General features: G+C 69.3%; 51 protein-coding genes, 3 tRNA genes, 1 other RNA gene and 1 riboswitch (1 of these 56 running past the window's edge). Of the genes, 21 read left to right on the forward strand and 34 right to left on the reverse strand.

The genetic code is table 11. The annotated features are described in order from the left end of the window. Together B043_RS13405 and B043_RS13410 are read left to right on the forward strand one after the other, a co-directional pair. Positions 1-119 carry the end of a HAMP domain-containing sensor histidine kinase gene (locus tag B043_RS13405; protein WP_018462069.1) on the forward strand. It extends 1,570 nt beyond the left edge of the window, so the window shows 119 of its 1,689 coding nt (coding positions 1,571-1,689); its start codon lies off the left edge, out of view; the stop codon is at positions 117-119. Next, positions 116-739, forward strand: a complete 624-nt coding sequence (locus B043_RS13410; protein ID WP_018462070.1) for a response regulator — start codon at positions 116-118, stop codon at positions 737-739. Before B043_RS13405 ends, B043_RS13410 begins: the two co-directional genes overlap by 4 nt. Positions 740-749: 10 nt before the next feature. Here B043_RS13410 and B043_RS0111240 read toward each other — a convergent pair whose 3' ends face one another. From B043_RS0111240 to B043_RS0111335, 21 genes are all read right to left on the reverse strand, one after another. After that, on the reverse strand, positions 750-2,003 hold the full coding sequence (locus B043_RS0111240; protein ID WP_018462071.1) for an alpha/beta fold hydrolase: 1,254 nt from the start codon (positions 2,001-2,003) through the stop codon (positions 750-752). 33 nt (positions 2,004-2,036) lie between these two features. Further along, the gene (locus tag B043_RS0111245) at positions 2,037-2,540 is read right to left on the reverse strand and encodes a crossover junction endodeoxyribonuclease RuvC (protein ID WP_018462072.1); all 504 of its coding nucleotides are present in this window, start codon (positions 2,538-2,540) and stop codon (positions 2,037-2,039) included. A 4-nt stretch (positions 2,541-2,544) separates the two neighbouring features. Next, entirely contained in the window at positions 2,545-3,603 is a 1,059-nt protein-coding gene (gene ftsZ, locus B043_RS0111250; protein ID WP_018462073.1) for a cell division protein FtsZ, read from the reverse strand. 9 nt (positions 3,604-3,612) lie between these two features. Further along, complete coding sequence (gene ftsA / locus B043_RS0111255) at positions 3,613-4,845, reverse strand: cell division protein FtsA (RefSeq protein WP_018462074.1); 1,233 nt, start codon at positions 4,843-4,845, stop codon at positions 3,613-3,615. Then, on the reverse strand, positions 4,842-5,432 hold the full coding sequence (locus B043_RS0111260) for an FtsQ-type POTRA domain-containing protein (RefSeq protein ID WP_026234252.1): 591 nt from the start codon (positions 5,430-5,432) through the stop codon (positions 4,842-4,844). The genes ftsA and B043_RS0111260 overlap by 4 nt, the downstream gene beginning before the upstream one ends. Continuing rightward, entirely contained in the window at positions 5,414-6,211 is a 798-nt protein-coding gene (locus B043_RS0111265) for a UDP-N-acetylmuramate dehydrogenase (protein ID WP_026234253.1), read from the reverse strand. Before B043_RS0111265 ends, B043_RS0111260 begins: the two co-directional genes overlap by 19 nt. Then, on the reverse strand, positions 6,201-7,535 hold the full coding sequence (gene murC, locus B043_RS0111270) for a UDP-N-acetylmuramate--L-alanine ligase (protein ID WP_018462077.1): 1,335 nt from the start codon (positions 7,533-7,535) through the stop codon (positions 6,201-6,203). The genes B043_RS0111265 and murC overlap by 11 nt, the downstream gene beginning before the upstream one ends. After that, positions 7,532-8,554: a UDP-N-acetylglucosamine--N-acetylmuramyl-(pentapeptide) pyrophosphoryl-undecaprenol N-acetylglucosamine transferase gene (locus B043_RS0111275; protein ID WP_018462078.1), complete on the reverse strand. Its 1,023-nt coding sequence runs from the start codon at positions 8,552-8,554 to the stop codon at positions 7,532-7,534. Before B043_RS0111275 ends, murC begins: the two co-directional genes overlap by 4 nt. Then, positions 8,536-9,597, reverse strand: coding sequence for an FtsW/RodA/SpoVE family cell cycle protein (locus B043_RS0111280; RefSeq protein WP_018462079.1), 1,062 nt, complete (start codon positions 9,595-9,597; stop codon positions 8,536-8,538). Before B043_RS0111280 ends, B043_RS0111275 begins: the two co-directional genes overlap by 19 nt. After that, on the reverse strand, positions 9,576-10,823 hold the full coding sequence (locus tag B043_RS0111285) for a Mur ligase family protein (RefSeq protein ID WP_018462080.1): 1,248 nt from the start codon (positions 10,821-10,823) through the stop codon (positions 9,576-9,578). Before B043_RS0111285 ends, B043_RS0111280 begins: the two co-directional genes overlap by 22 nt. Next, positions 10,820-11,674 (reverse strand): phospho-N-acetylmuramoyl-pentapeptide-transferase, encoded by an 855-nt coding sequence (locus B043_RS0111290; protein ID WP_018462081.1) that lies wholly within the window; start codon positions 11,672-11,674, stop codon positions 10,820-10,822. The genes B043_RS0111285 and B043_RS0111290 overlap by 4 nt, the downstream gene beginning before the upstream one ends. Then, entirely contained in the window at positions 11,665-12,357 is a 693-nt protein-coding gene (locus B043_RS0111295) for a hypothetical protein (RefSeq protein ID WP_018462082.1), read from the reverse strand. The genes B043_RS0111290 and B043_RS0111295 overlap by 10 nt, the downstream gene beginning before the upstream one ends. Then, complete coding sequence (locus tag B043_RS0111300) at positions 12,345-13,613, reverse strand: UDP-N-acetylmuramoyl-tripeptide--D-alanyl-D-alanine ligase (protein WP_018462083.1); 1,269 nt, start codon at positions 13,611-13,613, stop codon at positions 12,345-12,347. The genes B043_RS0111295 and B043_RS0111300 overlap by 13 nt, the downstream gene beginning before the upstream one ends. Positions 13,614-13,616: 3 nt before the next feature. Beyond that, positions 13,617-14,939: a peptidoglycan D,D-transpeptidase FtsI family protein gene (locus B043_RS0111305; protein WP_026234254.1), complete on the reverse strand. Its 1,323-nt coding sequence runs from the start codon at positions 14,937-14,939 to the stop codon at positions 13,617-13,619. Beyond that, positions 14,936-15,178 carry a hypothetical protein gene (locus B043_RS0111310; RefSeq protein ID WP_018462085.1) on the reverse strand — a complete coding sequence of 81 codons (243 nt, stop codon included), beginning with the start codon at positions 15,176-15,178 and terminating at the stop codon, positions 14,936-14,938. Before B043_RS0111310 ends, B043_RS0111305 begins: the two co-directional genes overlap by 4 nt. Next, entirely contained in the window at positions 15,175-16,026 is an 852-nt protein-coding gene (gene rsmH, locus B043_RS0111315; RefSeq protein WP_016329354.1) for a 16S rRNA (cytosine(1402)-N(4))-methyltransferase RsmH, read from the reverse strand. The genes B043_RS0111310 and rsmH overlap by 4 nt, the downstream gene beginning before the upstream one ends. A gap of 3 nt (positions 16,027-16,029) precedes the next feature. After that, on the reverse strand, positions 16,030-16,464 hold the full coding sequence (gene mraZ / locus B043_RS0111320; RefSeq protein ID WP_016329353.1) for a division/cell wall cluster transcriptional repressor MraZ: 435 nt from the start codon (positions 16,462-16,464) through the stop codon (positions 16,030-16,032). 194 nt (positions 16,465-16,658) lie between these two features. After that, positions 16,659-17,027, reverse strand: an RNA gene (gene rnpB / locus B043_RS12530) — RNase P RNA component class A. A gap of 226 nt (positions 17,028-17,253) precedes the next feature. After that, positions 17,254-17,329, reverse strand: a tRNA-Arg gene (locus B043_RS0111325). A 34-nt stretch (positions 17,330-17,363) separates the two neighbouring features. Continuing rightward, positions 17,364-17,439: transfer RNA gene (locus tag B043_RS0111330), tRNA-Gly, on the reverse strand. A 1-nt stretch (position 17,440) separates the two neighbouring features. Then, positions 17,441-17,517 (reverse strand) — tRNA-Pro (locus B043_RS0111335). A 68-nt stretch (positions 17,518-17,585) separates the two neighbouring features. On the opposite strand from B043_RS0111335, the gene tatA reads away from it, so the two are divergent. After that, positions 17,586-17,747, forward strand: coding sequence for a twin-arginine translocase TatA/TatE family subunit (gene tatA, locus B043_RS0111340; RefSeq protein WP_016329352.1), 162 nt, complete (start codon positions 17,586-17,588; stop codon positions 17,745-17,747). Here the strand turns inward: tatA and B043_RS0111345 are convergent. From B043_RS0111345 to hslV, 4 genes are all read right to left on the reverse strand, one after another. Then, positions 17,744-18,481 (reverse strand): formate dehydrogenase accessory sulfurtransferase FdhD, encoded by a 738-nt coding sequence (locus B043_RS0111345; RefSeq protein ID WP_018462086.1) that lies wholly within the window; start codon positions 18,479-18,481, stop codon positions 17,744-17,746. The two genes, tatA and B043_RS0111345, sit on opposite strands and share 4 nt — an antisense overlap. Before the next feature lie 97 nt (positions 18,482-18,578). Next, a complete protein-coding gene (locus B043_RS0111350) occupies positions 18,579-19,646 on the reverse strand; it encodes a tetratricopeptide repeat protein (RefSeq protein ID WP_018462087.1) in 1,068 nt (355 codons plus the stop codon). A 9-nt stretch (positions 19,647-19,655) separates the two neighbouring features. Next, positions 19,656-20,906, reverse strand: coding sequence for an AAA family ATPase (locus tag B043_RS0111355; protein ID WP_018462088.1), 1,251 nt, complete (start codon positions 20,904-20,906; stop codon positions 19,656-19,658). After that, entirely contained in the window at positions 20,903-21,445 is a 543-nt protein-coding gene (gene hslV / locus B043_RS0111360) for an ATP-dependent protease subunit HslV (protein ID WP_026234255.1), read from the reverse strand. The genes B043_RS0111355 and hslV overlap by 4 nt, the downstream gene beginning before the upstream one ends. 97 nt (positions 21,446-21,542) lie before the next feature. Between hslV and B043_RS0111365 the strand changes: the two genes are divergently transcribed. Genes B043_RS0111365 through B043_RS0111385 form a run of 5 tightly spaced genes read left to right on the forward strand, consistent with a single transcriptional unit; the run spans position 21,543 to position 24,833 of the window. Continuing rightward, a complete protein-coding gene (locus B043_RS0111365; RefSeq protein ID WP_018462090.1) occupies positions 21,543-22,937 on the forward strand; it encodes an AAA family ATPase in 1,395 nt (464 codons plus the stop codon). After that, positions 22,927-23,229 (forward strand): nucleotidyltransferase domain-containing protein, encoded by a 303-nt coding sequence (locus B043_RS0111370; protein ID WP_018462091.1) that lies wholly within the window; start codon positions 22,927-22,929, stop codon positions 23,227-23,229. Before B043_RS0111365 ends, B043_RS0111370 begins: the two co-directional genes overlap by 11 nt. Next, positions 23,214-23,417, forward strand: coding sequence for a hypothetical protein (locus B043_RS12465; RefSeq protein WP_081623151.1), 204 nt, complete (start codon positions 23,214-23,216; stop codon positions 23,415-23,417). The genes B043_RS0111370 and B043_RS12465 overlap by 16 nt, the downstream gene beginning before the upstream one ends. Further along, positions 23,398-24,621, forward strand: coding sequence for a vWA domain-containing protein (locus tag B043_RS0111380; protein WP_016329344.1), 1,224 nt, complete (start codon positions 23,398-23,400; stop codon positions 24,619-24,621). The genes B043_RS12465 and B043_RS0111380 overlap by 20 nt, the downstream gene beginning before the upstream one ends. Continuing rightward, positions 24,621-24,833, forward strand: a complete 213-nt coding sequence (locus B043_RS0111385; RefSeq protein WP_016329343.1) for a hypothetical protein — start codon at positions 24,621-24,623, stop codon at positions 24,831-24,833. Before B043_RS0111380 ends, B043_RS0111385 begins: the two co-directional genes overlap by 1 nt. Here the strand turns inward: B043_RS0111385 and B043_RS0111390 are convergent. After that, complete coding sequence (locus tag B043_RS0111390) at positions 24,830-25,204, reverse strand: iron chaperone (protein ID WP_016329342.1); 375 nt, start codon at positions 25,202-25,204, stop codon at positions 24,830-24,832. The genes B043_RS0111385 and B043_RS0111390 overlap by 4 nt on opposite strands. After that, a complete protein-coding gene (locus B043_RS0111395; RefSeq protein ID WP_016329341.1) occupies positions 25,197-25,796 on the reverse strand; it encodes a hypothetical protein in 600 nt (199 codons plus the stop codon). The genes B043_RS0111390 and B043_RS0111395 overlap by 8 nt, the downstream gene beginning before the upstream one ends. A gap of 75 nt (positions 25,797-25,871) precedes the next feature. Here B043_RS0111395 and B043_RS0111400 point away from each other — a divergent pair, with 75 nt between their 5' ends. From B043_RS0111400 to B043_RS0111420, 5 genes are read left to right on the forward strand one after another with little or no spacing between them, the layout of a single operon-like run. Beyond that, the gene (locus B043_RS0111400) at positions 25,872-26,924 is read left to right on the forward strand and encodes an Mrp/NBP35 family ATP-binding protein (protein WP_016329340.1); all 1,053 of its coding nucleotides are present in this window, start codon (positions 25,872-25,874) and stop codon (positions 26,922-26,924) included. Position 26,925: 1 nt separating this feature from the next. Next, on the forward strand, positions 26,926-27,525 hold the full coding sequence (locus B043_RS0111405; RefSeq protein WP_016329339.1) for a helix-turn-helix transcriptional regulator: 600 nt from the start codon (positions 26,926-26,928) through the stop codon (positions 27,523-27,525). Between the two features lie 5 nt (positions 27,526-27,530). Next, positions 27,531-28,301, forward strand: a complete 771-nt coding sequence (locus B043_RS0111410; protein ID WP_016329338.1) for a 50S ribosomal protein L11 methyltransferase — start codon at positions 27,531-27,533, stop codon at positions 28,299-28,301. Then, positions 28,279-28,959, forward strand: coding sequence for a 16S rRNA (uracil(1498)-N(3))-methyltransferase (locus B043_RS0111415; protein ID WP_016329337.1), 681 nt, complete (start codon positions 28,279-28,281; stop codon positions 28,957-28,959). Before B043_RS0111410 ends, B043_RS0111415 begins: the two co-directional genes overlap by 23 nt. Next, the gene (locus B043_RS0111420) at positions 28,956-29,351 is read left to right on the forward strand and encodes a hypothetical protein (RefSeq protein WP_016329336.1); all 396 of its coding nucleotides are present in this window, start codon (positions 28,956-28,958) and stop codon (positions 29,349-29,351) included. Before B043_RS0111415 ends, B043_RS0111420 begins: the two co-directional genes overlap by 4 nt. On the opposite strand, the gene B043_RS0111425 is transcribed toward B043_RS0111420, so the two are convergent. Further along, the gene (locus B043_RS0111425; protein WP_018462094.1) at positions 29,301-30,203 is read right to left on the reverse strand and encodes an AEC family transporter; all 903 of its coding nucleotides are present in this window, start codon (positions 30,201-30,203) and stop codon (positions 29,301-29,303) included. The two genes, B043_RS0111420 and B043_RS0111425, sit on opposite strands and share 51 nt — an antisense overlap. A 19-nt stretch (positions 30,204-30,222) precedes the next feature. On the opposite strand from B043_RS0111425, the gene B043_RS0111430 reads away from it, so the two are divergent. Then, positions 30,223-31,044 carry a Rossmann-fold NAD(P)-binding domain-containing protein gene (locus tag B043_RS0111430; protein ID WP_018462095.1) on the forward strand — a complete coding sequence of 274 codons (822 nt, stop codon included), beginning with the start codon at positions 30,223-30,225 and terminating at the stop codon, positions 31,042-31,044. Here the strand turns inward: B043_RS0111430 and B043_RS0111435 are convergent. Together B043_RS0111435 and B043_RS0111440 are read right to left on the reverse strand one after the other, a co-directional pair. Continuing rightward, positions 31,037-31,939 (reverse strand): zinc-binding dehydrogenase, encoded by a 903-nt coding sequence (locus B043_RS0111435; protein ID WP_018462096.1) that lies wholly within the window; start codon positions 31,937-31,939, stop codon positions 31,037-31,039. The genes B043_RS0111430 and B043_RS0111435 overlap by 8 nt on opposite strands. 4 nt (positions 31,940-31,943) lie before the next feature. Further along, the gene (locus B043_RS0111440) at positions 31,944-32,282 is read right to left on the reverse strand and encodes an ArsR/SmtB family transcription factor (protein ID WP_026234257.1); all 339 of its coding nucleotides are present in this window, start codon (positions 32,280-32,282) and stop codon (positions 31,944-31,946) included. 155 nt (positions 32,283-32,437) lie between these two features. Between B043_RS0111440 and B043_RS0111445 the strand changes: the two genes are divergently transcribed. Both B043_RS0111445 and B043_RS0111450 read left to right on the forward strand, forming a co-directional pair. Continuing rightward, complete coding sequence (locus B043_RS0111445; RefSeq protein WP_018462098.1) at positions 32,438-32,908, forward strand: arsenate reductase (azurin) small subunit; 471 nt, start codon at positions 32,438-32,440, stop codon at positions 32,906-32,908. A 12-nt stretch (positions 32,909-32,920) separates the two neighbouring features. Then, entirely contained in the window at positions 32,921-35,506 is a 2,586-nt protein-coding gene (locus B043_RS0111450; RefSeq protein ID WP_018462099.1) for an arsenate reductase (azurin) large subunit, read from the forward strand. A gap of 50 nt (positions 35,507-35,556) precedes the next feature. On the opposite strand, the gene B043_RS0111455 is transcribed toward B043_RS0111450, so the two are convergent. The 4 genes from B043_RS0111455 to B043_RS0111470 are packed head-to-tail and all read right to left on the reverse strand — an operon-like array spanning position 35,557 to position 39,905. Next, positions 35,557-36,363: a carbohydrate ABC transporter permease gene (locus B043_RS0111455; protein ID WP_016329331.1), complete on the reverse strand. Its 807-nt coding sequence runs from the start codon at positions 36,361-36,363 to the stop codon at positions 35,557-35,559. Further along, the gene (locus B043_RS0111460; protein ID WP_018462100.1) at positions 36,363-37,472 is read right to left on the reverse strand and encodes a carbohydrate ABC transporter permease; all 1,110 of its coding nucleotides are present in this window, start codon (positions 37,470-37,472) and stop codon (positions 36,363-36,365) included. The genes B043_RS0111455 and B043_RS0111460 overlap by 1 nt, the downstream gene beginning before the upstream one ends. Positions 37,473-37,525: 53 nt before the next feature. After that, positions 37,526-38,761, reverse strand: coding sequence for an ABC transporter substrate-binding protein (locus B043_RS0111465; RefSeq protein WP_026234259.1), 1,236 nt, complete (start codon positions 38,759-38,761; stop codon positions 37,526-37,528). Beyond that, positions 38,718-39,905, reverse strand: coding sequence for an ROK family transcriptional regulator (locus tag B043_RS0111470; RefSeq protein ID WP_018462102.1), 1,188 nt, complete (start codon positions 39,903-39,905; stop codon positions 38,718-38,720). Before B043_RS0111470 ends, B043_RS0111465 begins: the two co-directional genes overlap by 44 nt. Before the next feature lie 113 nt (positions 39,906-40,018). Next, positions 40,019-40,177, forward strand: a riboswitch (cobalamin riboswitch). A gap of 129 nt (positions 40,178-40,306) precedes the next feature. Here B043_RS0111470 and B043_RS0111475 point away from each other — a divergent pair. The 5 genes from B043_RS0111475 to B043_RS0111495 all read left to right on the forward strand — a co-directional run. Further along, positions 40,307-41,161, forward strand: coding sequence for an ABC transporter substrate-binding protein (locus B043_RS0111475; RefSeq protein ID WP_016329327.1), 855 nt, complete (start codon positions 40,307-40,309; stop codon positions 41,159-41,161). 3 nt (positions 41,162-41,164) lie between these two features. Further along, positions 41,165-42,193 carry a FecCD family ABC transporter permease gene (locus tag B043_RS0111480; protein ID WP_016329326.1) on the forward strand — a complete coding sequence of 343 codons (1,029 nt, stop codon included), beginning with the start codon at positions 41,165-41,167 and terminating at the stop codon, positions 42,191-42,193. Next, positions 42,180-42,932, forward strand: coding sequence for an ABC transporter ATP-binding protein (locus B043_RS0111485; RefSeq protein ID WP_018462103.1), 753 nt, complete (start codon positions 42,180-42,182; stop codon positions 42,930-42,932). The genes B043_RS0111480 and B043_RS0111485 overlap by 14 nt, the downstream gene beginning before the upstream one ends. Continuing rightward, positions 42,913-43,224, forward strand: a complete 312-nt coding sequence (locus B043_RS0111490) for a hypothetical protein (RefSeq protein WP_018462104.1) — start codon at positions 42,913-42,915, stop codon at positions 43,222-43,224. The genes B043_RS0111485 and B043_RS0111490 overlap by 20 nt, the downstream gene beginning before the upstream one ends. Before the next feature lie 68 nt (positions 43,225-43,292). Beyond that, positions 43,293-43,699: SDR family NAD(P)-dependent oxidoreductase (locus B043_RS0111495; protein ID WP_018462105.1), on the forward strand; the 407-nt coding region annotated here is incomplete at its 3' end.

The following is a 43,699-nucleotide window of genomic DNA, read 5'->3' on the forward strand; positions in this document are numbered from 1 at the left end:
AGGGGCTTTTGGGCATGCGGGAGCGGGTGGAGCTGGTGGGGGGCCGGTTCCTGCTGGAAAGCGCCCCCGGCCGGGGCACCTGGATCCAGATCCGCCTGCCCCTGGAGGTGAAGGCGTGATCCGGGTGGTGCTGGTGGAGGACCACGCCCTGGTGCGCACGGGGCTTAAGCACCTCCTGGAGGCCCGGGGGGTGAGGGTGGTGGGGGAGGCGGGGAGCGGCCTCGAGGCCCTGGGCCTTCTGGAGGGCCTGGAGGCCGACGTGGCCATCCTGGACGTTGCCCTGCCGGACATGAACGGGATAGAGCTGGCCCAGCGCCTAAGGGCCCGTTTCCCCCACCTCAGGCTTCTCGCCCTTTCCATGCACGAGGACCTGGAGTACGTGCGGGGCTTCCTCCAGGCGGGGGGGCAGGGGTACGTGAGCAAGGGGGCGGTGGACCACGAGCTTCTGGATGCCCTCCTCACCGTGGCCCGGGGGGGGCGCTACCTCAACCCCGCCCTGGCCATGCGCCTGGCGGTGGAGCTGGTCCAGAAGGAGGGGGAGGAGGCCCCCCTCTCCCCCCGGGAGGAGGAGGTCCTCCGCCTTTTGGCCCAGGGCCTTTCCCACAAGGAGGTGGCCGAACGCCTGGGGATTTCCGAAAAGACCGTGGCCACCTACCGGGAGCGGGGCATGGAGAAGCTGGGCCTGAAAAGCCGGGGCGAGCTCCTCCGCTACGCCGCCCGCAAGGGCTGGCTCGGCTAAGCCCCCCGCTTTAGGGCAGGCCCAGCTCCTTCAGGTAGGCCAGGATGGCCCTGGCGGTCCGGCCCTCCCGCTCCGTGAGGAGGTCCAGGTGGGTGAGGCCGGGGAGGATCTCGGCCCGGACGGGGGTCCTGGGGAAGAGCTCGTCCAGGCGGAACCCCTCTTCCCGGGGCAAAAGCCCCCGGCCCGCCCCCAGGCCCAGGATGGGGTAGGGGAGGGGCCGGGGCCCAAGCCCCGGCAGCACGTGGGGGTAGCCCCCCAGCTCCAGGAGGAGGCGCAAGGGGAAGTACCACTCGGAAAAGCCGGTCTCTTCCCGGGCAAAGGCCCGCAGGAAGGCCCGGGGGTCGGTGGCCTCCCCGGTGTCCTGCCAGCGGACCGCCCCGCCCCTGGGCCCCCGCACGGTGCGCACCAGCCGCCCCTGGAGGAGCCCGAGGAGGCTAAACCCTTCCCGGGCCCAGGCCCGGCCCGCGCTCACCGCGAAAAGGGGGAAGAGGCTATAGTCGTCGTCCACCCGAAGGAGGGCCCGGGCCTCCCGGGTGGCCCGGTGGGGGCCGAGGGGCACCGCTTCCTCCGGCCTTTGGGCGGCCAAAAAGGCCTCCGCCTCCGCCAGGGCCAGGGCCTTTGGCCCCAGGAAGGGCAGCCGGAAAACGGGGTCGGCCCTGCCCGCGAGGAGGTCGGAAAGCCCGGGCAGGGCACCGAAGGGGGTCCTCGTCCCCCGTTCCAGGGCCTCCCTGGTGAGGGTTGGGGGGTTTAGGGTGCCGTCCAGAAGGACGAGGCCCTTTAGCTTTTCCCCGTGCTGGAGGGCGTACAGGGCGGCCAGGGCCGCCCCCAGGGAGTGGCCCAAAAGGACCACCGGCCCCCGCCTCCCTGCCTCCTCCACCGCCCGGTCCAGGTCCTCTAGGTGCACCCGGAGGCCAAAGGCCCGCAAGGGGCTGAGGTCGGGCTCCGCCAGGGTTTCGTAGTAGGCCAGGGGGTCTTCCCGGCGGAAGCCCCGGCGGTCCTCGAGGCCGTTGGCCCGCCGTTCCCAGGCCCAGACCTCCGCCCAGGGGGCAAGGGCCCGGAGCCTTTCCGCCAGGAGGGCGAAGTTGGTGCTCCCCCCGAGGAGGCCCGGCACGAAGAGGAGCACCGCCTTGGGGGCCTCCGCCTCGTACACCAGGGCGTAGCTTCGGTCTAGAGGGCCCCAGCCGGTCTCCGCCCCGGGGAGGGCCCGGTAGACCTGGGCCAGGCCCAACCCCAGGCCCAGAAGGAGGGCGAGAAACCTCCGCATAGGCCCAGTATGGGTGGGCGTTAGGGGTTTTGGCTACAGGGGCTTGGCCGCGGAGAGCCGGGCGTAAAAGGCGTGGGTCAGGGCGATGGCCAGGGCGTCCGCCAGGTGGCTCGGCTTGGGGGCCTCCTTAAGGCCCAGCGCCCCCCGCACCGCCAAGGCCACGGCCTCCTTGGGGGCGTGGCCGTGCCCCACCAGGGCCTGCTTCACCTGCATGGGGCCGTAGGCGAAGACCGGCACCCCCCTCTGGTGGGCCGCCACCAGCACCGCCCCCAGGGCCCAGCCCACCTTGTAGGCCAGCTCGTTCTGCCGGTAGAAGTACTGCTCCTCCACCGCCAGGGCCTCGGGGGCGTGGGCCTCGAGGGCCGCCCGCACCCTTTCGTAGATCCGGCCCACCCGGTTTGCGGCCCCTTCCTTGCTGGAGGTCTCCACCACCTCCCCGTGGAGGAGGAAGGCCTTGAGGGCCCCCCGCCCCCCCTCCACCCGGATCACCCCTAGGCCCAGGTGGGTGATGCCGGGGTCCACCCCTAGGACCACCATCCTGCTAGTTCCCGCGCTTTGGAGGGTAGTCCCCGTCCCCGTAGCGCAGGAAGGCGGGGATCTCGTAGTTGTAGGGGTCCACGTGGCCCATGCCGAGGTCAATGGGGCGGGCGGGCCGGGGCACCACGGTGCTCTCCCCGAACCCCGCGGCGATGAGGATCACCCGGAGCTCGTCCTGGGCCCGTTCGTCGTAGGTGACCCCGTAGAGGATGTCCACCTCCTCGTGGCCGGTGGCCTCGCGGATCCTCTCCACCACCTCCGCGGCCTCCATGAGGGAGAGGTCCTCCGAGCCCACCACGTTGAGGAGAAGCCGCCTTGCCCCCTCTATGGAGCGCTCCAGGAGGGGGCTTTGGGTGGCGGAGCGGGCGGCCTCCTCCACCCGCGCCTCCCCCCGGCCCGCCCCAATGCCCATGAGGACCTGGCCCGCCCCCTCCAGGAGGGCCTTCACGTCGGCGAAGTCCACGTTGATGAGGCCGGGGAGGTTGATGACGTCCGTGATCCCCTTCACCCCGTGGTAGAGGACCCGGTCGGCGATGAGGAAGGCGTCTTTCAGGGTCATCTTCTTGTCCACCGCGGAGAGGAGGCGGTCGTTCTGGACCACCACCATGGCGTCCACCCGCTCCCTCAGGCGCTTGATGCCCTCCTCCGCGGCCCGCATGCGCTTCGGACCTTCAAAGCTAAAGGGGCGGGTGACCACGGCCACCGCCAGGGCCCCCTGCCGCTTGGCGATCTCCGCCACCACGGGGGCGCTTCCCGTGCCCGTGCCGCCCCCCATCCCCGCGGTGATGAAGACCAGGTCCGCCCCCTCCAGGGCCTCGGCGATGAGGTCTTCCGTTTCCAACGCCGCCTTCTCCCCCACCTCCGGGTTGGCCCCCGCCCCCAGGCCCCGGGTGAGCCGCTCCCCCAGCTGGATGCGCACGTCCGCCAGGCTCTTCGCCAGGACCTGGGCGTCGGTGTTGGCGGCGATGAACTCCACCCCCGAAAGCCCCGCCTCGATCATGCGGTTCACCGCGTTGTTCCCCGCACCCCCCAGGCCGATGACCTTGATCCGTGCTCCTTCCATACCCTCCCCCTAGAATAGATTGCTTAAAAAATCTTTAATCTTAGCCAGAAATCCCTGCCCCTTCGGCCCCTCTTCGCTCCTCTTGGTCACCCTCCTTTCCGGGGTGCGCACGGGCAGGGTGGCCCCGTAGCGCACCAGCCCCACCGCGGCCGCGTGGGCCGGGGAGGCCACCACGTCCGTGAGGCCGGAAACCCCTTGGGGCTTGCCGATCCGCACCGGCAGGTTGTACTGCTGGCGGGCCAGGAGGTCCACCCCCCGCATGAGGGTGCTCCCCCCGGTGAGGACCACCCGGTTCACCCGGATCTCCAGGGGTCCCAGGGCCTCGTCCACGCTCTGGCGGGCCAGGTGGAGGATCTCCCGCAGGCGGGGGCGGATGATGCGGGCCAGCTCGGGAGCGGGCACCTCTCCCAGGGTGCCCCCTTCCTGGTTGATCTCCAGGACCAGCTCCGGGTCGGCGAGCTCGGGGAGGGCGGCCCCGTACTTCCGCTTCACCCTTTCGGCCTCCTCAAAGGGGATTTTGAGGAGCTGGGCGATGTCGTTCGTCACGTGCTCCCCCCCAAGGGGCAGGACGGCGGTATGGGCCAGGCGGCCGTTTTTGAACACCGCCACGTCCGTGGTGCCGCCCCCGATGTCCAGGAGGAGGACGGTCATGTTCTCCTCCTCGGGGAGGAGGACCCCCAGGCCGCTGGCCAGGGCCTGGACCACGAAGGCCTCCACCTCCAGCCCTGCCCCCTCCACCGCCCGGCGCAGGTTGGCCAGGGGGCCGCGCCCTGCGGCCACCAGGTGCACGTCCACCTCGAGGCGCACCCCCGCCATGCCCACGGGGTCGCGGATCCCCTCCTGCCCGTCCACCCGGTACTCCAGGGGCAGGGCGTGGAGGAGCTCCATCTCCCCGTCCAGGGGGTAGGCCTTGGCCTGCTCAATGGCCCGCTCCACGTCCGCTTCGGCGATGGTGTGCCCCCGGCGGATGGCCGCCAGGCCGTGGCTGGTGACCCCTTTCAGGTGGGGGCCGCCCACCCCCACCACCACCCGCTCCACCTTGATGCCCGCCACCCTTTCCGCCTGGAAAAGGCTTTGCCGGATGGCCTCGGTGGTCCGTTCCAGGTTGACCACCACCCCCCGCTTGAGCCCCTGGGAGGGGACGGTGCTCTCGCCGATGATGTCCAAAACCCCATCGGGGGCGAGTTCCCCGATGACGGTGGTCACTTTGCTGGTCCCTACGTCCAATCCGGCGATGATCATGGGCGCTGGCTCACCCCCCAAGAATACAGGAAAACCTGGCCCTTAGGCCTGGGCGCTTGGGCATACTTTAGCAGAAGTTCTGCGCTTGGGGCAAAAAGGACAGCCTCGGGAAGCTCCACCCAGAACCCCGCGGGGGTGTAGCGGAGGCGGCGGGCCTCGGGGTAGGCCCGGGCCAGGGCCAGGAGGGCCTCCTTGGGAAGGGGCCCCCGGCCCACCACCCGGGGCCCGTGGGCGTGGGGGGCCCCTCCGGGGAGGAGGACCCCGTCCTCGGAGAGGGCCTGGCCGTCCTCCAGGGGAAGGAAGGGCTTCCGCTCCCGCACCACCACCCGCACCGCCCCCACCCGGGGCTTTTCCAGACGGGCCTCGGCCACCCAGGGGTTTTGTCCAAGGGCCTCCACCCGCCCGGGCAGGACCCAAAGCCAAGGGTCCCCGGGGGCGAGCTCGAGGGCTTTAAGCACCTCTTCCTCCCTAAGGTGCCTTAGCCCCTCCACCCGCACCTCCTCCACGGGGAAAAGGGCCAGGCTCCCCACGTACAAGGTGGCGAGGAGAAGGCCCAGAAGGACCCACCTCACGGCCACACCTCCCATTCCAGCTCCAGGGGGAGCTCCTCCTGGATGGCCCGGACCAGGGCTAGGATGTCCTGGGCCTTGGCCCCCCCTAGGTTCACGATGAAGTTCCCGTGCTCCAGGGAGACCATGGCGTCCCCCACCCTAAGGCCCTTCAGCCCCCGCTGGTCGATGAGGCGGCCCGCGGACTGCCCGGGGGGGTTTTTGAAGGCGCAGCCCGCGCTTTTCTTCTTGGGCTGGCCCTTCCTGGCCGCGTCCACCTCGGCCATGCGCCGCCTTATCTCCTCCTGGGGCCGTTCCTTCAGCCTAAGCCGCACCCGGGTGACGATCCCCCCCGGGGGCAGGTGGCTTTTGCGGTAGCCGAAGCCGAGCTCCTGGGGCTCGTAGATCTGGAAGCGCCCCCCGTGGAAGATCTCCACCGCCTCCAGGGCGTCCGCCATCTCCCCGAAGCGGGTGCCCGCGTTCATCTTCACCGCCCCCCCCACCTGGGCGGGGATGCCGAGAAGGCCCTCCAGCCCCGAAAGCCCCTGGCGGGCGGCCTCCTGCACCAGAAGGGGGAGGAGGGCCCCCGCCCCCACCCACCCCTTCAGGTCCCATTCCGCGAAGACCCCCGAAAGGCGGATCACCCGTTCCTCCACCCCCTCGTCCATCACCAGGAGGTTGGAGCCGTTGCCCAGGACCCGGTAGGGGGCTTCCGTGGCTTTTTTGAGGTCCTCCGGGGTCTCCACGGTCCAAAGCTCCGCCGGGCCCCCCACCCCTAGGGTGGTGTAGTCCTTTAGGAGCACGCGCTCAACCCTCATGGACCAGCCTCTCCCCCAGGCGGTTCACGTCCCCTGCCCCCATGGTAAGCCAGAGGTCTTCCGGGCCCAGGTGCGCGCGGGCGTAGGCCAGGGCCTCCTCCTTCCCCAGGAAGCGGGCCTCCCTCCCCAGGGCGGATAGCCTCTCCGCAATCCGCCGGGCCAGCCCTTCCGCGTCCCCCCTCTCCCCGGCGGTGTAGACGGGGAGGACCACCACTTCGTCCGCCAGGGTTAGGGCCTCGGCGAAGGCCTCCCAGAGCTCCTCCGTGCGCAGGATGCGGTGGGGCTGGAAGAGGACCCGGACCCTCCTTCCCAGGCCCCGGGCGGCCTCGAGGGTGGCCCGCACCTCCGTGGGGTGGTGGGCGTAGTCGTCCACCACCAAGGCCCCCCGCACCTCCCCCAGGCGCTGGAAGCGCCGCCCCACCCCGGGGAAGCGGGAAAGGCCTTCCCGGATGGCCTCCGGCCCCACCCCGAAGCTCAGGGCGGCGAGGCCCGCGGCCAGGGCGTTTTGGACGTTGTGGGCCCCGGGGACCTTGAGCTCCACCGGCCCCAGGTCCTCTCCCTCGTAGACCAGGTGGAAGCGGCTTCCCAAGGGTAAGCGCTCCACCCCTTCCGCCCAAAGGGCCCCGCCCCGGCCGAAAAGCCTCCGGGGAAGCCCCTGGGAAAGCCCCAGGAGGAGGGGGTCCTCCGCGGGGAGGACGACCACCCCCGCCCGTTCCAGAAAGCCCCGCATGGCCTCTTTCAGCGCGGCGAAGCTCGGGTGGTAGTTGGGGGCCATCACCCCTTGGGGGGCCACGTGGTCGGCCTCGAGGTTGGTTACCACCGCCACCCCCACCGCCACTTCCCGGAAGAGGGGGTCGGACTCGTCCACCTCCGCCAGGCGGGGGCCCCTTCCGTAGCGGGCGTTTCCGGGAAGGAGGCTTAACTCCCCTCCCAGGAGGACCCAGGGGTCCAGCCCCGCGGCGAGGAGGATGCTGGCCAGCATCCCCGTGGTGGTGGTCTTGCCGTGGGTGCCCGTGACCCCCAAGGAGGGCTTTTCCCCAAGGAGGTCCTTTAGGAGCTCCATGCGCCTCAAGACCTTAAGCCCCCGGGCCCTGGCCCCCTCCACCTCGGGGTGGTCCAGGGGGATGGGGGTGGGGACCACCAGGGTGTCCTCGTCCCCCAGGTGCTCGGGGCTGTGCCCCCGGTGCACGGGGACCCCCAGGGCCCTGGCCTTGGCCCCGGGGGCCAGGTCGCACCCCGTGACCCCGTGGCCCTCGGCCAGGAGGAGCCTTGCCAGGGCGCTCATGCCCACGCCCTCAATCCCCATGATGTGGAACTTCCTCATAGCGCCTCCAGCCAGTCCGCAAGCCGCCCGGCTGCGCCCTCGGGCGAGAGGGCCGAAAGGGCCTTTTGGTACTGCTCTTTGCCTTCCAGCATCTCCATCACCTGCGCCCCAAGCCGCCCGAACTCCCCTAGGGCCATCCCCCCGGATCGGGCGTAGGCCAGGGCGTTGGCCCGCTGGGCCCCCCCGTCCAGCTTAGGGTCTAAGGGGAAGAGGAGGGCGGGGAGGCGGTGGAAGGCGGCCTCCGCCAGGGTTCCCGCCCCGGCCCGGGCTAGGAGGAGGTCCGCGGCGCTCATGGCGAGGGGAACGTCCACGAAGCCCTGGACCCGGTAGTGCTCCTCCTCCAGTGCCTGGTAGCGCTCCGCCCAGCGGGGCCCCACCTGGTGGAGGACGGGGAGGCCCAAGGGTTTCAGGAGGGGCGGGAGCTTCTCGTTGAGCTCGAGGCTCCCCTGGCTCCCCCCGAGGACCAGGAGGAGGGGCTTATCCTCGGGGAAGCCGAGCCTGCGCTTGGCCTCCCCTTGGGGGTAGCGCACCTCCCGCACCGGGTAGCCCACCACCCGCGCCTTCTTTTCCAGGAAGGGGGGGAGGGGGGTGGGGAGGCTCAGGGCCAGGCCCCGGGCCCTTAAGGCCAGGGCCCGCGCCGCCAGGCCCAGCTTGGCGTTTTGCTCGTGGAGGAGGAGGGGGATCCCCATCCCCGCCCCCACCCAGCCCCCGGGAAAGCCCGCGTACCCCCCGGTGGAGAGGATGGCCTTGGGGCCCACCTCCTCTAGCACCCTCCGGGCCCTCCTGAGCCCCTCCCTGAGCTTCCAGAACTCCCCCGGCCGGAAGGCGCTCCGGTCCAGCTTCCCCGCTGGGATGAGGGCGTGGGGGAGGCCGCTTTGGGGGAGGAGGGTGGCCTCGAGGCCCCCCTCGGCCCCCAGGTAGAAGACCTCGTGCCCCCTCTTCCTTAGGGCCTCGGCCACCGCCAGGGCGGGGAAGAAATGCCCCCCCGTTCCCCCCCCGGTCAGGAGGAAGCGGGCCATGCCTTCCCCCCTTTCCGGCCCTCCCGCTCCAGGGAGAGGAGAAGCCCCAGGGCGAGCCCCGAAACGAGCAGGGAGCTTCCCCCGTAGGAGATGAGGGGCAGGGGCATCCCGGTCACGGGCAGAAAGCCCAGGGTGACCCCGATGTTGAGGGCCGCCTGCAGGGTGAGGTACAGGGTGAGCCCCATGGCCAAGACCCCCTCCCCCCCGGGGAGCTTTAGGGCCACGGAAAGCCCCCGCAGGAAAAGGAGGAGGTACAGGAAGAGGACCATGGCCCCCCCCAGCCACCCCATGGCGAAGACCACGCTGGCGAAGACCATGTCGTTGTGGGCTTCGGGGAGGTGGGGGAGGTTCCCCCCGGGCCCCTGGCCCAAGGGCCCCGCCAGGAGGATGGCCTTCTGGGCCTGGAGCACCTGGTAGGCCGTTTCCTTGGGGCTGGCCTCCCCCTTGAGGTAGGCCAAGAACCCCCCGAAGCGCTCGGAAACGTACTGGAAGCGGCTGAGGTAGGCCCCGGCGAAGGGGGCCACCACCAAAGAGCCCGCCAGGCCGATGGCGATGAGCCGCCGCCAGGGCACCCCGGCCAGGATCAGGAGGAGGGTGGCCAGGGTGGCCAGGAAAAGGGCGGTGGAGAAGTCCGGCTCCACCAGGATGAGCCCCACCGTGGAGCCCACCAGGAGGACCGGCCCCACGATGGGGTAGTCGTTCCCCTTGCGCTTCACGAAGGAGGCCAGGTAGGCCACCACCGCCACCTTGGCCAGCTCCGAGGGCTGGAAGCCGAAAGACCCCAGGTAAAACCACCGCCGCACCCCTCCCGGGCCATCCCCGAGGAGGAGGACCAGGGCGAGGAGGGCCAGGGTGGAAAGGAGGAGGCCAAACGCCCCTTTAAGGAGGAGCCTGGGGGGAATCAGGCTTCCCGCCAGCAGGACCAGGAGGGCCAGGCCCACCCTTAGGAGGTGCCCCGAAAGGAGGCCGGGTTCGGCCACCCCCACCCCCAAAAGGCCAAAGGCCAGGAGGAGGAGGCCGGTCAGGAGGAGGATGGGGTCCACGGCTCACCTCCCATCTCCAAGACCGCCTCCCGGAAGGCCTGGGCCCGGTCCCGGTAGTCCCGGAACTGGTCAAAGCTGGCCGCCAGGGGGGCGAGGAGAACGCTTCCCTCCTCCAGCCGCTTCAGGGCCTCCGCCACCGCCCGCCGCATGGCCGCCCTGCCGTCCTTTTCGGGGATCTCCACCACCTCCACCCCCCCTAGGGCCCGGGCCAGGCGGGGCCCGTCCCGGCCGATGGCCAGGACCACCCGCACCCGGGGGAGGAGGGGCCTTAGGGGCTCCAGGTCCGCCCCCTTGTCCTCCCCCCCAAGGATCCAGGCGATGGGCGGGGGGGCCGCCCCAAGGGCCGCGGCCACGGAGGGGGTGCGGGTGGCGATGGAGTCGTCGATGAAGACCACCTTCCCTTTGCGGGCGAAGGTCTGGAAGCGATGGGCGGGCTCGGGGAGGGTTTCCAGGCTCCGCCTTAGGGCCCCTTCGTCCAGACTCCGGCCCAGGAGCTCCAGGTAGGCCCGGGTGGCCTCGAGGGCCGCTCTGAGGTTGGTCTCCCTCGCGGTTTCCCCGGGAGCAAAGGGGTAGAGGCGGGCGGGGCTCGTTAGGGCCGCTTCCCGCACCTTGGGGTCCATCTCGTTGTAGACCAGGGCGTCTTCGGGGGTGAGGTTTTTCAGGAGGTTGAGCTTGGCCCCGTGGTAGGCCTGAAGGCTCCCGTGCCGGTCCAGGTGGTCCACCCCCAGGTTCAAGAGGACGGCCACCCGGGGCCGGAAGCGCACCACCCGCTCCAGCTGGAAGCTGGAAAGCTCGGCCACCGCCACCTCCGCTTCGTCCACCACGCTCACCAGGGGCGGATCCACGTTCCCCCCCTCTAGGGCCCCCAGGCCCTGCCCCCTCAGGAGGTGGGCGGTGAAAAGGGTGGTGCTGGTCTTCCCCGCGGTGCCCGTGATGCCGATGATGGGGGTTTGGCTCATGCGGTAGGCGAGCTCCGCCTCCCCGATCACCTCGGCCCCCCCTTCCCTTAGGGCCGAAAGCCTGGGGTGGGCGAGGGGCACCCCGGGGGCGGCCACCACCAGGGGGTAGCCCTGGGGGTCCGGGTCCTCCTGGAAGCCCAGGGCCAGGGCCTCCGCCACCTCCTCTTCCTTGGGCCGGTCGTCGTGGAAGCGGGCGGGAAGGCCCCGCGCCTTCAGGAAGCGCAAGACCCCAAGCCCGCTCCGGCCAAGCCCGTAGACCAGGATCACCCCACCACCCCCCCGAAGGCCAAGGCGGTGGCCAGGGCGGTGAGGAGGGCGAAGCGGAAGACCACCTTGGCCTCGCCCCAGCCCACAAGCTCAAAGTGGTGGTGAAGGGGGCTCATCCTAAGGAGCCTCTTCCCCGTGCGCCGGAAGTAGAGGACCTGCACCACCACGGAAAGCACCTCCAACACGGGTACGATGGCCGCTAAGGGCAAGAGCCAGAGCTTTCCCGTGAGGACGAAAAGCCCCGCCACCATGGCCCCCAGGGCCTGGCTCCCCACGTCCCCCATGAAGACCTTGGCCGGGGGGGCGTTGTGCCAGAGGAAGCCCAAAACCCCGCCCAGGAGGGCCTGGGCCAAGGGGTAGGGGTAGAAGGGGAGGAGGAGGATGGCGGCCACGGAGGCCAGGAGGCCGTCCACCCCGTCGGTGAAGTTGAAGGCGTTGGCCGCCCCCACCACCGCCAGCAGGATGAGGAGGACATCCAGGATGGGCCAGGGGGTGTAGGCCACCTGGCGCACGGCCCATAGGGCGAAGACCAGGCCCATCAGGACCTGGGCCGCAAGCTTCTCCCTAGCCTTAAGGGGCCTGCCGAAGCTCCCCGAGAGGTCGTCCAGAAGCCCGAGGAGCCCAAACCCAAGGCCGAGGAGCCAAAGCCCCCCATAGGCATCCCCCCCGAGGAGGAGGTAGGCCAGGAAGCCCGCCAGCAGGAAGGCCACCCCGCCCATGCTGGGGGTGCCCTCCTTCTTGAGGTGGGTTTGGGGCCCGTCCCGGCGCACCCGCTTGCCTAGGCCCAGGGCCTTCATCCCCGCGATCCAGAACCCGGTGAGGAGCCAGGAAAGGAGGAGGGCTAGGGCCATATCACCTCCCGGCAGTCCAGCACCCTGGGCCCCGGGGTGAGGTAGACCCGCTCCCCAAGGGCGGCCATCCTTGCGCCTTCCGCCCAGAGTTTAGCCCCGGTTTCTCGCATGAGATAAAGCCGTCCCCCCGCCAGGAAGGCCACCCCGCAGGCCGTGGCCGCCGCCTCCTCCGCGGGGGCCGGGAGGGGCACCCTTCGGCCTTCGGGGTGGAAGAGGGCCTCCTTTCCCAGGGCCACCACCCGGCCTTCCCAGGCCACCACCCGGCGGAAGTCCCCTTCCTGGAGGCGCACCCCCTCCCGGTAAAGCCTCCCTTCCCCCACCCAGAAAAGGCCTTCCTCCAACAGGGCCGCGTCCTTTGCGGGGTAGGGGAGGAGGGCCTTTTCCGTGTAGACCGCCTTCCCAAGCCCCACGACGAGCCCGGGGCGGGCCCTTAGGAAGGTGGGCACCCCGGGGAGGGGCTGGCTTTCCAGGGCCAGGCCGTCGTAGCGGAGGAGCTCGTAGGGGTAGGCGGCGTAAAGGGCCTTCTCGTCCGCGTCCAGGAAGAGGGGGGCCCCCGGCAGGACCACCTGGAACCGCCCTCCCACCAGCCCCCCTTCCGCGAACCCCCCGGGGTAGGGGAGGAGGGCCTGGGCCGTGAGGGGGGCGCAGGCGGCGAGGAAGAGGAGCAAGGCTAAGCGTCCCATAGCTCCAAGATCCTTTCCAGGCCCACGGCCCTCGAGGCCTTGAGGTAGACCAGATCCCCCGGGGCCACCCGGGCCTTGAGCCAGGCCAGGGCCTCCTCCAGGCTCTCCGCCGCCTCGCCCCCAAAGGCGGCCTGGGCCTTGGCGAAGGTCCCCAGGTAGAGGGGCTTTAGGCCAAGCCTCGCCGCCTCCTCCGCCACCTCCAGGTGCAGGCGCTCGCTCTCCCCCCCAAGCTCCCGCATCTCCCCCAGGACGGCCCATTTCCGCCCGGGCTGGGCGGCAAGCCACCGTAGCCCCGCCCTCACGGAAAGGGGGTTGGCGTTGTAGGCGTCGTTGAGGAAGACCACGCCCCCCACCTCCTTCCGCTCCATCCGCCCCGGGGGAAGGCGGAGGGCGGAAAGCCGCTCGGCCACCCCCTCCAGCTCCTCCCCCAGGACCTCGGCCACCGCCATGGCGGCCAGGGCCCCGTAGGCGGGCCCTAGGCCCGGGTAGGGGACGCGCACCCGAAGCCCCCGGTAGCGGAAGGCGCTTTCCTCCGGGCCAAGCTCCAGGCCTTCCCCCCGGAAGGCCCCTTCCCGGAAGCCGTAGGTGGGGTAGGGCCTTGGGAGGTAGGGGAGGGCGAGCTCGCTCACCAGGGCTTCTTCCGCCTCCAGGAGGCCAAGCTCCTCCCGGATGGCCCCTTCCAGGGAGCCGAAGGCCTCGAGGTGCTCCTCGCCCAGGGCGGTGAGGACCGAGAGGTGGGGCCGGGCCAGGCCCATGAGCTCCGCCATCTCCCCCACCCGGTCCACCCCGAGCTCCACCACCGCCCCCCGGGCCTTGGGGTCTAGGCGGAGGAAGAAGCGGGCCAGGGGCGGGGCGGTGTTCTGGTTGCCGGGGGGGGCAGGGAGGGCGAGCCCCTGGGCCAGGGCCTCCTTGGTGGTGGTCTTCCCCGAGCTTCCCCCCACCGCCAGGACCCTTCCAGGGAAGAGCCCCCTTAGGGCGCTTCCCAGGCGGAGGAGGGCCTGGTAAGGGTCTTCCACCTCCACCGTGGCTTCTCCGGGGTAGTCCGAGAGCACCAGGCTGGCCCCCCGGACCCGGGCCTCGGGGGTAAAGGCCCGGCCGTGGGTCCTCTTCCCCGGAAGGGCCACGAAGAGGCTTCCTGGCGTCACTTCCCGACTGTCCCAGTGGAGATCCCTGATGGGCCCCCCGCCGGGGTGGAGCCGACCTCCCGTTTTCTCGGCCACCCACTCCGGGGAAAGTTCTCTCACGTAGCCTTCCACCCTCTACTCACCGCCCTCCAGCATAGGGGGAACCCCCCGGTAGGCCAAGAGCCCCGCGGCCAGCTCCCGGAAGATGGGGGCCGCCACTTGGCTCCCGTGGACCTCCCCCTTGGGGTGGTGTACGGCCACCACCACGGTGAAAAGGGGCCGGTCCCCGGACACGAAGCCCGCAAACCAAGCGGTGAAGACCTCCCGGGAGTAGCGCCCCTCCACCACCACCTGGGCCGTGCCCGTCTTGCCCGCGAGGGGGTAGCCTGGGAGGTGGGCCCGGGGGGCGAGGCCCCGCACCAAGGCGCTTCGGATGGCCCTTGCGGTCTCCTGGGAGAAGACCCGCTCCGGGGGCCTCTCCTGCCCCTGGAAGAGCACGGGGGGGCGGTAGCGCCCGTCCACCAGGGCGTTGAAGGCCGCGGCCAGGTGCAAAGGGGTCACCAAAAACCCTTGGCCAAAGGTGTGGTTGGCGTAGGCCGCCCGGCTCCAGGTCTCCGGTTCCTGGTAGAGGGGGGCGGCCACCCGGAGGCCGGGGAGGGGCTTGGGGTCGGTGAGATGGAGCTTTTCCATATAGGTGAAGAAGGTGGTTTTGGGTAGACCTTCCGCCAGGCGGCTGATGCCCACGTTGGAGGAGTACTTGAGCACCTCCTCCAGGGTGAGGACGGGGGGGTGGGGCACCACGTCCCGGATGGTCCAGCCCTCCACCTCCTGGGCCATGGGGGCCTCCACCCGCGTCCCTAGGTCCGCCGCCCCCTCCTCCAGGAGCATGGCCGCGGTGAGGGCCTTCATGGTGGAGCCGGGCTCCAGGGGGACCAGGAAGGCGTGGTTCCGCCAGGAAAGGTCCTCCTCAGGGTTCTTCCTCGGGGCCTCGGGGTGGAAGCGGGGGGCGTTGGCCACCGCCAGGATCCGCCCCTCCGGGTCCAGGACCACCGCGGTGGCGAAGGCGGCCCGGCTTCTGGCGAACCCCTTCCAGAGGGCCCGCTCCGCCAGGGCCTGGACCCAGGGGTCCAGGGTGAGGGTGAAGGAGCGCCCCGCGGCCAGGGCCCCGTTCAGGTCCCGCTCCAGGCCCTCGAGGCCCCGCCCGCTCTGCCTTTCCCCGAACCCCACAAGCTGGCCGGCGCTTTCCCCCAAGGGGTAAACCCGCTCCCCGTTAAGGGTGAGGACCAGAGGGGTCCCGTCCGCGGCGTAAAGCCCCCCCCGGGGCACGGGCAGGGCCTTGGGGGCGGGGGTGGGCCTTGGGGCTTGGGCCACCAGGGCGTGCACCCCTAGGGCCAGGAGGACCAGGTACAAGAAGGCCCCAAGTAGGACGAGCTGCACCCGCTGGATCCCTGCGGTCACCGCCCCCACCTCCCCTCGCTCATGGGCACCAGGCCGTTCCTTTCCGCCCAGTCCAGGATCCGGTGAGGGGTTAGGGACCAGCGGGCCTTGAGGAGCCTGGCCTCCTCCGCCTTCAGGGCTTCTATCCGCCTTTCCAGCCGCTCCAGGCGGGCCCGTTCCATCTGGTTGCGGTGGCCGAAGGCGAAGAGGAGGAGGAGGGCCAGGAGGTAGAGGAGGCCGAAGCGGAGGGCGGTCCTCACAGGGCCTCCTTCTCCGCGGCCCGGAGCTTGGCGCTCCGGGCCCTGGGGTTTTGGGCCACCTCTTCCGCCTTGGGGGTGATGGGCTTTTTGGTGAGGACCCTGAGGCCGCTTTCCCGGAGGAAGCGCTTCACCACCCGGTCTTCCAAGGAGTGAAAGCTGATGACCACTAGCCGCCCCCCGGGGGCCAGGACCTCCGCCGCCTGCTTCAGGAAGTCCTCCAGGGCCCCAAGCTCGTCGTTCACGTAGATTCTGAGGGCCTGGAAGGTCTTGCGGGCGGGGTGGCCCGCCTGCCGGAAGCCCACCGCCTTGCGCACGATCTCCGCCAGCTCCGTGGTGGTCTCAATGGGGGCCTTGGCCCGGGCTTCCACGATGGCCTGGGCGATGCGGTAGGCCCTCGGCTCCTCCCCATACTCCCGGAGGATGCGGTAAAGCTCCTCCAGGGAAAGCCGGTTCACCACCTCCTTGGCCGTGGGGCCTTCCCCCCCCATGCGCATGTCCAGGGGGCCTTCTTTGGCGTAGCTGAAGCCCCGTTTGGGGTCTTCCAGGTGGAAGCTGGACACCCCCAGGTCCGCCAGGACGCCGTCCACCCGTTCCACCCCCAGGCCTTGCAAGACCTTCTTCAGGTGGCGGAAGTTGCTTTCCACTACGGTGAGGCCGGGGATCTTGGGGGCCCGGGCGATGGCCTCCGGGTCCTGGTCCAGGCCGATGACCCGCCCGCCCCGCTCCAGGATGCCCCGGGTGTGCCCCGCGCCCCCCAGGGTGGCGTCCACGTAAAGGCCCCCCGGCCGCACCGCCAGGAGGTCCAGGGCCTCTTCGTACAGAACGGGAATATGTTTCACAATCTCCATACCCTATCCCACGAGCCCCCGCAGGGCCTCTGGGGCCGGGGGGCGTTTCAAAATCTCCTCTATGGCCTGCCACCACCGCTCCAAGCTCCAGATCTCCAACCTGCCCGGGGCGCCGGCGATGACCACGTCCCCGCCCTCCTTCAGCCCGGCGAACTGGCGCAAGGGGGGTGGGATGAGGATGCGGGAGGCGTTGTCCATCCGGGTCTTGTGGGCCCCGGAGTAGAAGAAGCGGACGAAGGCCCGGGCCTCCGCGTCGGTGAGGGGCAGGCCCACCAGCTGCTCCTCAATCTTGCGCCAGCGGTCGGAGGGGAAGACGTAGAGGCAGCCCTCCATGCCCCGGGTGAGCACCAGGCCGTCCTCGAGGAAATCGCGAAAAGGGCCGGGGATGACCACCCGTCCCTTATCGTCCAGGCTGTACTGGTACTCCCCGAAGGGCATCTCCCACCCTCTCCCACCTTCCCTGGTTTAGGGCCTCCCCCTGGCTCCGATTTGGGCCATGCCCCTGGAAGGTTTTCTGGGAGAAAGTATAACACCGTTCCCCACCGTTTTCCACTATCTCCCACCTACACCCCACCTTATTCCCACACCCCCGGCAAAAAGAGCGGCCACGCCCCTAAAGGGCGTGGCCTTCGGGCCCAGGGTGGGCCGTAAGCCGGGTTCTGTTTCCGCGGTCATCTCTCTGGGACCACGGTCGCCCGTGGCCTCAAGCGGCTCATCCCGGAGGTTCTAGCGGGCCGGGCAAGCCCTTCCTCCCTACCGAGCCTTGCACCGGGTGGGGTTTGCCGTGCCCCAGCCTGTTGCCAGGCCAGGCGGTGGGCTCTTACCCCACCGTTTCACCCTTGCCCGCACCCCCCTTGGGGGGGGCCGCTGGCGGTCTCTTCTCTGTGGCACTTTCCGTCGGGTTACCCCGCCCAGCCGTTAGCTGGCACCCCGCCCTATGGTGCCCGGACTTTCCTCACCCGGGGGGCAGGTCCCCCGGGCGCAACCGCGCGCCCACCCTGGGGCCATCTCCTATTGTAGCCCAAACTCCCCAAGCCAGCCCTCGGGACCGAGGGCGCGCTCCAGGTCCTCCCGGCCTCGGAGGCCCACTCCTGGGGGTTATAAAGGGCATCCCGGAGGATGGCCCACCGGGTTTCCGCCCGGTTTAGGAGCTGGGTTTTGGGTTCGTCCCCACCCATTTCGCCTAAGCCACCCCGGTTCTCGGGACCCGGGGGTTGCCTTCAGGATTGGCGGGCCCGGAGGGATTCGAACCCCCGACCTACCGCTTAGAAGGCGGCTGCTCTGTCCACTGAGCTACGGGCCCTAAAGCTTGGCCGGGGTGTCGCCACCCCGGCGTTTGGAGCGGGAGACGGGACTCGAACCCGCGACCCTCGGCTTGGAAGGCCGATGCTCTACCAACTGAGCTACTCCCGCCTGGTCGGGGCGGCCCGATTTGAACGGGCGACCCCCTGCTCCCAAAGCAGGTGCGCTACCGGCCTGCGCTACGCCCCGGGGCCTTGGCCCCAAAGGCCACCATATCACTTGCCTGGGGGAGGGTCAAGGTGTGCTATGATGCCCTCATGCGCCTAGGACCTGTGGAGATTATCCTCATCCTTCTCGTCATCCTCCTCCTTTTTGGGGCCAAGAAGCTTCCCGAGCTTGCCCGGGGCCTTGGCCAGTCGGCCAAGGAGTTCAAGAAGGGCCTTTCCGAGGGGGAAGAGAAGAAAGAGGAAAAAGCCTAATCCGTGGGGTTGGGCATGGGGATTGTGAGGCCGCCTGGGGCGTAGAGGCGGTAGCTTTCCGGCCTGACGTAGGCGGCCAAGGCTAGGCCGTACCGCTTGGCTAAGTCCACCGCGGGGGCGGTGGCCCCGGTGCGGCTGGCCAGGAGCACGGCCCCCATGGCGATGGCCTTGGCCGCCATCTCCCGGCTCACCCGGCCGGTCACCGCCAGGAGCACGGGGGGCTTAATCCCCTCAAGGAGCATGTACCCCATGAGCCGGTCCACGGCGTTGTGGCGGCCGATGTCCTCGTTCAGGTAAAGGAGGTGGCCCTCGAGGTCAAAGAGGGCCGCCCCGTGGATGCCCCGGGTTTCCGCGTAGGCCCGGGCTTCCCGGCGGAGCTCGGAAAGGAGCCGGGGAGGAAGGCCTGGGTCCAGGGAAACGGGGGGCAGGGGGCGGAGGGGGGTCTCGCCGAAGCGGAGCCCCGCGGCGCACCCGCTGTCCCGCACCCCTAGGCCCCGCTTGGGCCTTTGGGGCAGGTTCAGGTTCACCACCCCGTCCCCCACCTGCCAGGTGAGCCCCTCGAGGCCCCCCACCACCCCGCTCAGGTAGAGGTGGCCTAAGGCCAGAAGGAGCTCCTCCCCTGGGGTGTAGCTCAAGGCGGTCCAGGGCTCCCCGTTGAGGCATAGGAGCAGGGTGGCCTCCTGGGGAAGGGGAAAATCCTCCTGGAAAAACCGCCCCTTCTGGTAGCGCCACACGGCTAGGCCCAGTTTAGCGCCCCTTAAGCGGGAAAAGGGGGCGGAAGGCACCAAAAGAAACCCGCCCGGGGTCTGGTCCCGGGCGGAAAGGGATTTCCTAGAGGCGCTTTAGAACCTCCTCCGCTTCCTTGTACCCCGGCTTAAGCTTCAAGGCCTCCTGGCACTGGTACCGGGCCCCCGCCTTATCCCCCAGCTTCTCGCTGGCCAGGCAGAGGCCCAAGCGGTACTCGGGGTTTTTAGGCTCCAGCCGCACCGCCACGGTGTAGCGGCTCCTGGCCTTCTGGGCGTCCCCCAGTTCCAGGTAGATCTGGCCCAGGTAGGCGTAGGCGGTGGGGAAACGCAAGGGGGCCAGGGCCACGGCGTTTTCCAGGGCCACGCCCGCCTCCTTCTTCCGCCCCGAGAGGAGGTAGGCCCGGCCCAGGGTGTACCAGCCCTCGGCGTCCAGGGGTTTCAGCCGGTGCCCCTCCTCCAGCACCCGCACCGCCTCCGCGGCCTGGTTTTTGAGGAGGAGGGCCGAGGCGTAGCGGACCCGGAGGTCGCTGTCCTTGGGGTTCTGCTCCAAGGCCTTGGCGTACTGCTCCAGGGCCTCGTCCAGACGGCCCAGGGCCAGGTAAAGCTCCGCCAGGGTCTTGCGCACCTCGGGGGTGTCCTCCAGGGCCAGGGCCTTCTTCAGGCTTTCCTCCGCCTGGGCTCCTTGCCCCAGAAGGATGTAGACCAGGCCCCGCTGGAGGTAAAGGGAGGCGTACTTGGGGTTGATCTTTTCCGCGTCCTTCAGGACGGAAAGGGCCTGGTCCAGATACCCCTTGGCCCGCTCCTTGTCCTCCGCCGCCCGGTAGAAGGCCATGTAGGCCTCCGACAGGACCATGTACCCCCCCATGTACCGGGGGTTGCGGGCCACCAGGGTCTTGGCGTTCTCCAGGGCGGGGTTTAGGAGGCCCAGCTTGAGCTGGGTCCGCACCAGCCAGTACTGGGCGTCGGGGTCGCCTGGTTTTTCCTTTAGGGCCCGCTCAAAAAGCTCCAGGGCGGTCTCATAGCGGCCCAGGGCGTAAAGCTGCACCCCCAGGCGCAAAGGGTCCTGCTGGACCGTCTGGGGCGGGGGGGGAGGGGTCTGCTGGGCCAGGGCGCCAAGGGCCGAAAGTCCGAAAGCCAGGATCAACCAGCGCATACCGCACCTCTAGAGCACGTACCGCGAAAGGTCCTTGGAAGCGAAGACCGCCTCCAACCTTTGCTCCACGTAGGCCCGGGTGATCTCCACCCGGCCCAGGTCCGTCTGGAAGCTCACCTCCTCCAGAACCCTTTCCAGCACGGTGGCGAGCCTTCTCGCCCCGATGTCCTCCAGTTCCTGATTGGCCCGGTGGGCGGCCTCGGCGATGGCCCAAAGGGCTTCATCGTGGAAGACAAGCTCCGTGCCGTCCGCCCTGAGGAGCTCGGTGTACTGGCGGATAAGGGAGTTTTCCGGCTCCTTCAGGATCCGGTAGAACTCCTCCGCCCCCAAAGGGGAAAGCTCCACCCGGATGGGGAAGCGGCCCTGGAGTTCGGGGATGAGGTCCGAGGGCTTGGCCACGTGGAAGGCCCCCGCGGCGATGAAGAGGACGTGCTCCGTGGAGATGGGGCCGATGCGGGTGGAGACCACCGTGCCCTCCACGATGGGGAGGAGGTCGCGCTGTACCCCTTCCCCGGAGACGTCGGGGCCGATGCTCCCTTCCCGGCGGGCCACCTTGTCGATCTCGTCAATGAAGACGATGCCGTCCTCCTGGGCGCGGCGGCGGGCCTCCTCCTTGAGCTCTTCCTTGTCTATGAGCCGCTCGGCGTGCTGGTTCTTGAGGATCTCCCGCGCCTCTTTCACCGTCATCCGGCGCCGAACGGGCCGCTTGGGGAGGAGGCCTTTCAGCATCTCCCCCATGCCTCCAAACCCCTCGCCCCCCAAAACCCCCATGAAGGGCAGGGCCACCTCCTCCTCCACCTGCACCTCCACGGAAAGGGCGTCCAGCCGGCCCGAGCGCACCTCGGCGGGGGAGGCGCGGAGGAGGGTGGCGAGCTCCTCCTCCGCCAGGCGGAGGGCCTTTTCCTCCACCTTTTTCTTCATCTCCTCCAGCACCAGCTGGTAGCTGGCCTCGGCCAGATCCCGCACGATGGAGTCCACGTCCCGGCCCACATAGCCCACCTCGGTGAACTTGGTGGCCTCCACCTTCACGAAAGGGGCCCCCGCCAGCCGGGCCAGGCGGCGGGCGATCTCCGTCTTGCCCACCCCGGTGGGGCCGATCATGAGGATGTTTTTGGGCGTGACCTCCCGGGCGATCTCCGGGGGGAGCTTCTTGCGGCGGTAGCGGTTTCTTAGGGCCACGGCCACCGCCTTCTTGGCCGCCTCCTGGCCCACGATGTGCTTGGAAAGCTCCCGGACGATTTCCGCAGGCGTGAGGTTCATGCTTCCCCCAGGGTGAGGACGGTGACCTGGCCCGAGGTGTAGAGGTCCACCTCGGCGGCGATCTTGATGGCCTCCTCGGCAATCTCCCGGGCGGAGAGAGCGCTATGGCGCAGGAGGGCCTTGGCCGCGGCCAGGGCGTAGGGCCCCCCGGAGCCCACGGCGAGGAGGGGTTCCTCCGGGGTGATGACCTCCCCCGTGCCCGAAAGGAGGACCAGGTTCTCCCGGTCCGCGGCCACGATCATGGCCTGGAGGTGGCGGAGGATGCGGTCGGTGCGCCAGAGCTTGGCGGTTTCCACGGCGCCTTTAAGGAGGTTGCCCTTGGCCTCCTGGAGCTTTTCCTCAAAGCGCTCCAGAAGGGCCAGGGCGTCGGCCACGCCCCCGGCGAAGCCCACCAGCACCCCTCCCCCCACCTCGAGGCGCCGCACCTTCACCGCACCCCGCTTCAAGACGGTCTGGCCGAAGGTGACCTGGCCGTCCCCCGCTAGGGCGGTGACGCCGTCTTTGCGCACGGCTAGGATCGTAGTTCCGTGAATCTCCATCCAGGGCCACCTTACGCCTGGCCCATGAGAAAGGGGTTAGGCGGGCCTGGTGCTCCCCGGCACATACCCCGAAGGGGTCCTTCGCTAGACTGGAGGGGTGAAGGCCAAAACCCTGGGCGAACTCAGGCGCACCTACCCCATAGAAAAGCTCCGACGGACGGTGAAGGACGAGGCGCGGGAGAACCTCCGGGCCAAGCTCGCCCGGAGGGAGAGGCTTTTCCCCGGCATCCACGGCTACGAGGACACGGTCATCCCCGCCTTGGTGCAGGCGATTTTGGCCAAACAGAACTTCATCCTCCTCGGCACCCGGGGCCAGGCCAAAAGCCGCATCCTGAGAAGCCTCACCGCCCTTCTGGACGAGGAGATCCCCGCTCTCCCCACGGAGCTTCGGGATAACCCCTTAAGCCCCATCTCCCCCGAGGGGAGGAGGCTTTTGGAGGAGGCGGGGGACGAGGCCCCCATCGTCTGGATCCCCCGGGAGGAGCGGTACGTGGAGAAGCTCGCCACCCCCGACACCACCGTGGCCGACCTCCTCGGGGACATGGACCCCATCAAGGCCGCCCGGCGGGGGACGGCCCTTTCCGACCTCGAGGCCATCCACTTTGGCCTCCTGCCCCGGGCCAACCGGGGGATCTTCGCGGTCAACGAGCTTGCGGACCTGGCCCCCAAGGTCCAGGTGGCCCTCTTCAACATCCTGGAGGAGGGGGATGTGCAGATCCGGGGCTTCCCCCTAAGGCTCCCTCTGGACGTGTGGCTGGTCTTCACCGCCAACCCCCAGGACTACACCGCCCGGGGCCGCATCGTGACCCCCTTAAAGGACCGCATCGGGAGCGAGATCCGCACCCACTACCCCAAGACCCTGGAGGAGGGGATGAAGATCAGCGCCCAGGAGGCCTTCCTGCCCGAGGGGGTGGAGGTGCCCGAGTGGGTGCGGCTTTCCGTGGAGGCCGTGGCCTTCGCTGCCCGGGAGGACCGGCGGGTGGACCAGACCGCGGGGGTTTCCCAGCGCCTTTCCATCAGCCTCCTGGAGGTGGTGGCGGCAAGCGCCGAGAGGCGGGCCCTCCTCCAGGGGGTGCCCCCGGTGGCCCGGCCTTTGGACCTGTACCAGGCCCTCCCCGCCATCACCGGGAAGCTGGAGCTGGAGTACGAGGGGGAGCTCCAGGGGGCGGAGCGGGTGGCCCGGGAGATCGTCCAGAAGGCCTTCGGCCTGGTCCTTCCCCGCTACAAGGTGCGGGCGGAGCCCATCCTGGCCTACTTTGAGCAGGGGAACCTCCTCACCGTGCCCGAGGGGGACCTCGAGGAGGCCCTGAGGCGCCTTTCCGAGGTGCCGGGGCTTCTGGAGGCGGCAACGGCCCTTGCGGGGACGGAGGAGGGGGGCTACCTCCTCTCCGCGGCGGAGTTCGTCCTGGAGGGCCTGGTGGGGCGGAGGAAGCTCGCCCGGGGGGAGGCCAGCTACCAGGCGGCCCAGCGGGAAAGGAGCTATGGCAACTAGCCTGGAGCAGGAGCGGGAAGCGGTGCTGGAGGCCTTAAGGCCCTACCTTCAGGGCCTAGGGGTGCGGCTTTACCTCTTTGGCTCCGGGGCTAAGGGGCGGCTTTGGCGGGGGTCGGACCTGGACCTGGCCCTGCGTTCGCCAACGCCCCTGGCCCACCTCCTCCCCCTCTTGCGGGAGGCCTTGGAGGAGGCTCCTGTGGTCCACCGGGTGGACCTGGTGGACCTTTCCGAGGTGGACCCGGATTTCCGCGCCCGGGTGCTGGAGGAGGGGGTGCTGTGGGGCGAGTTCTAGAGCGGTTGGCCGTGGCCCGGCGCGCCTTGGAAACCCTCCCGGCGGTTTTGGACGAGGAGGGGGTGCGCCTGGCCCTGGACGACCGTAACCGTACCGTCCACCCCTACAACGAGGCCTTGGCCCGGGCTAGCTACGCCCGTCTGATGGGGCGGGTTTTAGGGAGGCTCCATGAAGGCCGTCCGCTATAGCCGCTACGAAGGGGACCCCTCCGAGCTCAGCGCGGAGGAGATCCTTTCCCTCCTGGAGGACTTCCTCCTGGACTCGGGCTTCCAGGACCCTTTCCAGCGCTACGACCCGGACCCCGACCGCAGGCCCACCCTCGAGGACCTCTACGATGCCCTCCTCCAGGCCCTTCTGCAAAACGACCTGGTGCCCGAGGACTGGCTCCGGGAGGCCCGCTTCGCGGACCGCAAGGAGGAGACCCGGCTCCACCAGGCCATCCGGCGGATGGTTGAAAAGCTCCAGGAGGCTGGGTACTTGCGCCTGCCGGGGGAAGACCCCCTGGGCCCCGCCCAGGGCGGGTACCGGGGGGAGGCGGGGGAGGCCCGCTTTGAGCTCACGGAAAAGGCCTCGGACTTCCTGGGCCTAAAGAGCTTGAGGGAGCTCCTGGGGGCCCTGGGCCGCAATGCCCCCGGCCTCCACCCCACCCCCCACCACGCCCCGGGGGTGGAGCGGGTGGGGGAGACCAAGCCCTTTGAGTGGGGCGACCCCCTGGAGCTCCACGTCACCGAGACCCTGAAGAGGGCTCTCCCCAAAGGTTTTGAGAACCTTTCGGAGGAGGACCTCGTCATTGAGCTTTCCGAGTACACCGCGGCCATGAGCACCGTGGTCCTCCTGGACTGCTCCCACTCCATGATCCTCTACGGGGAGGACCGCTTCACCCCCGCCAAAAAGGTGGCCCTGGCCCTGGCCCACCTCATCCGCACCCAGTTCCCCGGGGACCGGGTGCGCTTTGTCCTCTTCCACGACACCGCGGAGGAGATCCCCTTGGCCCGCCTCCCCCTGGCCCAGGTGGGGCCCTACCACACCAACACCAAGGCCGGCCTCGAGCTCGCCCGCACCCTGCTCCGCAAGATGGGCGGGGAGATGAAGCAGATCATCCTCATCACCGATGGCAAGCCCTCGGCCATCACCCTGCCCAGCGGGGAGATCTACAAAAACGCCTGGGGCCTGGACCCCCTGATCCTGGCGGAAACCCTCAAGGAGGCCACCTTGGCCCGGCGGGAGGGGATCCCCATCCACACCTTCATGCTGGCCCGGGAGCCCGAGCTTCTGGCCTTCGTGAAGAAGCTTTCCCAGATCACCCGGGGCAAGGCCTACCTCACCCACCCGGGCAACATCGGCCGCTACCTCCTCCTGGACTTCCTCAACAAGAAGGTGCGGAGGAACTGATGTGGAAGGTGCTCTTCCTCCTCCTCCCCCGCCTCCTTCCCCGCCCCAGGCCCCTAAAGCCCCCGCCCGCCTGGGTGCGGGAGGCCCCCTTCCTCCACACCCCCCTCTGCCTGGACCTCCCCTACTACCCGGCTCGAGGGGAAGGGGGGGTGGTCCTCATCCCCTGGGACCGCTACGCCGAGGAGGCGGAGGAGCTTCTGGAAGGGCTTTAGCCGCTCCCCAGGGCTTTCTTAAGGAGGGCCCGGAGGGTTTCCTCTTCGTTGGGGCTGAGTCCTTTTAGGCCGAAGGCTACGGGGAAGAGGAGCCCCTCGTCCAGCCTGGCCGCGTCGGTGAAGCCCAAGGTGGCGTAGCGGGTTTTGAACTTGGAGGCGGGCTGGAAGAAGAGGACCACCTTCCCCCCTAAGGCGTAGGCGGGCATTCCGTACCAAAGCCTGGGGGCAAGCCCAGGGGCCTCGAGGCGCACCAGGCGGTGGAGGGCCTCGGCCAGGGTGCGGTCGGGCTCGGGGAGGGCCTTTATGGCCTCCAGAACCGCTTCCTCCTCCAGGCGCGCCTTTTCCTCCGGGGTCAGGCCCTTCTTAGCCATCCCCTTCCCCCAAAGCGTACAGGTAGTAATGGTCCGGACCCAGGTCAAAGAAGGCCTCCTCGTAGGCCAGGCCCTCTATGGGGGTTTCCGGGGGAAGGGGGAGGCGGAAGCCTCCCACCTCCAGCCCCTCCGGGAGGAGGCGGAGGGTCCCCCGGGCCACCTCCTGGCTTTCCCCCTCGGGGTCGTTTAGGGGGGTCTTGAGGAGGCGCACCCTCCTGCCTTCCAGGCTCCTTATGGGGCACTTGGGGTCTTGGAAGGGGGCGCGGAAGAGGAGGCGCTCCTCCACCTCCGCCACCTCCCCGTAGAGGGCGTAGCGGTCCAGGGGGAGGAGGGCTTTTCCGCTTTCCAGAAGGATGAGGAAGCGGGTCCGGTCCTCCTCCTCAAGGCGAAGGGGGGCCCGGTTTTGCCCCACCTTGGGGTCCTGGTCCAGGCTTCCTTCCACCAGGGCCTTGGCGGCCTCCAGGGCCTCCTCCCGGCTGCGGTAGAGGCTATAGGGGTTCACCTTGAAGAGGAGGTCGTAGCCCTTTGGCCCCTGGACCAGCCAGGCCAGGTGGAGTTCAAAGAAACGCCGTTTTTGCCACTCGGGGTACACGCCCTATCCTAACCGATGAAAACTGTGAGATTCCCCCTTGCCCAAAACTTTCACCTGGTATACCCTAGGCCCGGTATGGCGCTGACGGAAGAGCGGGTCCTCGAGGCCCTACGAGGCGTGCTGGACCCCGAGCTGGGCAAGGACCTGGTTTCCCTGGGCATGGTGGGGGAGGTGCGGGTGGAGGGGGCACGGGTGGACCTCCTCATCAACCTCACCACCCCGGCCTGCCCCCTAAAGGGCCAGATTGAGGCGGACATCCAAAGGGCCCTGAAGCCCCTGGGTGCGGAGGCGGTGCGGGTGCGCTTCGGGGGCGGGGTGCGCCCCCCGGAGCAGTACCCCATCCCCGGGGTCAAGCACGTGGTGGCCGTGGCCTCGGGCAAGGGCGGGGTGGGGAAGAGCACCGTGGCCGCCAACCTGGCCCTGGCCCTAGCCCGGGAAGGGGCCAAGGTGGGTCTTCTGGACGCGGACCTTTACGGCCCCAGCCAGGCCAAGATGTTCGGCCTCGAGGGCCAGCGCCTCAAGGTGGACCAAAACCGCCGCATCCTTCCCCTGGAGGCCCACGGGATCCGCGTCTTGTCCATGGCCAACATCGTCCCCCCGGGCCAGGCCATGATCTGGCGGGGGCCCATCCTCCACGGCACCCTCAAGCAGTTCCTGGAGGAGGTGAACTGGGGGGAGCTGGACTACTTGGTGGTGGACCTGCCCCCCGGCACGGGGGACGTGCAGCTCTCCCTGGCCCAGCTCACCCGGGTCTCGGGGGGGGTGATCGTCACCACCCCCCAGGAGGTGGCCCTCATCGACGCCGAGCGGGCCGCGGACATGTTCAAGAAGGTCCAGGTGCCCATCCTGGGGGTGGTGGAGAACATGAGCCACTTCCTCTGCCCCCACTGCGGCAAGCCCACCCCCATCTTCGGCGAAGGAGGCGGGCGCAGGCTGGCGGAGGCCCTCAAGGTGCGCTTCCTCGGCGGCATCCCCCTCACCCTCCCCTTGAGGGAGTCCGGGGACCGGGGGGTGCCCATCCTGGTCCAGGACCCCGAAGGCCCGGAGGCCCAGGCCTTCTTGCAGGCGGCCCGGGAGCTCGCCGCCGCCCTAAGCGTCCAGACCTTCCTGCCCCTGCCCATGGCCTAGCATGGCCCTACTCCTGGAAGGCACCAAAGAGCGCGCCCTGGAGCTCCTTCGCCTCAAGCCCTTCACGGCCAAGGAGCTGGCGGAGGCCCTAGGGATCAGCCGGGTGGCGGTGCAGAAGCACCTCCAGGACCTGGAGGCCAGGGGCCTCGTCCTCTCCGAGCTCAGGAAGTGCAGGGGCCGGGGCCGCCCTTACCGGGTCTACCGGGCCCGGGACGAGGCCACCCCCTACGTGGCCCTCTGCGCGGACATGCTTTCGGGGCTGGAGCGCATCCTGGGGGCGGAGGGGGCGGCGGAGTTCCTGAAGGGGCGCTACCTCGAGGACCTCAAGGCCCTGGGGCTGGAGGGCCTTCCCCTGAAGGAAAAGCTTGAGCGCCTGGCGGAGTTCTTACGGGCTCGGGGCTACGAGGCGGAGGTGGAGGAAAGGGATGGGGTTCTTTACCTCTGCCAAAGGCGATGTCCTAGGCTTGCCCTTTCCCAGGCCCACGGGACCCTCTGCCAGGGGGAGCTTCTGGCCTACCAGGAGGTCCTGGCCCTCCCCCTGGTGCGGGAGGAGCGCATCGCGGAGGGCGGGGCCTGTTGCCGTTACCGGGTGGAATACTAAGGGGGATGTGGGTCTACCGCCTGAAGGGCACCCTGGACGAGCTGGACCCCCTCCTCCCCGAGCTCTTTGACCGGGGGGCCAGGGGGCTGGAGGAGCGGGCGGGGGAGGTCCTGGCCTACTTCCCCGCGCCCTTGGACCTCCCCTTTGGGGGGGAGTGGGAGGAGCTTCCCGACGAGGACTGGCTTTCCGCCTGGAAGCGGGACCTAAGCCCGGTGGAGGCGGGGCCCTTCGTGGTCCTCGCCCCTTGGCACGCCTGGGAGGGGTCTGGGAAGAGGATCGTCCTCGAGCCCGGGATGGCCTTCGGCACCGGCCACCACGAGACCACCCGCATGGCCCTTTCCGCCCTGGGCCGCCACGCCCGCCCGGGGGGCAAGGCCCTGGACCTGGGTACGGGCTCGGGGATCCTGGCCATCGGGGCCGCCCTTCTCGGTATGGAGGCCCTGGGGGTGGACATTGACCCCACCGTCCTCCCCCAGGCGGAGGAGAACGCCCGCCGGAACGGGGTCGCCCCCCGTTTCCTCCTGGGAAGCCTGGAGGAAGCCCTCCCCCATGGCCCCTTTGACCTCCTCCTGGCCAACCTCTACGCCGAGCTCCACCAGGCCTTGGCTGAGGGGTACAAGAAGGCCCTAAAACCGGGGGGCGTGGCCCTCCTCACGGGCATCCTGAAGGCCAAGGCGGAAGGGGTGGAGGAGGCCCTGGAGGGGGCGGGCCTTGGGGTCTTGGAGCGGGAAGAAGCGGGGGAGTGGGTCCTCTATGCGGCCGCACCGCGCCTATAGCCCGGGGCTTTCGGGGGTTCTCCCCTTGCGGGAGGGCCGCCACCTGGTGGAGGTCCTAAGGGCCCGGGTGGGGGACCGGTTCACGGTCTTTGACGAGACCCGGGAGGCTCTGGCGGAGGTGGTGGACCTGGGCCCCCCGGTGCGCTACCGCATCCTGGAGGAACGCATCCCGGAGCGGGAGGTGGGGGTGGAGGTGGTCCTCTACATGGCCCTCCTCAAGGGGGATAAGCTGGCCGAGGTGGTGCGGGGGGCCACGGAGCTCGGGGCCACCCGCATCCAGCCCCTCGTCACCCGCCACAGCGTCCCCAAGGCCATGGGGGAGGAGAAGCTCAGGCGCCTCAGGGCCATCGCGGTGGAGGCGGCCAAGCAGTCGGGCCGGCTAAAGGTGCCCGAGGTCCTCCCCCCCATCCCCTTGGGGGAGGTTCCGGAGGTGGTCCAGGGCCTCCTGGCCCACCCCGGCGCGGGGGCCCGGGTGGGGGAGGTGCTGGACCCCGGGAAGCCCGTGGCCCTGGCCGTGGGCCCGGAAGGGGGTTTCGCCGAGGAGGAGGTGGCCCTTTTGGAGGCGCGGGGCTTTAAGCCGGTCACCCTGGGCCGGAGGATCCTCCGGGCGGAGACCGCCGCCCTGGCCCTCCTCGCCCTGGCCACGGAGGGGCGGTGAGGGGGCTTTTCCTCGTCCTCCTCTTCCTTGCGGGGTGCCGCTACGCCTTCCTGCCCCTGGACCCCGGGAAGCCCCCGCCCCCCTCTCGCCCCTTCCTGGTGGCCCGGCTCCAGCCCGAGGGGGAGGAGGCGGGCCTCGCCTTGAGGGTGGAGCGCCTCGCCTCGCCGGGCTACCTCCACCTCAAGTGGTACCGCGGGGAGGCCCTCCTCCTGGAACGGGCCCTTTTCCTGGAGGGGCCGGGGGTTTACCGGCTCCGCCTCCCCCTAGGCGAGGGGTACCACCGCCTCCTGGGGCTTTGGGGGGGCGAGCTCCTCTTCCAGCTGGACCTGGGCACCCCCCTTTTACCGGACCCCGATGAGGAAGAGGACCAGGGGCAGGGTCAGGAAGGCTAGGAAGGTGGAGACCACCACGCTCCGCGCCACCCGGGCCGCGTCCTGGCCGAACTCCCGCGTGAGGAGGAAGGCGTTCACCGCCACGGGGGTGGCGGACTGGAGGACCAGGACCTGGTGCTCCAGCTTGGGAAGCCCCAAAAGGAGCCCCACCCCGTAGGCCACCAGGGGGGCCAGGAGGAGGCGGAGGCCGCTGGCGGTGAGCTCAAAGGCCCCCACCTGGAAGGGGGTCCTGGCCATCTGCATCCCCAGGGTGAGGAGGAGGACGGGGATGGCCGCCTGGCCCATGAGGCGCACCCCCTCGTCCAGCCGAAAAGGGAGCCCTACCTCAAGCCCCTTTAGGAGGAGGCCCAGGAAGAGGGCGTAGAAGAGGGGCAGGCGCAGGGTGAAGCGGAGGCCCTCGAGGAGCCCCCCACCCCGGATGAAGGCCGGCCCCAGGCCGAACATGACCACGCTGGAGAGGATGAAGTAGACCACGGCCCTCAAAAGCCCCGCCTCGCCCAGGGCGAAGAAGGTGAGGGAAAGCCCCATGTTGCCGGAGTTGGGGAAAAGGCTACAGACCGCAAGGCTTTTGGCCGTCCTTGGGCTTAGGCGGAGGAGGCGGGAGGCGAGGAGGATGGAGAGGTAAAGCCCTATATAGGTGAGGGCGAAGCCCAAGGAGAGCCCCAAAAGCCCTTCCCGGCTGAACTCCGCCCGGTACATGGCGTCAAAGATGAGGGCCGGGACCAGGAGGTAGAGGGTGAGGCGGGAAAGGGTGGTGAGGTCCATCTCCACCCGGCGGCCCAGAAGGTAGCCGGAAAGCACCACCAGCCCCACGGGGAGGACGGTGTTCAGGAGGGCCTCCATGGGGGGCATGCTACCGTATGATGGCCCCATGGCGGGCTATCTGGAGCTGGCCGAGGCCATCCGGAAGGTCCTCCTTCAAGGGGCCCATGCCCCAACCCGCCAGGTCCTCCCCATCCCCGGGGGCGAGTTCCTGGTCATGCCCGCGGCGGACGAGGAAGTGGCGGTGTGCAAGCTGGTCACGGTGGAGCGGGACAAGTCCCCTGCCGTGCGGGCGGAGGTCTGGGCTAGGCGCCTTTCCACCGGGGAGGTCTTCCACCTGCCGGGGGAGGAGCTCACCAAAAGGCGCACCGCGGCCCTTTCCCTCCTCGCGGCCCAGTTCCTGGCCAAAAGGCGGGAAGGGGCCCTCCTCCTGGTGGGGCCGGGGGCCCAGGGAGAAGCCCACCTCGAGGCCTTCGCCGAGGGCTTCCCCCTCACCCGGGTCCTCGTTCGGGGCCGGGGCCGGCCCCGGGTGGAGGCCCTTTTGGAGCGGGCCCGGGCCCTAGGCCTTCCGGCGGAGGAGTGGGTGGGGGCGGAGGTGCCGGAGGACGTGGCCTTCATCGTCACCGCCACCCCAAGCCCTACCCCCGTCCTCCCCGAACGGGTGCCGGAAGGGGCCTTCATCGCCGCGGTGGGCTCCTTCCGCCCGGAGATGCAAGAGCTTCCCGAGGGGCTTCTCCGGGGGGCCGCCCTCTACTGCGACACCGAGGACGCCCTGAAGGAGGCGGGGGAGCTCCAGGGGAGAAGGGGGGTGGTTCCCCTGAGGGAGGCCCTTTTGGGCGCGCGGGCGAACGGGGACCCGGTGGTCTTCAAGAGCGTGGGCCACGCCCTCTTTGACCTGGCCGCGGTGCGGGCCTACCTGGGCCTTACCTAACCCGCACCACCACCTTCCCCACATGCCCCCGGTCCAGAAGGGCCTGGAAGGCGGCCTCCGCCTCGGCGAAGGGGAAGACCTGGCCCACCACCGGCTTAAGGGTCTGCCCCAGTCTGGGGAGGAGGAAGCCCAAGGCCTCCTCTAAAAGAGGGCGGTCCTGGAGGAGCGGGGCCAGCCAGAAGCCCCGCACGGTGAGGTTTTTCCGCATGAGCCTCAAGGGGTTGAGGGGGACCACCTCCCCCTCCGCCGCCCCCACGTAGACCAGCGTCCCCCCGGGTTTCAGAAGCCCGAGGCTTTCCTCCAGCTTCCCCCGGACCTCCAGGATGGCTTCCACCCCGCCCAGCTCCTTCACCCGCTCGGGGAGGGTCTCGTAGGTGGACGCCAGGTCGGCCCCTAGGCCCTGGGCCAGGGCCAGCTTCTCCGGCCTCGAGGCCGCCGCCACCACCCTAAGCCCCAGGGCCTTGGCCACCTGGATCGCCGCGGTGCCCAAGGCCCCCCCCGCCGCCTGGACCAGGACCCAGGCCCCCGGAGGCACCCCCTTGAGGGCCAGGTAGGCGGTGAGGAAGGACACGGGGAAGGCCGCGGCCTCCTCGAGGCCCAGGCCCTCGGGCAGGGGTAGGAGGGCCTCTTCTTTCACCGCCACCCGTTCCGCCAAACCCCCATGCCCCATAAGGGCCGCGTACCGCCTGCCCTCCACCCGGCCCACCGCCTCCATCCCCGGCACAAAGGGAGGGTGCACCCGGGTGAGGTACCCCCCCAGGCGCAGGAGGTGGTCGGCGAAGTTGAGCCCCACCGCCTCCACCTCCAGAAGGACCTCCCCGGGGCCCGGGATGGGTTCCGGGACCTCCTTCAGGACCATGGGCCGGCCAAGGGCTTCCTGAACCCAGGCGCGCATGGCCTCAGCCTACCTTTTCCAAGGCCTTCCGCCCTTTTTGGGCCAGCTTCAGAAGGGCCTGGGCCACCCCTTCCAGGGCCCCGGGGCGCAGGCGGTAGTAGGTCCAGCGGCCCACCCGTACCCCCTCCACAAACCCCGCTTCCCGGAGGATCTTCAGGTGGTGGCTTACCGTGGGCCCGGAAAGCCCCGTCCGTTCTTGAAGGTGGCAGAAGCAGAGGCCAAAAGCGGTCCCACACCGGGGGTCCCGGACCACATGCTCATCCGGGGGATCCGCGAGGAGCTCCACTATAAGAAGGCGCACCGGGTCGGCCAGGGCCTTGAGCTTGTCCTCTAGACCGTCCATGCCTAGCCGCCACTTTAGCACAACCCCTCTGGATGGCGGGGGGCGTATCTCTCAAGTGGAAATACCCCTTATCTCATGGGTATCTATTCCTATTGACAGACTTCAAATCCATGTGGTACTTTTCAAGCCGAAAGGAGGGACAAATGCCCCAAGTTATGACGCGGAGGCGTTTTGTTCAGCTTTCGGCGGCGGCCACCGCCCTCTTCACCGCAGGGGGTAAGGCCCAGCTCTGGTATGCCCCTAGCCTCACCTACCCCGCGGTGAAGGTGGCCAACGTGGCCCAGGTGAGGACGGGGGAGCCCATCCCCTTCAACTACCCCGACGCCTCCTCCCCCGCCATCCTCCTCAAGCTGGGCCGGCCGGCCATGGGGGGGGTAGGGCGGGAGCGGGATATCGTGGCCTTCTCCGCGCTTTGCACCCACATGGGCTGTCCCGTCCAGTACAAGGGCGGGCGCCTGGTCTGCCCCTGCCACTACTCCATGTTTGACCCCGCCAAGGGCGGGCAGTGCTACCAGGGGCTGGCCAGCTCCTGGCTTCCCCAGATTCCCTTGCGCATAGACGCCAAGGGGGACATCTACGCCACGGCGGTGATGGGCCTCATTTGGGGCCGGGCCAAGAACGTGTAAGGAGGTGCGAGGATGGCGCTTTTTGAACGCAGGGACCAGCTTCCCCTCCCGCCTAAGGGGGCCAGGGTCTACAACACGGTCTGCCAGTACTGCAACGTGGGCTGCGGGTATAAGGTCTACGTCTGGCCGGTGGGGGTGAACGGGGGCCCCAAGGCGGACCAGAACGCCTTTGGCGTGGACTTCACTTCTCCCCAGACCCCCCTCCAGGGCCTGAACTACACGGAGACCATGCACACGGTCACCGTGGGGAAAGACGGCCAGCTCTACAACGTGGCCGTCGTCCCCGCCAAGGAGTCCCCCATCAACCGGGGCAACTACTCCATCCGGGGTGGGACCAACGCCGTCACCCTCTTTAGCCCTGCCCGCGGCACCCAGGACCGCCTCCAGTACCCCCTCCTCCGGGTGGGAGACCAGTTCCAGGCCATCACCTGGCAGGACGCCCTCACCCTCATGGCCGCCCTTATCAAGGGCATCCGCGACCGCGACGGCAACGACGACAACATCGCCGTGAAGTGCTACGACCATGGGGGCTCGGGCCAGGGCTTTGAGGACAACTACGCCGCGGGTAAGCTCTTCTTCACCGCCCTTTCCGTGAAGCACATCGCCATCCACAACCGCCCGGCCTACAACTCCGAGGTCTGGGGGAGCCGGGAGCGGGGGGTCCACGAGCTCAACTACGACTACTCCGATGCCCGCCTGGCGGACACCATCGTCCTCTGGGGGGCCAACCCCTACGAGACAGCCACCGTCTTCTACGTGGAGCACATGCTGGAGAACATTAAGGGGGCCACGGTAGATGAAAAAAGGAGGGCTTTTGACCGGGGCGAGCCCGCGGAGCCGGGTTACCTCATCGTCATAGATCCCCGAAAAACTTCCAGCTACACCGTGGCCGCCCAGCTGGCCCCGGACCGGGTCCTCCTCCTCCAGCCCAACCTGGGCACGGACTACATCCTGGCCAACGCCATCGCCCGCGTGGTCTGGGAGCGGGGCTACTACGACATGGCCTACCTCCAGGCCCGCACGGACATGGCCCTCTTTGAGGAGTACAAGCAGAAGAGCCTCAAGCTCTCCCTGCCCTACGGGGAGTTCATGGCCCAGGCCGAGCGCATCACGGGGGTGCCTAGGGCCTTGATGGAGCGGGCCGCGGACTGGATCGCCAAGCCCAAGGCGGGCCGCTTCAAGCGCCGCACCCTCACCATCTACGAGAAGGGCATCATCTGGAACATGAAGAACTACGACCAGGTGGCGGCCATCGTGCAGCTGGCGGTCCTCACCCACAACATCGGCCGCCCGGGCACGGGGTGCGGCCGCCAGGGCGGGCACCAGGAGGGCTATGTCCGGCCGCCCGCGCCCACGCCGGGCTCCATCTACCGGGGCGGCCCCCCTGTGAACGTGGACAAGTTCCTTACGGACGGCAAGGGCAAGTTCTACTGGGTCATCGCCAACGACCCCTACCTTTCCACCCCCAACAACCAGGTCTTCCGCAAGCGCATCCACGAGCGCACGGAGCGGCTCACCCGGGCCCTTGGGGCGGGTGGGGAGCCGGGGACCATCCAGGAGCGGGCGAGGAAGATCCTGGACATCCTCTACCGTGACCCCGAGGCCCTCTTCATGGTGGTGCAGGACATCTACATGACGGAGACCGCCCGGGACGCCCACCTTATTTTGCCCGCCGCGGCCTGGGGCGAGGCCAACGACACCTCCATCAACTGCAACAGCCGCCTCCTGCGCCTCTACGAGAAGTTCACCGATCCTCCCGGGGAGGCCAAGCCCGACTGGGAGATCTTCAAGTGGGTGGGCCTGCGCATCGCCGAGCTCTACCGGGCGGAGGGCAAGGCCCAGGAGGCCCAGAAGTTTGAGTTTGGCCGGAACTGGCGGACGGACGAGGACGTTTTCCTGGCCGGGGCGGAGGAGTTCTCCGACAACCGCGTTTCCGAAGAGGACGAGGCCAAGCTGGAGGCCGAGAACTACAAGGGCGTGACCTACGCCTTCCTGAAGCGGGTGGGCCAGGAGGGCATCCGCACCCCCGTGCGCCGGGACCCCAAGACGGGCCAGCTGGTGGGCACCCTCCGGCGCTACACCCACAAGTTCGGCACCTCCGACGGCAAGTTCAAGTGGTACGGTACGGACGACTGGGAGGGCTATCCTCCCGAGGTGGCCAAGTACCTGGAAGGGGAAAAGGCCCAAAAGTACCCCTTCTGGGTCACCACCGGCCGGGCCCAGGTCATCTGGCAGACCGCTTACCACGACCGGCACCTGCCGGAGAAGGCCCTCACCCTGCCCCTCCCCTACGTGGAGGTAAACCCTGAGGACGCAAAGCGCCTGGGCCTTAGGGAAGGGGACATCGTGGAGGTCTACAACGAGGAGGGGAACGGGACCTTCATGGTCTACATCACCGACGCGGTGAAGCCCGGCATGCTCTTCCTGGTCATGTACCACTGGCGGGGCACCAGCAACTCCCTGGTTTCCGGCTACACCGACCCCAAGACCACCATCCCCTGGTACAAGGGCACCCGGGCCAACCTGCGCAAGGTGGCGGGGGCCATCCCCTCCTTGCAGCAGACGGCCAGCACCCTCCAGCAGAACCGGTTTGACTAAGCCGTCCCTCTAGAAAGTCCCCCGGGGCGGTAGTCCCCGGGGGGCTTGGCCTAGCCCTTTACCGAGCCCGCCAGGAGGCCCCGCAGGAAGTAGCGGCCCAGGAAGATGTAGACGAGCAGGGTGGGCAAGGCGGCCAGGATGGCCCCGGCCATGGGCAGGTTCCACTTCACCGCCTCGCCCCCAGCCAGCTGGGCCAAGGCCACGGTGATGGGTTGGCTTTCGGGCCGGGTGAGGGTTACGGCGAAGAGAAACTCGTTCCAGATCTGGGTGAACTGCCAGATGCCCACCACCACGAAGGCGGGGGCGGATAGGGGCAGGATCACGTGGCGGAAGATCCCGAAAAAGCCCGCGCCGTCTATCCGGGCCGCCTCTATGAGCTCGTCTGGGATTTCGCTGTAGTAGTTGCGGAAGATGAGGGTGACGATGGGGATGCCATAGACCACGTGCACCAGCACGAGCCCCCCTAAGGTGCCGTAAAGCCCGATGGCCTTGATGAACTGGAAAAGGGGGATGAGGATGCTCTGGTAGGGGATGAACATCCCGAAGAGCATCAGGGCGAAGAGGAGGTTCGCCCCCCTAAAGGGCCACTTGGCCAGCACGTAGCCGTTGAGGGCCCCGATGAAGGCGGAGATGAGGGTGGCGGAGACCGCCAGGACCACGCTGTTTTGGAACTTGGGCCGGAAGGCCTCCCAGGCGATGCGGAAGCTTTCCCAGTATAGGGGGTCCGGCCAGCGCCACACCGCGTCCAGGGTGATTTTGGCGGGCTCTTTCAGGGCGGTGAGGATCACCAGGTACACGGGGAGGAGGAAGAAAACGAGGGCCAGCCCCAGGAAGAGGTAGAGGAGCGCCCGGCCCATCACCGCCGCACCTCCTTCCTGAGCTGGCTTGCCAGGTAGGGCACCACCACCAGGGCCACCAGGAGGAGGAGGAGCAGGCCGATGGCCGCGCCCTTGGCGAACTGGTTGCCCCGGAAGGCCAGGAGGTACATGTAGATGGCGGGCACGTCCGTGGGGGCGTAGTCCAGCCCCGCCATGGCGAAGATGAGGTCAAAGATCTTCAGGGCGATGTGGCCCAGGACGATCATGGCGGAGAGGGTGATGGGGGCGAGAAGGGGGAAGATGACGTACCGGTAGAGCTGCCAGCTTCCAGCCCCGTCCACCCGGGCGGCCTCGAGGACCTCCACCGGGATGCCCCGGAGGCCCGCCAGGTAGAGGGCCATGGTGTAGCCCGACATCTGCCAGACCGCGGCCAGGATCACCCCGATGAGGGCCAGGCTGAACCCGTGGGGCTCGGGGTAGGGGAGGAGCTGGACCCGGCTTCCCAAGGTGAAGGCCCAAAGGAGGAGAACCCCTCCGGAGAGGAGGCTCCAGAAAAGCCTTCTCCTTTCCCCGCCCCGCCAGGCTCCGTAGGCCACGAGGAGGAGGACCAGGCCCACGAGGAGGGCGGTGTAGAAGGGGAGCCGGTTCCAGTCAAAGACCAGGACCTGTTCCCTTGTGGTGAGCCAGGGGAAGGGGAGGGGGGGAAGGCCCACCAGGGTGGGGAGGACGTTCACCCCCCCCTGGGGCTGGAGAAGCCAGCGCCAGATGGTCCCCGTGACCACGAAGGAGAGGGCCATGGGGAAGAGGAAGACCGTGCGGAAAAACCCTTCCCCCTTAGGGCGCTGGTCCAGGGCCAGGGCCAGGAGGAGCCCTAGGCCCAGGCTCCCCGCCATGAAGAAGAGGGTGAAGAAGACCAGGTTGACCACGCTCTGCCGGAAGCGCACGTCCACGAAGCCCGTGAAGAGCTCCCGGTAGTTCTCGAGGCCCACGAACCGGAGCTCGGGCCGTAGGGCCAGGGCCTGGGCGGGGTTTTTGCCCCAGTCCGTGAGGGAAACCCAAAGCGTCTGCCCGATGAAGCCGTAGACAAAGATCCCCACCAGCACCAAGGAGGGAAGGAGGACCAAAAAGGCCAGGATCCGGTCCCGCACGTTACCCCCAGAATACCCCTGGGGGCCAAAGGCCCCCAGGGGGCGAAAGATCCTTAGCGCCCGAGGCCCACCTGGTCGGCGATGGCCTGGGCGGCGTTGGCCGCGGCCTTGGCGTTCCTAGACTGGAGGTAGATCTCCATCACGGTGCCGAACTGGCTCATGAAGCTCTCGGGGGCCACCGCCCCGTGGACCAGGGAGCCCACGATGCGGTTGGACTTCCAGTCCTTCATGGCGGCCTGGCCGTAGGCGTTGTACTTGGCGGGGTCGGAGTCCAGGCGGGCGGCGATGGAGCCCTTAAGGGGGTTAAAGGTGTCCTGCCCCTCCTTGGAGCCCACGAGCCGGAGCCAGTTCAGGGCGTTCTGACGGTTCTTCGCCCCCTTGGGCAGGCCGAAGGAGTCGGAGAGCATCATGAAGACCCCCTGGGTGCCCGGGGAGGGGGCCCAGGCGAAGTCGGTGCCCGGGCGGAGCTTCAGGGTGGTGGCCATGTACCCCGCGGCCCAGTCCCCCATGATGTTGAAGGCCGCCTGCCCCTGGACCACCCGGTCCACCGCCTGCTGCCAGGAAAGCCCCGCCGCGTCCTTGTTGGCGCAGTCCAGGACTTTCCCGAAGGTCTCCCACACCGCCACCGCCTTGGGGTCGGTGAACTTCAGCTTGCCTGTCCAAAGGTTGTTCCAGCCCTCAGCGCCCAGCATGGCTAGGGCCACGCTCTCCCAGAGGTGCTGCTGGGTCCAGTTCTCCCCCAGGGCCAGGGGGGCCTGGAGGCCCTTGCGCTTCAGCGCCTCGCAGGTGGCCAGGAACTCGGCCCAGGTCCTGGGCGGCGTGACCCCCCACTCCCGGAGCTTGGCCGGGATGTACCACATGACGTTGGAGCGGTGGATGTTCACCGGGACGCTCCAGATCCCGCCCTTGTAGGAGAGGAGGTCAATGAGCCCCTTAGGGAAGGCCTGGAGCCAGCCTTCCTGGCGGAAAAGACCTGTAAGGTCCTCCATGCGATTGGCCACCACCCAAGTGCCGATGAGCTCCTGCCCCGCGTGGACCTGGAAGGTGTCCGGAGGGTCGCCGCCCAGCATGCGGGTTTTGAGCACCGCCTTGGCGTTCACCCCGGCCCCGCCCGTCACCGTGGCGTTGATGACCTCCACCCCGGGGTACTTCTGCTTGTAGAGCCGGATGAGGGCCTCCAGGGCGGGCCCCTCGTCCCCCGCCCACCAGGAGAAGATCTCCAGCTTGCCCGTCTGGGCCAGGGCGCTAAGCCCCAAAGCCATGCCTAAAACCCAAAGCCACTTCCTCATACGGACCTCCATTGCGACGTGGGCTTTCCGCCCACAGGCCGCCCAGCTCAAAAAAGCGGGCCAGGAAAAGGCTCGCTCCCCCCACCGCCGGGGCCAGATGGCCGTAGGCCGAGGGGTAGACGGGAAGGTTCTGGTGCACCGGAAGGAAGGCCGCCTTCCTGAGCCCCGCCCGCAGAGGGGCCTCCAGGTAGGGAAAGAGTTCCGCCGCCCGCCCTCCGATGACCACCCGGGCCGGGTCGTAGGCCACGGCCAGGTTGGCGAGGAAACGCCCCAGGGCCTCCCCCAGGTGGGCAAGGACCTTCATGGCCGCCTCTTCCCCCCTTTCCGCCAAGGCCAGGAGGGTGTCCAGATCCTCCGCCTCCCCCCCCAGGGCCCGGTGGTGGGCCAGGAGGTTTTGGAGGCCAAGCTCCGTTTCCAGACATCCCCTGCGCCCGCACCGGCAGGGGGCGCGGCCCCCACCCGTCCAGTGCCCCACCTCCCCCGCCGCCCCGTGGGTGCCGCGGAGAAGGCGGCCTTCCGCCACCACCCCCACCCCGAGCCCCGTGCTCAGGACCACGTAGGCCAGGTTCTCCTCCCCGTGGAAGAAGACCTCGGAGAGGGCCGAGGCTTTGGCGTCGTTTTCAAAGGCCACGGGGATGGGGAAGCCCTTCAGGGAGAGATCCAGATCGCGCCAGCCCAGGTTGGGGGCGAAAAGGAGCCTAGGCCCGGCCACCACCCCGGGGAAGGTGATCCCCAGGCCCAAGGCCCCTTCCGCCCGCGGCCGGACCGCCTCCTTCAGGGCTTCCAGGCGGGCCTCCACCCCTTCTTCCTTGGGGTGGGGCCATTCCTGGCTCCAGAGCACCTCCCCCCGCCAGTCCACCGCCAGGAGGACGGTGCCCTCCACCCCCAGTTCGGCCCCCAGGGCGTAGCGGGCCTGGGGCTTTAGGCGGAGGAGGACCCCCGGCCGGCCGAGCTCCCCGGGGCGCACCTCCCCCTCCTCTAGAAGGCCCTCCTCCAGGAGCTCCTCCACCAGGCGGCTCACCGCGCTCTTGGCCAGGCCGGTCTTTCGGGCGAGGTCGGCGCGGGTGGCCGGGGCCTGCCGCAAGCTTTGCAGGATGGCCCTCCGGTTCAGTCTGCGGATTTCCTGCGTATCCCCCTTGCGCACCCCACGCCCCCTTTAGTTCGTCCTCGGTACTAACTAAACCACCCCCCACCGCCCCTTGTCAAGGGGGGCCGGGAGGCCTTAAGGTAGGGCCAAGGCCCGCTAGGGCCCAAAAGCCAGGTCCCGTATGCCCTGGTGCCTGGGCGCGTAGTCCAGGCTTAAAGTGGGGAAGTCCGGTGCAAGTCCGGCGCTGTCCCGCAACGGTAACCGGCCGATCGTCGGGCCTTTCTTCGCAGGCCGGAAGCCCGAATGCCTGCCAGGGCCGCCCCTCTTCCCCGGAGGGGCACCTCACGCGGATGGGGGGAGACGTGGGGGTTAAGCTGTCCTTTAGCCCCTGCCTCCCGGCAGGGGCTTTGCCCTACCTCCCCCGGGCCTGGCCCTAGCGCGCCGGAAGGAGGTCGGGCATGAAAAGGGTTTTGGCGGTTCTTGCGGTCTTTTGGGCGCTGGTCTGGGCTTTTCCCCTCACGGTTACAGACGATCTGGGGCGCACCGTCACCCTGAAGGCCCCCCCCAAGCGCATCGTCTCCATGCTTCCCTCGGTCACGGAAACGGTCTGCGCCCTGGGGGCCTGCGATCGGCTCGTGGCCACGGACGACTACTCCGACTGGCCCGAACGGGTGAAGGGGCTCCCCAAGGCCGGGGGTCTTTACAACCCCAACCCCGAGCTCATCCTTTCCCTGAAGCCGGACCTGGTGCTGGTTTCCAAGTACGGCCGCCTCTACGAAACCCTGGAGCGGGCGGGGCTTACCGTCTACGCGGTGCGCACGGAGACCTACGAGGACATCTTCAAGACGGTGCGCACGTTGGGCCAGCTCCTGGGCCTGCCTTCCCAGGCGGAGAGGCTGGTGGCCCAGATCCAGCGGGAGGTCTATCAGGAGGAAAGCCGCGCCGCCCAGGCTCGCTCCCGGCCCCGGGTCTACTACGAGATCGACCCCACCCCCTACACCGTGGGCCCGGAGAGCTTCATTGGGGTCCTTATCGCCAAGGCCCGGGGGGTGAACATCGTGCCCAAGGAGCTTGGGCTTTTCCCCAAGATCGCCCCGGAGTTCGTGGTGGAAAAGAACCCCGAGGTCATCGTGGCCACCTACCCCGACGCGGAGAGGACCATCCGCGCCCGGCCGGGCTGGAGCCGGATCCGGGCGGTGGAGAGGGGGCGGATCTGCGTCTTCACGGGGGGGGAGGACAGCCTCCTCTCCCGCCCCGGCCCCCGGGTGGCCCAGGGCCTGAGGCTTCTCGTGGACTGCTTCCACGGCAGGTAGCCTATGGTCCTGGGCCTCCCCCTAACCCTTAGGCGGGGCCTGGTCTTCGGCTGGCTCTTCCTCCTCCTCTTCCTGGCCCTGGTGCTGGGGGTGGCCCTGGGGGCGGTGGCCCTTTCCCCCTGGGAGGTCTTAAGGGCCCTTCTCGGCCTCGAGGCCAACCCCATCGTCACCGAGCTCCGCCTGCCCCGGGTCCTGGGGGGGATGCTGGTGGGGGCGGCCCTGGGCCTCTCGGGGGCCGCCTTCCAGGGGCTTTTCCGCAACCCCCTGGCGGACCCCTACCTCATGGGGGCGGCCTCCGGGGCGGCCTTCGGGGTGACCCTCTTCGCCGCCCTTTTGGGCGGCCTTTCCCCGGCCTTTGCCCAGCACGCGGTCTTCCAGCACCTGCCCCTTTCCGCCACCCTCATGGGCTTCCTGGGGGCCCTTTCCGCCACCCTCTTCACCCTCCTCCTGGCGGGGGGGGTGGCCCGCACGGGGGAGCTGGTCCTCTCGGGGGTGGTGGTGGGGAGCGTCCTCACCGGGGCCACCACCTACCTGATGCTCCAGGACGCGGACCGGGTGCGGGCGGTCTTCGCCTACACCCTGGGGAACCTGGCCTTTATGGGCTGGGCAGGGGTGAAGGCCCTTCTCCTCTTCGCCCTGTTGGCCCTGCCGCCCCTTCTCCTCCTCGGACGCTTCCTGAACGCGTTGCAGCTCGGGGAGGAGACCGCCCGGAGCCTGGGGCTGCCCCTCGAGGCCCTAAAGGGCCTCCTCCTCCTCTCCGCAAGCCTTCTGGTGGCCGCGGCCGTGGCCCAGGCGGGGATCATCGGTTTCGTGGGCCTCATCGCCCCCCACGCCCTAAGGCGCCTTCTCGGGGAGGATTACCGCCTGCTTCTCCCGGCGAGCGCCCTGGGGGGGGCGGCCCTCCTGGCCTTCGCCGACCTCCTGGCCCGCACCCTCACCCGGCCCGCGGAGCTCCCCGTGGGGGTGGTGACCACCCTCCTCGGGGGGCCCTTCTTCCTTTACCTCATGTGGAGGCGCCGTGGGCGGGCTTGAGGCCAAGGGGGTTATGGGGCCCTTCGCCCTGAAGGGGGTGAGCCTCCGCCTCCGCCCCGGGGAGTGGCTCGCCCTCCTTGGGCCCAACGGCTCCGGCAAGAGCACCCTCCTTAAGGTGATGGCAGGCCTCCTTAGGCCTAGGGCGGGGGAGGTCTTTCTGGAGGGCCGGCCCCTTTCCGCCTACGGGAGCTACGCCCGGGGGCGCCTCCTGGGCTACCTCCCCCAGGGGGGGCCCTACCCCGAGGGGCTTTGGGCGGAGGAGGTGGTGCGGCTTGGGCGGCTGCCCCACCTGGGGCTTTGGGGCCGGGAAGGGCGGGAGGACCGGGAGGCGGTGGAGTGGGCCCTGGAGGTCACGGATACCCTTTCCTTCCGCCACCGTCCCCTCGCCACCCTCTCCGGCGGGGAGAGGCAGCGGGTCCTCCTGGCCCGGGCCCTTGCCGCCAGGCCCCGCTACCTCCTCCTGGACGAGCCCACCACCTTTTTGGACCTCGAGCACCAAGGGGCCCTCCTCGCCCTCTTGAAGCGCCTCAAGGGGATGGGGGTGGGGGTCCTTTCCGTCCTCCACGACCCCAACCAGGCGGCCTTGGCGGACCGGGTGGCCCTCCTCGTGGGGGGAAGGCTCCTTTACCAGGGTCCTCCGGAAGAGGCCCTAAAAGAGCCCCTCCTCCAGGCCCTCTACGGCGGGGGGGTGCGGGTGGCCCACCTGGGGGGGAGGCCCCATGTCTACCTGGACGGATAGGGCCCGGCTTTTCGTCAAGGGGAAGGCCCTCCTCCTGGACCTGGGCCGCCCCACCCTCCTCTACACGGAAAGCGGCCCCAAGAGGGCCCGCTACCTCCTGGTGGGGCGGCTTGCCCCGCCCGACTGGTTCCGCCTGGGCCTGCCCCGGGAGGAGGTCCTCCACTACCCCCTCCCCATAGACCCCCTGGACTTCGCCTGGGAGGGCGCCACCCTGATCCTTCCCGGGCTCAGGGTGTACCTGGAAGGCCCCCCGGAGTTCGTGGAGACCCCCTACTGGGCCTGGCCCCTTTAGGGCTTGACGGGGGCCCTGCCCCGGGGGTAGGGTGAGCCTACCGACCGTTCGGTCGTGGGAGGTGCGGGATGCGCTTAGCCGGCAAGCGGGTGCTCATCACGGGGGCGGCCCACGGCATCGGCCGGGCCACCCTGGAGCTTTTCGCGAAGGAAGGGGCGAGGCTCGTGGCCTGCGACCTGGAGGAGGGCCCCCTCCGGGAGGCGGCGGAAGGGGTGGGGGCCCTGGCCATTCCCATGGACGTGGCCGACCCCCGCTCGGTGGAGGAGGGGTTCGGGAAGGCCCTGGAGGCTTTGGGGGGNTTGGACGGGGTGGTGCACTACGCGGGGATCACCCGGGACAACTTCCACTGGAAGATGCCCCTGGAGGACTGGGAGGCGGTGCTCCGGGTGAACCTTACGGGGAGCTTCCTGGTGGCCAGGGCGGCCAGCGCGGCCATGCGGGAGAGGAACCCTGGGAGCATCGTGCTTACCGCAAG

Origin of the sequence: Thermus oshimai DSM 12092, assembly GCF_000373145.1 — a bacterium.
Lineage (GTDB): Bacteria > Deinococcota > Deinococci > Deinococcales > Thermaceae > Thermus > Thermus oshimai.

Excerpts from the sequence above, each read along its gene's own strand:
- mraZ (WP_016329353.1), bottom strand. The coding sequence starts at position 16,464 with ATGCCCTTCGGGGAGTACCAGTACAGCCTGGACGATAAGGGACGGGTG.
- B043_RS0111385 (WP_016329343.1), top strand. The coding sequence starts at position 24,621 with ATGTGGAAGGTGCTCTTCCTCCTCCTCCCCCGCCTCCTTCCCCGCCCC.
- B043_RS0111245 (WP_018462072.1), bottom strand. The coding sequence starts at position 2,540 with ATGGTGGTCCTAGGGGTGGACCCCGGCATCACCCACCTGGGCCTAGGG.
- B043_RS0111450 (WP_018462099.1), top strand. The coding sequence starts at position 32,921 with ATGGCGCTTTTTGAACGCAGGGACCAGCTTCCCCTCCCGCCTAAGGGG.
- B043_RS0111275 (WP_018462078.1), bottom strand. The coding sequence starts at position 8,554 with ATGGCCCGCTTCCTCCTGACCGGGGGGGGAACGGGGGGGCATTTCTTC.
- B043_RS0111440 (WP_026234257.1), bottom strand. The coding sequence starts at position 32,282 with ATGGACGGTCTAGAGGACAAGCTCAAGGCCCTGGCCGACCCGGTGCGC.
- B043_RS0111430 (WP_018462095.1), top strand. The coding sequence starts at position 30,223 with ATGGCGGGCTATCTGGAGCTGGCCGAGGCCATCCGGAAGGTCCTCCTT.
- B043_RS0111465 (WP_026234259.1), bottom strand. The coding sequence starts at position 38,761 with ATGAGGAAGTGGCTTTGGGTTTTAGGCATGGCTTTGGGGCTTAGCGCC.
- hslV (WP_026234255.1), bottom strand. The coding sequence starts at position 21,445 with ATGGAGATTCACGGAACTACGATCCTAGCCGTGCGCAAAGACGGCGTC.
- tatA (WP_016329352.1), top strand. The coding sequence starts at position 17,586 with ATGCGCCTAGGACCTGTGGAGATTATCCTCATCCTTCTCGTCATCCTC.
- B043_RS0111445 (WP_018462098.1), top strand. The coding sequence starts at position 32,438 with ATGACGCGGAGGCGTTTTGTTCAGCTTTCGGCGGCGGCCACCGCCCTC.
- murC (WP_018462077.1), bottom strand. The coding sequence starts at position 7,535 with ATGAGGAAGTTCCACATCATGGGGATTGAGGGCGTGGGCATGAGCGCC.
- B043_RS0111265 (WP_026234253.1), bottom strand. The coding sequence starts at position 6,211 with ATGAGGGTTGAGCGCGTGCTCCTAAAGGACTACACCACCCTAGGGGTG.
- rsmH (WP_016329354.1), bottom strand. The coding sequence starts at position 16,026 with ATGGAGATTGTGAAACATATTCCCGTTCTGTACGAAGAGGCCCTGGAC.
- B043_RS0111350 (WP_018462087.1), bottom strand. The coding sequence starts at position 19,646 with ATGCGCTGGTTGATCCTGGCTTTCGGACTTTCGGCCCTTGGCGCCCTG.
- B043_RS0111475 (WP_016329327.1), top strand. The coding sequence starts at position 40,307 with ATGAAAAGGGTTTTGGCGGTTCTTGCGGTCTTTTGGGCGCTGGTCTGG.
- B043_RS0111290 (WP_018462081.1), bottom strand. The coding sequence starts at position 11,674 with ATGGCCCTAGCCCTCCTCCTTTCCTGGCTCCTCACCGGGTTCTGGATC.
- ftsZ (WP_018462073.1), bottom strand. The coding sequence starts at position 3,603 with ATGGAAGGAGCACGGATCAAGGTCATCGGCCTGGGGGGTGCGGGGAAC.
- B043_RS0111390 (WP_016329342.1), bottom strand. The coding sequence starts at position 25,204 with ATGGCTAAGAAGGGCCTGACCCCGGAGGAAAAGGCGCGCCTGGAGGAG.
- ftsA (WP_018462074.1), bottom strand. The coding sequence starts at position 4,845 with ATGATCATCGCCGGATTGGACGTAGGGACCAGCAAAGTGACCACCGTC.
- B043_RS0111355 (WP_018462088.1), bottom strand. The coding sequence starts at position 20,906 with ATGAACCTCACGCCTGCGGAAATCGTCCGGGAGCTTTCCAAGCACATC.
- B043_RS0111295 (WP_018462082.1), bottom strand. The coding sequence starts at position 12,357 with ATGGGACGCTTAGCCTTGCTCCTCTTCCTCGCCGCCTGCGCCCCCCTC.
- B043_RS0111240 (WP_018462071.1), bottom strand. The coding sequence starts at position 2,003 with ATGCGGAGGTTTCTCGCCCTCCTTCTGGGCCTGGGGTTGGGCCTGGCC.
- B043_RS0111260 (WP_026234252.1), bottom strand. The coding sequence starts at position 5,432 with ATGGGAGGTGTGGCCGTGAGGTGGGTCCTTCTGGGCCTTCTCCTCGCC.
- B043_RS0111400 (WP_016329340.1), top strand. The coding sequence starts at position 25,872 with ATGGCGCTGACGGAAGAGCGGGTCCTCGAGGCCCTACGAGGCGTGCTG.
- B043_RS0111435 (WP_018462096.1), bottom strand. The coding sequence starts at position 31,939 with ATGCGCGCCTGGGTTCAGGAAGCCCTTGGCCGGCCCATGGTCCTGAAG.
- B043_RS0111455 (WP_016329331.1), bottom strand. The coding sequence starts at position 36,363 with ATGGGCCGGGCGCTCCTCTACCTCTTCCTGGGGCTGGCCCTCGTTTTC.
- B043_RS0111425 (WP_018462094.1), bottom strand. The coding sequence starts at position 30,203 with ATGCCCCCCATGGAGGCCCTCCTGAACACCGTCCTCCCCGTGGGGCTG.
- B043_RS0111410 (WP_016329338.1), top strand. The coding sequence starts at position 27,531 with ATGTGGGTCTACCGCCTGAAGGGCACCCTGGACGAGCTGGACCCCCTC.
- B043_RS0111490 (WP_018462104.1), top strand. The coding sequence starts at position 42,913 with ATGTCTACCTGGACGGATAGGGCCCGGCTTTTCGTCAAGGGGAAGGCC.
- B043_RS0111405 (WP_016329339.1), top strand. The coding sequence starts at position 26,926 with ATGGCCCTACTCCTGGAAGGCACCAAAGAGCGCGCCCTGGAGCTCCTT.
- B043_RS0111380 (WP_016329344.1), top strand. The coding sequence starts at position 23,398 with ATGAAGGCCGTCCGCTATAGCCGCTACGAAGGGGACCCCTCCGAGCTC.
- B043_RS0111480 (WP_016329326.1), top strand. The coding sequence starts at position 41,165 with ATGGTCCTGGGCCTCCCCCTAACCCTTAGGCGGGGCCTGGTCTTCGGC.
- B043_RS0111370 (WP_018462091.1), top strand. The coding sequence starts at position 22,927 with ATGGCAACTAGCCTGGAGCAGGAGCGGGAAGCGGTGCTGGAGGCCTTA.
- B043_RS0111415 (WP_016329337.1), top strand. The coding sequence starts at position 28,279 with ATGCGGCCGCACCGCGCCTATAGCCCGGGGCTTTCGGGGGTTCTCCCC.